This is a genomic window from Bacteroidales bacterium (assembly GCA_035342335.1).
Classification (GTDB): Bacteria; Bacteroidota; Bacteroidia; order Bacteroidales; family JAGONC01; genus JAGONC01.
This window is the reverse complement of sequence record DAOQWY010000019.1, coordinates 1-57,671: the sequence shown is the minus strand read 5'-3', so window position 1 is coordinate 57,671 and position 57,671 is coordinate 1. Positions and strand designations below refer to the sequence as shown.

Here is a 57,671-nt window from a genome sequence, read left to right as displayed (position 1 = left end):
TGTCTCAAAATAGTTATCCATTGACAGCCGGTTCGAATAAAACAAACAGGACGGAGAAGAGGGATTCGCTTCAAAAAAAGACTTTAAGTAGGCTTTGCCTGCACTGTCGGCCTGATTGTACTGTTGTTTGATTTGTACTTGCCGTTCCGTATCGGGGGGATCCATGGCCTTGGCACGATCGGCCTGTTTGTGCAGGGAATCCATCCTGGTTTCAAACTGCCGTACCCCCTGGCTGAGGGATTTCAATAGGGAACTGTGTGGCGATCCCTCTATGACCGGATTCCTGGCAATGGCACTGGCCTCACTGGTCACGCGGATGTTCTCCCCCGGCAGGATGACCAGGGTCAGGTAATTTCCCGGATCGAGTTTTAATTTGACAAATGCCAGTGACTTAACGTAAAATTTCAGAAAAAACTGACCCTTTTCATCAACCGATGTGCTGTCGATGATCTTGGGCTTCCGGTCAAAAGTTTCGACATAAATGGTTCGGTAAAGTGTGTCTATTTTCAGGCTGCCTGTGATCGTGATGTTCGGATCCTGGGCCAAAACAACATTGATTGTAAGGAAAAAACTAATCCAGGGAACTATTAATCTCCTCATTTATAATGCTTTGTAAATTAATAAACTTCTGCAGGCGAGCGGCAAATTTACAGTTTATTCTCATCCGGCTGCGTTTAATGAACAACTTAATAACAGGCCTGTTCACTTTCGGTTATTAAAATTTGTTTCGGTCTGCATCAACCCTGCGGGTTAAAATGTTAATTTTGGGAAATGGCAGAACAGATAAAAAATACGGACAGAGCACGGCTTAAAAATACCACCAGATCATCGGTAGCGCAGGCCGTTATTGACCAGGGCAAATTACCGCCCCAGGCGGTCGATCTCGAAGAAGCAGTCCTTGGAGCGCTGATGCTCGAGAAGGATGCCCTGGCAGCAGTGATCGACATCCTTAAACCGGAGATCTTCTACAAGGATGCGCACCATATGATCTTCAGCGCGATCCAGCGGCTTTTTTCACGGTCGGAACCCATTGATATCCTGACGGTTACCAATGAACTCAAGCAAAGCGGGCAACTGGAGATCATCGGAGGGCCGTATTACATTACACAACTTACCAACAGGGTGGCATCAGCTGCGAATATTGAGTACCATACACGCATCCTTCTTCAGAAATACATCCAGCGGTCCCTGATCGGCATTTCGACTGAAATCATTCACGATGCCTACGAAGACACGACCGATGTCTTTGATTTGCTCGATAAAGCTGAATCACATCTTTTCGACCTGAGCGAGCAAAATCTTCGCCGGAACTTTGCAGAAATGCATTCGCTGGTACATCAGGCTATCAATGAAATCCAGGCTGCGCGGCAGCATGCGGAAGGCATCAGTGGAGTCCCCTCGGGTTTCTCCGAACTGGACAGGGTGACATCAGGCTGGCAAAAATCAGATCTGATCATCCTTGCATCACGTCCAGGGATGGGCAAAACTGCATTCGCCCTTTCGATGGCGTGTAACGTGGCGGTTGGATTTAAGCGCCCGGTGGCCATATTCTCGATGGAAATGTCCTCGATCCAGCTGGTGACACGGTTGATATCCAGCGAGACTCAGTTACCGGTGGAGAAACTGCGGAAAGGGAGCCTTGAAAATTATGAATGGGAACAACTCAACGCCAAGATCGGAAACCTGATCGATGCCCCCCTGTACATTGACGACACGCCTGCCCTGTCCATCTTTGAACTTCGGGCGAAATGCCGGCGGTTGAAAGCCCAGCACGACATTCAGCTCATCATCCTGGATTACCTGCAGCTCATGTCAAGTCCTTCGGAAGGGCGGGGTAACCGCGAACAGGAGATCAGCAACATTTCCCGCTCGATGAAAAGTCTGGCCAAGGAGCTGAGCATACCCATCATTGCCCTGTCGCAGCTCAGCCGTGCCGTGGAAACAAGAGGCGGAACCAAACGGCCCATCCTGTCCGACCTGAGAGAATCAGGAGCCATTGAACAGGACGCTGACCTGGTGCTGTTCCTCTATCGGCCCGAATATTATAAGATCACCGAAGATGAACAGGGCAACTCCACCATTGGCCATGCAGAATTAAGCATTGCCAAACACCGTAACGGTGCACTAAAAGACATCAATCTCCGTTTTATTTCCAGATTCGCCAAGTTTACGGATGTAACCTCCGCTGAAACGGAAGTTGTACCATCAATGCCTGAACTGGGTTTCCGCCAGGCAGGAAGTGCGTACACGGTTCCCAGTAAAATGAACGATATGGAAGAAGATGAAGTAACCCCTTTCTAAAAGCTGATGAAACGACTGATCCTGTTGCTGATCCTCACCGTCCAGATGATCTCCTGCCAGGGTGCTTACCTGCTGATCCCCATGGACGAAACACAGAAAAATCATCTGAAAGCCTATGGCATTGCCTTCTGGGCCCTGGAACAGGACGTGGAGGTTGACTGGCTGTTGAATTTCAAAGGGGGTAGCTTCATGTGCAAATTTCACGAGTTAATTGAAAGCGAATGCATTATCAGGGGTGTAAGCTACCAGGTGATTGCCGATGCACAATCCACGGCCATCCTGATGGAAATTGCAGATCCCCAGGTAAATATGGATGTCGTTAAGCTTCAGAAAGCTCCGAAAGTCGCTGTCTATTCCCCAAAAAACAAACAGCCCTGGGACGATGCAGTAACCCTTGCCCTGACCTACGCTGAAATTCCCTATGACGTCGTCTATGATGAAGAAGTACTTAGCGGTGTTCTGCCCCTGTACGACTGGCTGCACCTGCACCACGAGGATTTCACAGGACAGTACGGCAAATTCTGGCGGACGTTCAAGGGAGTGGCCTGGTATGAGGAGGATGTGAGAATTACGGAAGAGATAGCCCGTGGACAGGGATTTGATAAAGTTTCACAATGCAAACTGGCCGTCGCTAAAAAAATCCGTGATTTTGTGGTGGGTGGAGGTTATCTGTTTGCCATGTGCTCGGCACCGGATAGTTTCGATGTGGCACTGGCTGCCGATGGCGTGGACATTTGCGATGTAATGTTCGACGGCGACCCGATGGACCCGGATGCACAGCAAAAGCTGAATTACGACAACTGTTTCGCATTCACCGGATTCATAATCAGCACCAACCCTTTTGAGTACGAAATTTCATCGATCGATGTAACCGATTCCAGGCGTGTACCGAAAAACAGCGACCTCTTCCTTTTATTCGAATTCTCCGCTAAATGGGATCCCGTGCCCACCATGCTCTGCCAGGATCACACCAAGATCATCCCGGCATTCATGGGCCAGTCAACTGCTTTTGACAAGCGCTTCCTGAAACCGCACGTACTGATCCTGGGAGAAAATAAATCACTAAATGAAGCACGCTACATTCACGGCGAATATGGAAAAGGAACCTGGACATTCCTGGGTGGGCACGATCCGGAAGATTACCAGCACCTGGTGGGTGACCCGCCCACCGACCTCAACCTTTACCCCAACTCACCGGGTTATCGCCTGATTCTCAACAATATTCTGTTTCCTGCAGCCAAAAAGAAAAAACTGAAAACATAACCTGACAGGAGTCCCTCTGTCAGAACTCCAGCCAGTCCATGCGATAAATGAACTCCGTGCGGTTAGACTCCCCGTCAACGACCGCAATGACGTAGTCATCACATTCCATCGGATTCACGTATCCAAAGTCGACCACTCCGTCTCCAACCTGTTCATTGATATTGTTCAACCTGACCCTGAAATCAAAGATGCCATCCCGGATGTAGCTACAGTCAGCGTCTTTGATCAGCTTATAACCCGCATCGACGACAGCGGTAAATTGCAGGCTGTCGTATTTCACAGTCAGACCCTCAAAAGAGCCGGCAGGCATGGTGATCTGATCACTGGATTCGGACCATAAGATCTGCTGATACCCGTCGAGGGTGACAGGATAGGCCGAGTCGGACTCATAGTCCCTGATGAGCGTGTTGTGGGGAACCTTGAAATCAAATAAGATCTTCCCGGAGGAGATGCCCATGTTCGTTATGGAACAGGTTCCTGCAGGGCTGTCGCGATGGATGATCAGATTTTCGTATCCATAGGTGGTGACGGAACCTTCCGACAGGTAAAGTGCACTGATGGTGCCAGTTATTTTTCCCGAAACGATGTCATCGGTACCGGTGCCGCCAAAGTCAATCACAAAGGTCTTTGGGTATGAATCCGGCGTGGCAGGATCAGCCGTGACGATTCCTCCCCGCAGCTGATATGAACCATCCGGATTGGACGAAAGGGAATCATTCAGTGATTTTGCCATCTGATCAACATAGAAAAACAAAGCGCTGCAGGTGACATAAGTCTGCATGAAATCTTCTGAAATGGGCCGGAAATCATAGATCACCGGATCTTCATCTTCGCAGCCGGAGAAGGAGATCGGTACCGTAAGCAGGAGGAACATCCATAACAAGAGGGAAGTGCGTATGTGCTCATTCTTCTTCATAGAGGCAGGGATCTTTGCGTTGGAACGTTAAAAAATTAAACGGATACGGATTTTTCTCATCAGGTTCATTTTCAAGTTTTTCCACCAGGATCCATTCCGAAAGATCAATTTCAGGGAAAAACGTATCGGCATCGAATGAATGTCTTATCAGGGTAATGTAGAGCCGGGTGGCAAACGGAAGAAACTGTCTGTAAACCGATCCTCCCCCGATGATGAAGTTTTCATTGTCATCATCCATTTTCTCAATGGCTTCCTGGATCGAATAAGCCATCTCGCAACCGGGAATTTGTTCGCTGCGGTCATCAGAGATGACGATATTGCGGCGGTTCTTCAGCGGGCGGAAAGGCAGCGATTCGAAGGTCTTTTTACCCATCACCACGGTGCGGCCAGTGGTGAGCTGCTTGAAACGTTTCAGATCCGCCGGCAGATGGCACAGGAGCTGATTATCCCTTCCAATGGCAAAATTCTGAGCGATCGCAACTATAATGGCAATTTCTTTCATAAGGTGCAGGTCAGCAGTCATTGGTCATGGCATTAAACGGAAATTTCGCCCCTGATGGCTGGATGGAAGAGGTAATTTTCCAGTTTGAAATCATCGTAGGTAAAGTCGAAAATATCATTGATTGCAGTATTGATCACCATTTGCGGAAGAGGAAACGGCGTTCTGGTTAGCTGAAGTTTAACCTGGTCCAGGTGATTGAGGTATATATGGGCATCCCCGAGGGTGTGGACGAATTCGCCGGCACGGAGCCCTGCCACCTGGGCGATCATCATGGTCAGCAATGAATAGGAGGCAATATTGAAAGGAACACCCAGAAAGATGTCACAGCTTCGCTGATACAGCTGACAGGATAACCTACCGTTGGCGACGTAGAACTGGAACAGAAGATGGCAGGGCGGCAGGGCCATCTGGTCAAGTGCGCCCACGTTCCAGGCACTAACGATGATCCTTCTGGAATCAGGGTTCATCCGGATGGCTTCAACTACCTGAGCGATCTGGTCGATGTACGTTCCATCCCCGGAAGGCCACGAACGCCACTGGTAACCGTAGACCGGCCCAAGCTCTCCGTTTTCATCTGCCCACTCATCCCAGATGGTCACCTTGTTGTCGTGCAGGTACTGAATGTTGGTGTCTCCTCTGAGAAACCATAATAATTCGTGGATGATGGAACGCAGGTGAAGTTTTTTGGTTGTCAGAACCGGGAAACCTTCTTCCAGATCAAAGCGCATCTGGTATCCAAAAACACTGATGGTGCCGGTGCCTGTCCGGTCCTTTTTCGGCACACCGTGTTTCATTACGTGGTCAAGAAGATCCAGGTATTGTTTCATCCATTTAACGCTTCTGCTGTTTATCCAATAATGCTCCCGATGATGGTTGCCGAGAACAGGGCTGCCAAGGTCCCTCCGACCAGTGCACGCATACCGAGCCGCGAAAGGTTCACCCGCTGGTTGGGAGCCAGAGCGCCGATGCCCCCGATCTGGATCCCGATTGAACTGAAATTGGCAAAACCACATAAGACATAGGTTGCAATGATGATTGATTTTTCCTCAAAAAAAGCCTGGGCGGCAACATATTCTTTCAGGGAAATGTATCCGATCATTTCATTGAGAATGGTCTTTTCTCCCAGCAACTGCGCCACCAGGGCGGTGTCTTCCTTGCAGACACCAATGGCCCAGGCGATGGGTGAAAGGGCATATCCAAGGATGAACTGCAGGCTGAAATGAGTGTAGCGACCATCGGTCATACTGGTGATGGCTGTATTCAGGGTTGTCCAGTCCCCGATTTTCATCAGGATGAAATTCACCATGGTGATCAGGGCAATGAAAACAATCAGCATTGCTGCAACATTCACGGCAAGTTTCAGTCCCTGGGTGGTTCCGTTGGCGATGGCTTCAAGGATGTTGGAGCCAATCTTTTCCCTGGTCACCTCTACGTGTTCCTGGATCGGCTCGGTTTGCGGAACAAGCAATTTTGCAGCGACCACTCCGGCGGGTGCGGCCATGACGGAAGCGCTGATCAGGTGTTTGGCAAACAGCATCTGGCTATGGGGATCGGAGCCGCCCAGCAGGCCAATGTAGATGGCCAGCACCCCGCCGGCAATGGTGGCCATCCCGCCAGTCATCACCAGCATGATCTCTGAGCGGTTCATCCTGCTCAGATACTCTTTGATCAGCAGTGGAGCTTCGGTCTGACCCAGGAATATGTTGCTGACACTTGAAAGACTTTCCGCCCCTGATATTTTCAACAATTTGGTGAGCGCCCACGCCAGCGCATATACTACCTTTTGTATGATCCCGTAATAGAATAAAATGCTGGTAATGGCACTGAAAAAGATGATCGTCGGTAAGATCTGGAACGCAAAGGTGATCAGTGAATCCTCCACCTTTCCGGTGACCATGGATTCAAAAAGAAAAGCGCTGCCGTCCTTTGAAAAATCAAGTATCTTGATGAAGATCCTGCCGATGAGTTCAAAAAAATACTGAACTGCCGGCACTTTCAGCACAAGGAAGGCAATGATGATCTGCGTGAGCAGACCCAATCCGACCACGCGCCAGGAAATGGCTCTCCGGTTAGTGCTGAGCAAATATCCGAGCCCGACCAGAATGACAAGTCCCAGCAAACCACGCAGTAGGGAAACCGCCTTCAGTCCCTTTGAATCCGATGGTTTTGCCTGATGGTGCACCGGCCCCGGAGCCGGCTGGACAACCGTGTCCTGCACCAGCATGGCGGTCGGCTCGCCAGGAGCTGCCGATGCAGACCATTGGCCGGTAAGAACTGATTTAATGGCATGAACTCTGCTCTCCGAAGCCAGCACTGAACTGCCTGACAACACTGCCAGAAAAACCAGCCACCATACGATCTTCCTCATCATGCGCAATGAATTAAGAAATTGTCGGATTACTCTTCAGGTGCAGCGCCTTTCTTTTTTTTCTTTCTGCGGTTAATTTCATCCCTGATAAGGGAGGCTTTTTCATATTCCTCGCCCTCAACAGCTTTTTCAAGCAGTTTCTGAAGTTCATTCAGCGAAAGGTCTTTGTGTTCGGAAAATGCAATGTCGTCGTTGTATTCCTGTTTTTCCCTTGACTTTTCCCCTTCCATTTCAATCCCGGCAGCCTGAAGGATCGTATCATAGGTATAGACCGGGCACCGGAAACGCAGTGAAAGTGCCACTGCATCCGAGGTTCGTGAATCGATCTCGAATCGCTCCCCCTCGTGCTCACAGATCAACAATGCATAAAAGACACCCTCATGAAATTTATTGATAATGACTTCTTTAATTTCTATGCTGAACTGTTTGGCGAAATTTCTGAAAAGATCGTGGGTCAGCGGACGGGATGGTTTCATTTTTTCAAGCTCCATGGCGATGGCCTGGGCTTCAAATCCACCAATGATAATGGGAAGCCTTCTTTTGCCACTCGCCTCTGCCAGAATCAGGACATAGGCCCCACTCTGTGACTGGCTGTAGGACATGCCAACGATCTTGAGCCGGATCTTCTCCATTTTATGACAGGCTTAATGCTGAATCCATGATTGGTCAGGTAAAAGTATTACTTTTTTCCAAAACTTCTCATATTGGACGGAATTTGAATTGATAATATACATAAAATATTGCATATCAATATATTAAAATAAATGTTCATCAAATTTTTTAAATAAAAAAAACTTTTTATTTTTGCTTTTCCTTCATCAAGAATACAAATTTAATCCTACACGCATGAAAAAATTAACGCTTCTGATGGCATTATCCATAATGCCGGTTTTTTTGTTTGCAAGTGAAGCCGATCTGCCTTTGCCTGATCTTAAGGAACTTTACCGTGAAGGATGGTCATTACTGAATTATGGATTCATTATCATCATCATTGGGATGCTTTTTGGTTTGTGGCAATATGTCACCATCCGGAGAATACGCGTCCATAAGTCCATGTCAGATGTATCCAACACCATTTGGGAAACCTGTAAGACTTACCTTTTTCAACAGGGTAAGTTCCTGGCGATTCTCTTCGGCATCATAGCGGTAATCATTCTTTATTATTTCATCGGGCTGTCGCATCTCTCCATACCCAAGACGATGCTGATCCTGTTCTGGACATTGATCGGGATCCTGGGATCGTACAGTGTGGCTTGGTTCGGCATCCGGATCAACACCCTGGCCAACAGCCGCACGTCGTTTGCTGCGCTGAAGAACAAGCCTTTCAATGTGATGTCCATACCGATGCAGTCAGGCATGAGCGTGGGTTTATTGCTGGTATGTGTCGAGCTGATCATGATGCTGATCATTCTGCTTTTTGTGCCTTTCTCGAGTGCGGGAGCCTGCTTTGTCGGATTTGCCATTGGCGAGTCGCTCGGAGCCAGCGCCCTGAGGGTAGCCGGCGGGATCTTTACAAAGATTGCCGACATCGGCGCCGATCTGATGAAGATCGTATTCAAGCTTCCGGAGGATGACCCACGCAATCCCGGTGTGATTGCCGACTGCACGGGTGACAATGCCGGCGACAGTGTCGGTCCCACGGCTGATGGTTTTGAAACTTACGGTGTTACGGGTGTCGCCCTGATCTCCTTCATCGTGCTGGCCATCAATTTCGGCACGCTTAGCATCTTCCCTGACCAGCAAGCAGCATTACGGTTCCAGAGCAACCTTATTGTTTGGATTTTCATGATGCGTATCTTGATGATCGTGACTTCTCTGGCAGCTTATTATCTCAACCTGGGTCTTGCGAAAGTCAGGTTTGGGAAGGCCGATAAATTCAACTTCGAAACCCCGCTCTCCAACCTGGTCTGGATCACTTCGATCCTTTCGATCATTGTGACCTATATCGTCAGCTATCTGCTGATCGGCGACATCACCATCGGAACCGCGGTGGTCACGTCGCTCTGGTGGAAGCTGGCCACCATCATCAGTTGCGGAACGCTGGCAGCAGCTCTGATCCCTGAGTTCACCAAGGCCTTTACCAGCACCAAATCAAGGCATGTGAAAGAAATTGTCACGGCATCAAGGGAAGGAGGAGCCTCCCTTACCATCCTGTCAGGTATGGTCGCGGGCAATTTCAGCGCCTTCTGGGAAGGCATGGTCATCGTCGGCCTGATGGTGGTCGCTTATCTTACGAGCACGCTTGGGCTGGATCAGTTCATGACGTATCCGACCATCTTTGCCTTCGGTCTTGTGGCCTTCGGCTTCCTTGGAATGGGGCCTGTCACCATAGCGGTGGACAGCTACGGACCTGTGACGGACAATGCACAATCGGTCTACGAGCTCTCGCAGATCGAAAACCGACCGGGCATCAAGGAAGAGATCAAAAAGGACTTCGGATTCGAGCCCAATTTTGAATCCGCCAAATATCACCTTGAGGTGAACGATTCGGCAGGGAACACCTTCAAGGCAACGGCAAAGCCGGTTCTTATCGGCACCGCTGTGATCGGCGCCACCACGATGGTCTTTTCCATCATCCTCCTGCTGGCCAAAAACGGCTTGCTGAACATTGAGCTGACCTCCGCCCAGGTCATCCTGGGATTCGTCACGGGAGGTGCTGTCATTTACTGGTTCTCCGGCGCATCCATGCAGGCTGTCACAACCGGTGCCTACCGCGCAGTGGAATTCATCAAGAAGAACATCAACCTGAACAAGAAGGAAGCCGACATCAACGACTCGAAGAACGTGGTCAAGATCTGTACGAAATATGCCCAGGCCGGCATGTGGAACATCTTCGCCGTCATTTTCTGCCTTACCCTGGCATTTGCCTTCATTGATCCCAACTTCTTCGTCGCCTACCTGATCTCCCTTGCCACCTTCGGCCTGTTCCAGGCGCTTTACATGGCCAATGCCGGAGGGGCATGGGATAATGCAAAAAAAATCGTCGAAGTCGACCTGAAAATGAAGAACACACCCCTGCACGAAGCCACTGTCATCGGCGATACCGTTGGAGATCCCTATAAGGATACTTCCTCTGTCGCCATGAACCCGATCATTAAATTCTCTACCCTGTTCGGGCTGCTGGCTGCTGAGATCTCCATCCAGATGATCCTTGGAGGATTCAAAACAGCATCCATCTGGATCGGCCTGATCTTCTTTATCATCGGTTTATTTTTTGTTTACCGGTCATTCTTCGGAATGAGGATCAAAAAACAGTAAAGTTATCCTGCTTATGAAAGAGGGTGTCTCAATGCAAGGCACCCTCTTTTTTATGCTTGTAGGTTCACAGCATAATCGTATTTTTGCATTGTTATTTCGCAAACAAAAGAGGGGGTATCCATTTTTTTAACCACCAAGGTGCACAAAGTACTTCACAAAGTTGCACTAAGTCGTTGATCTTCAAATAAAATGTCTTTGTGTACCATAGTGAAATCCTTTGTGTTCCTTTGTGGTTAAGCATCCATGATACACCCTCCTATAAATTTACAATATACATGATCACCAATAACTTTATTCTCCGTCACAATGGTCCGCGGCCGGAAGAGGTCCGGAAGATGCTGGATAAGATAGGCGTTTCATCCCTGGACGAACTAATTGATATCACCATCCCCAGGACGATTCGCCTGGAAAAACCGCTCAATCTGCCCAAAGGGATGAATGAGTACCAGTACCTCCGGCACCTGAAGGAGATCGCTTCCAGAAACAAGATTTACAAATCCTTCATCGGACTGGGGTATTACAATACCATCACCCCTGGTGTCATCCAGCGCAACATCCTGGAGAATCCGGGCTGGTACACATCCTATACCCCCTATCAGGCAGAGATATCGCAGGGCAGGCTCGAGGCGCTGCTGGTGTTCCAAACCATGGTTTCCGATATGACCGGTATGCCCATGTCGAACTGCTCACTCCTCGACGAAGGGACGGCCGCTGCCGAGGCGATGATCATGGCGTATAACGCGCGCTCAAGAGAGTCGGTAAAACGGGGAGCCAACCGGTTCTTCGTGTCGGAAGAAGTCTTCCAGCAGACCCTGGATGTGGTCACCGGCAGGGCGAAACCGCTGGGAATCGAGATTGTGAAAGGGGAGCACCAGGAGTTTGTGCCGGATGAAAGCTTTTTCGGAGCACTGGTCCAGTTCCCGGCTGAGAGAGGGAATGTGTATGACTATCGGTCCTTTGCTGAAAAAATTCACCAGGCGGGGGTCCTCCTCTGCGTGGCTGCCGACCTGATGAGTCTGGCGCTGCTCAAGCCGCCGGCCGAATGGGGAGCCGATATTGTGGTCGGATCTTCCCAGCGCTTCGGGATCCCGATGGGATACGGCGGTCCGCACGCTGCCTTCCTGGCCACCTCCGACGAGTATAAGCGCCACATGCCGGGCCGGATCATCGGAGTTTCGGTGGATGCCCAAGGGAACAGGGCGCTCCGGATGGCCCTGCAAACCCGCGAGCAACATATCAAACGCGAAAGGGCTACCTCCAACATCTGCACGGCCCAGGCCCTGCTGGCCACCATGGCTGGGATGTACGCCGTGTATCACGGTAAAGAGGGTATACATGAAATAGCACGACATATAAATATCCTGACAGGCGTCCTGGCACAGGAGGTTGTTAAATATGGTTACAGGCAATGCAACGAATCTTTCTTTGACACCCTGGAGGTCGAGATCCCGGCCGGCGTGAGCATGAATGCCATCTGCAGCCTTGCCCTTGAACAAAAAATGAACTTCAGGTATATCGATGAGCACAGACTGGGCATCAGTGTGGACGAAACCACCGAGCTGGCAGATATCAACCTGATACTGAATATCCTGGCGAAAGCAAACCACATTCCGTTCACCACTTTTATCTGCCATCCGAAGGAATGTGAAAAAATCCGTACCTATCCGGGGGACCTGGAAAGAAAAAGCGAATATCTGACCCATCCGGTTTTCAATTCCTATCATTCCGAAACAGAGTTGATGCGCTACCTGAAGATCCTTGAAAACAAGGATCTGGCCCTTAACCGGACCATGATTCCGCTGGGTTCCTGCACAATGAAGCTGAATGCGGCCGCCGAAATGTTCTTTATGAGCTGGCCCGAATTTGCCGAGATACACCCCTTCGTTCCGCTGGACCAGGCGCAAGGCTATACGCTGCTGATCAGCGAGATGAACAGGATCTTCTGTGAGATCACCGGTCTTGCGGCTATGTCGTTCCAGCCCAACTCCGGAGCTGCGGGCGAATACACGGGCATGATGGTGATCCAGGCGTATCACAGGGCGAATGGTCAGGGACACCGTAACGTGTGCCTTATCCCCTCCTCCGCTCACGGCACCAATCCAGCCAGTGCCCACATGGCCGGCATGGAGATCGTTGTTGTCAAATGCGACGAAATGGGAAACATCGACCTCACCGACCTGCGTGAAAAGGCAGTCGCCCATCGGGACAATCTGTCAGCGATCATGGTGACCTATCCCTCCACACACGGGGTTTTTGAAGAAGGAATCCTGGAGTTGGTGAAGATCGTTCACGAAAACGGAGGTCAGGTGTACATGGATGGCGCCAACATGAACGCCCAGGTCGGGCTCACCAGTCCGGGGCAGATCGGCGCCGACGTTTGCCATCTCAACCTGCACAAGACCTTTGCCATCCCGCACGGCGGCGGCGGTCCGGGAGCAGGTCCCATTGGGGTGGCCCGGCACCTGGCCGAATTTCTGCCATCCCATCCCCTTACGCCCACCGGAGGGAAAAATCCAATCCCTGCAGTCGCTTCTGCTCCCTATGGCAGTGCTTTCATCCTGCCGATCTCTTACGGATATGTGAAGCTGCTCGGAGCAGTAGGACTGGCAGAGGCCACAAAATATGCCATTCTGAATGCAAATTACCTGCTGGCCTGTTTGAAAGACCACTATAAGATCCTTTATACCGGTAAAAATGGCACCTGCGCGCATGAGATGATCCTCGACTGCAACGAGTTCCACCGGACGGCCGGAGTGGAGGTCATTTCCCTTGCCAAGCGGTTGATGGATTACGGATTCCACGCGCCAACCGTGGCATTCCCGGTTCACGGCACCCTGATGGTGGAGCCTACGGAAAGTGAGCCGCTTCGCGAGCTGGATCGTTTTGTGGCAGCGATGGTCGAAATCCGGAGAGAGATCCAGGAAATTGTCGACGGGAAAGCAGATCCGGCCAGCAACGTGCTCAAGAATGCACCGCATACAGCGGCGATGGTGATGAGCAGTCGCTGGGAGTATCCGTATTCCCGTGAGAAAGCCGTTACACCGGCACTGCTGGAAACGAAGTACTGGCCTCCCGTGACGCGGATAGATGATGCGTACGGCGACCGGAACCTGATGTGCACGTGCGAACTTTGATCTTACGTCCGCAGATACGATGCTCCATTAATATCAACGATACAACCCGTCATATAGTCATTCCCTTCAGAGGCAAGAAACGTGACCAGGCGGGCGATTTCTTCGGGTCGTGCCACGCGGTTCAGCGGGCTCTGTGCACGGATCTCATCTCCACGTGGAGGCATCAACCCGTCGGCAGCCATGTCGGTGTCGACCCAACCGGGTGCCACGGTAAAGACCAGCACATTGTGGGGCGCCAAAGCCTTCGCCATGGATTGTCCCAGCGCGTTGAGTCCCGCCTTGCTTGCTCCATATGCGAATGCCGTGGGCTCCCCGCGAAAGGCGCCCCGCGAGGAAATGTTAATGATCCGGCCACTCCCCTTCTCCAGCATGTGGTTGGCAACCAGAAAGGAAAGGTTGGCCACGCCGGTCAGGTTGGTGTCCATCGTCCGTTTCCAGGCCTGCTGCCAGGCATCATAAGTCATCCGCAGGAAGTCCACCTCCTCGTAAATGCCGGCATTGTTCACCAGGATATCTATTTTCCCAAGCTTTTCGATGGTCTGATCCACCATGCGCACCAGGTCCATGGGCCGGACCATATTACCCTGTACCAGGATATGGCTGGTACCCTTTAAAAGAGAAAGGGTCTCTTCTGCTTTGGAAAGGTTATGATTATAATGAAGGGCCACTTGTGCACCGGCGCCAGCCAGCGCCACGGTAATGGCCCTGCCGATGCCGCGGGAGGAGCCGGTGACTAAAGCTGCTTTCTGGGATAAATCAAGCTTCATGGGGTGGTTATTCGGGTTATTCGTGGTCATTCTTGGTCATGCGTGGTCATTCGTGGTCATTCGTTGTCATTCATCGTCATTCATTGTCATTTATTGCACATCCAGGGTTCTTAATTTACAGCATATGCCAATTGCAGTTTAATATTGGTCACACCTCCATTTAAGCCGGTTGTCACAATAAAAGCTGTGAAATCATCAAAAAACTTTCCTCTGAGAAATATCCATTGTGAATCCTTGTGCAGGTGTTTCACATGCTGGATATCGTCTTCATCAACAGGGTAAAGGACATTGAGAGCGGCCTCAAAAAGCAGTGCAGAGCTTTCGTCATGGAGTAAAAAGTCCTTTTTGATTACCGACATGAGGACCGGGCAATCAAGATCGATATGGATTGGTTCGATCATATTAACTGCTGAGCCGTTGACATTGATGTAATTATCGCTTCCACACGAAGAGGCTCCTGATCCGGTTTCAATAAAACTTACATCGATTTTATAAAACGTACCTGAAAATACCTTACTAACTGTACTCTGATCAACCTCTTCCCATTGGATATCAATATTGCTTTTTACGAATGATTCAATGAGTTTTTGACTGTCCGGATCAATTGTCTGGGCGAAAAGGTTAACGATAAACATGAAAGCGGTGAAGGAGCTAATGAGTTCTCTCATTTCGTTTTTAATTTTAGTGACAAGATGAAGATAATGGAATTTTGAGATCCAGGAGGCAAATGTAGTGGAAAAATGCATATCTCCACAGTCCGCTCCCTTCTATAACATACACACTGATAATTATTTATAATATGATCCGGAGAGATTAGACCATCGTAATTGTCAATTGTCGTCGCTCTTCGGTAAACCAGATATTTTCTGTAACTGCGCTATATCCTCCCTGTTTGAGAAATTATTGCCACTCACTTAATCCACGTTCAAATTTAATGTTATAAATCGCACCTTCCGACCAAATCACCTCCAATTCTTCTTTTTGAAACGGAAGATTTTCCATAGTGCCGACAACACCTTTTACCCGATCTTGAAGATTTTTGATTTGGGCATTTTGGTTGAATTGATTTATAAAACCGGGCCAGGTATCAATACCTATAATTTCACACGGTGTGTTTTCTCCTAACATTATTGATTGGCCGCCTGTTCCGCAACCAAATTGATTGGCCGCCTGTTCCGCAACCAATATCTGCAATTTTGGATTTTTCGTTAAGACCGTCTATAAAACTCAATGCTTTGAGCGTCATTTCAGGACTTCCTGGTCCTTGCCGTTCTGTGTTTGAAAAATAATCATGGATAATGTTCAACTCAAATTCGTAAATCGTATGTTTTTCGCTGCTCATAAAATGTCGTGGTTAAATTTCATTATTTGTCAATCCGCCGTGCTGTTATCCTGCTTGCCTCGAACGTTAGTGTAAATTCATCGATTGTACATCCAATTTGTCAGAAGATCCGAGAAATATACACCACAACCGACAAATAACGCGAAGCGTCCCGCAATCCGGCGGTATAAACTCCGCGCCGAGCAAATAACCATGAATAACGCGAGGCGCTTCAGCGCCGAGCAAATGACTATGAATGACCACTAATCACCTTCAATGACCCTCACTCCGGTGTTACTTGCCATCGTCTTGATCACCCCGAAGAACAGGGGATTATCCTTAAAGCCCTCTTCCAGGATATCAGCGATTGTGTCCATTTTTGAGCTTGGGCAAACGGCAAGGACAGAAGAGCCGCCGCCACTGACATTGAAACCAAACGCCCCCGCATCCAGTACTCTTTTTTTAATCTCCTGGTACCCTGGAATAGCGGCACTGCGGACAGGTTCGGCGATGTAATCGACACTGATGGCGCGGCCGAACTCTTCAATGTCGCGGGTGTGGATGGCGTGAATGACACGCGCGCAGCGCGCCATCTGCTCTTTCAGCTTCTCCTGCCCGATCTCGTAGGTGATGAATCCCCTGGTGGTACGCTGACTTTTACGTATGACAGCCAGCACGATCGGCATCTCACAGACGTCCAGTCTCAACACGTCGATCGGATTGTAGCTTTTTACCAGCACAAAGCCGCCCAGGATTCCGCCAGCAACATTATCCGCATGCGGCGATCCGCCGGAAGCGATCTCTCCCATACGGGCGATATCGATCATCTCGTTGGTGGTTAGCTTCAGGTCCAGTAACTCATTCAACCCATAAACGCAGGATGATGCTGAAGCGCCTGTCGTTCCAAGTCCGCCGCCGGAGATCATGTTCTTGTGCAGGACGATGTGCATCCCCTGCTGAATGTTTTTCCGTTTCAGCAATTCCAGTACGGCCAGGGTGGCCACGTTGTCCTGAATATTCAGGGGAATTTGCTGGTGATTGCCGGTAATGTCAAACGTCAGCTTTCCGGAATCATTCAAGGTGATCATTATCTCATCGTGTGGTTCCTTCAGTGTAAGGGCAAAGATATCATACCCCGGGCCCACGTTGGCACTGGTGGCAGGGGCAAACAATTTCACAGATCTCATATCAACCCCCTTTCTTTCAGTAGAGCTGCCAGAATAGTGGTTTTAGGTTCGCTCAGGGGTGTCAGCGGCGGGCGCAGGGTGCCGTCGATGACTCCCATTAACTCCAGGGCTTTTTTTGCACCCATGGGATTGGTCTCAAACCGGCAGGCTTCAAACAGGGGGTAATAGGAATTATGGAGCTCCCTTGCCTTTTGATGGTTCCCTTCCAGGGCGAAATGGATCATCTTTGCCATCACATCCGGAATCACATTACCTGAAACGGTAAAGCTTCCTGCACCGCCAAAAGCCACAAGCGGATAGGCAGTGGTATCCTTGCCGGTAAAGACCAGAAAATCATCGTTCCTGGTCAGATAAATGATCTTGGCCAGATGGTCGAGCTGTTTGTTGCCATCCTTGGTGGCGACAATATTGGGATGCTTGGCCAGCTGTGCGGTCATTTCAGGAGTCAGTTCCACTCCTGTGCGATTTTTTGAATTATGTAAAATAATAGGAATGGGAGAGGCATCTGCCAATTGCTCAAAGTATTTCATCAGCGCCGTAGCAGAGGGTAGTATGAGGAAAGGAGTGAAAGCAACCGCGTAATTTGCCCCGGTGTCGGCATACATCTTGGCCCGGTCAATGGATTCACGGGTACCTGCCAGGCAGATGTCCGGAAGGATCAGCTTTTTCCCATTAGCCTCCCCGACAATAATTTGCACCAGTCGCTTCACCTCGTCGTTCGTCATCAGTGAATTTTCCCCTGTGACTCCCAGGGGAGCGATCCCGTCAATTTCAGATTCCACCTGTCTGCGAACCAGGCGACGAAGAGCCGGCTCATCCAGAGAATAGTCCTTTTTAAATGGAGTGATCAGTAACGTATAGGCACCTTTTTTCATAAAATAGAATTATGTATGGTAAATAGATAAGAAAATATGTTCAGGAATCCCAATCAGGCCAGGTTGTATTTTTCCAAAACCGCAGGTGTTGGTTCTCCCTGTTCTGACCAGTTTCTCACCTTATAATATTTTCGGATCAGGTTAGTAAAGAACTCTTTCTCCACCTTCTTGCCCCGCATGAATCCGGCCAGCATTTCTTCCTGGAAGAAGCGTTCAGGCATCCGGTCATCGGTATATTTACGGCCATTCCGGATATTGTACCGCCGGGCCAGATGAGTAAGTTTTGCACCCAGTTCCCGGAGCGATTCCTCGGTATGGTCAAGGCCGGTGGCTGCATTCAGCAGCGGAGCGAGCCGGTTGAGTCCCAGAGGAAGAAAATCGCACACTACCAAACAGTTGCGTGCATTGATCTCATCCAGTCCTGAAGCAACCGATTCGGGAATATCGTCGATGGTGAAGTCAGGTCCCATTTCCTGCTCGGTCATCCAGAGACGTGTGTGGCTGGCGAAGTCGGCTACGGAAAGTACCACGCCCATCGTGAGGCAACCTTTAGGATTGACTCCCGACATTTCCATGCCATAAATATTGATGGCAAAATCGGAGCTGTTCTTCCCAATACGCCGGGCAGCAATGCGTGAACCATCGGAGAACAACTTACCAATACCACTTTTCATGGCCATCCGCAGGATCATTTCCCGCTGCGCTTCTGCATTACCCCATTCCAGTTTCAATCCATCCCAATCATCGATCAGTCCCTTTTCGTAGCATTCCATCGCGAACGACATCGTCACACCGGTACTGATCGTATCCAGACCCAGATCGTTGCAGAGTTCATTGGCCCAGGCGACATCCTTAATATTAAAAACAAGGCAGCCGGAACCCAGGAAAGCCGTTGTTTCATATTCAGGGCCCTCGATTTCGTGACCGTCCCACCGGGCAAACTTGGAGCACCGGATCGAGCAGCCGAAGCAGGCCGTATCTTTCCAGTTCAGGACCTCTCTGGCCGTTTCGGAACTGATTTCCTCAAACCGGTCGGAAACCACTTGCTGGAAATTTTTCACCGGGAGGAACTCGTATCCCTGTCCGCTGCGGATGCACTTCATGGTTCCCTTGACCCTCCTGAACTTCACACCGGCGTTATTCAGCACATCCTTTGTAGCGGCTTTGTTCAGTTCTTCAAACGCAGCAGGATCAGCATAGGTGATTGGTGTGTTACCGTCAGCCACGATTGCTTTCAGGTTCTTGGATCCCATTACAGCTCCTGCTCCTCCCCTACCATACTGCCTGTGTTTATCAACACTGATACAGGCCATCTTTGAGAGGTTCTCACCAGCCTGACCTATTGCTGCAACCCTTGGCTCAATCCCAGGATGACGCTTCTGCAACTCATCATTGGTGAAAAAAGCACCTTTCCCCCAGAGGTCGGAGGCATCAAGGATCTCTGCTTTTTCGTCTTTAATATACAGATAAACAGGTACTTGGGATATTCCCGTGATGACGACATAATCGAATCCCGCAGCTTTCAGGCGGGGTCCGAAGTAGCCACCGCAATGCGTATCCAGTATCGAACCTGTAAGAGGAGACCTGGTCACCAAGGCTGTCCTGGCGCTGGTCTGAACCTTGGTACCCGTGAAGGGACCATTGGAAAAGATCAGCGGATTCTCCGGCCCAAGCGGGTCCGGATTCGGGGCCAGTTTTTCCAGCAGGGCAAAGCCGACTCCCTTTCCCCCGACATAATCCCTGAACAGCTGACGATCCGAATCCCTGACTTCATACGTTTGACGGGTAAGATCGACGTAAAGACATTTATACGTATACGACATACGGATAGACTGAGTAAAAGGTTAATAGGCGGAATTGATTGTCAGCACATCGTTCAGGATGGCAAATCCCGTTTGCCATCTGCCGGCGCCGGGCCCCACCATGGTCACATCGCCCAGCAAATCGGTAGTGAACGTAAGGGCGTTGGTTGCACCCATCACACCTGCAAGCGGATGGGTCAGGTCGATCATTTCCGGAGCTACCGAGCCGGTCACCTTTCCATCCTTCTTTTCGACCGTACCGATGAGTTTCCAGCGCTTTGCGTGTTCTTTGGCTGTGCGGATATCCTGTGGTGTGATTCCTGTGATCCCCCTGCAGGGCACATCATCGATGGTAAGCTGGCCATCCAGGACTACGTTGGCCAAAATCGTCACCTTGCCCCGGGCATCATACCCTTCCACGTCACCGGTCGGATCGGCTTCGGCATAGCCCAGTTCCTGGGCTACTTTCAATACCTCTGCATAAGACATTCCCTTCTCCATCTCCGTCAGCATATAGTTGGTGGTTCCGTTCAGGATGCCCCTGATTTTGGTAATTTCACAACCTGCCAGCGGCCCGCCTGCCAGGTTCAGGATGGGAGTGCCTGCAACCACCGTCCCCTCGATCCTGAAATGCAATCCGTTTTTATAGGCCAGTTTCATCAGCTTGGCGTAATGCAGCGCCGCGGGTCCCTTGTTGCTGGTCACCACGTGCTTGCCCGCTTTCAGAGCCTCCTTGCAGTGCGTAAAGGCAGGTTCACCCGTCTTCAGATCGGTATAGGTGAGCTCACAGACAATGTCTGCTTTGCTCTTTTTAATGAGCGTAAGGGTGTCCCATTTGGTTGCATCCTTTGAGAATTGTTTCTTTGCTTTGGCTTCCTCAAGCAGGAGCGGGACATCAAGCCCTTTGGGATTGTAAACGTTGCCATAGGCCTTGTCGGCAATCCCGACGACATCCCATTTAAAACCATACTGCTTTTTCAGATATTCTTTTTTATTGAGGAGTATTTCACAGAACCCCTGGCCGACGGTCCCGAAACCGATGATGACGATGCGTTGTTTCATACTGTTTAAATTGTCAAGTTGTAAATTGTTAAATTGTTGGCCCCTCCCCATCTGGGGAGGGGCTGGGAAGAGGTAGGTTACCCCAGTTTTGCCGACGAAGCACCTCCTGCGGAGTATTCCGGGGAGGTAAAATGTACCTTTGTTCCGTCAAGAACGGAGAGGGCCTGGTCCAGGTCATCAATCACGTCGTCAGCGTGTTCTGCTCCGACACATAACCGGATGAGGTTTGCCGGGATATCGGCCAGCTTTCTTCCCTCTTCTCCCTGCTGGGAGTGGGTGGATATGGCAGGTATGGTGGCAACGGATTTGATCCTCCCCAAATCGGTAGCTCTCCAGATCCTTTCAAAGGCATCAAAAACGTCACGTGTGGCCTGAGCCCCTTCTTTCACACGGAAGGACATCAGGTGCCCGTAACGGTTTACTTTCTTGCCGTATAGCTCATCGTATTCCGAATCCACCAATACAAGGTATTTTTTGGCAATCTCATGCAGGGGATGGGACTCCAGCCCCAGGTAATCAACCTGTTCAATATGCTTATGTCCCTGCAGGAAACGGGAAACCTTCATGGTGTTTCGGCTCATCAGATCCATTTTTGAACGCAAGGTCCGGATGTCATTCAACGTCAGGATGCAGTTCATCGGCGACAAGTTCGGACCATTGTCGCGGTTGGGAAGCTGTTTGAGGTATCCGCAGAAATCTGCTTTCATTTCAGGATTATCGATCGTGGAAGTCAGGTTCTTTCGGGCGATGACCGCGCCGGAGACTCCGAATCCACTGGTTGTTAATGACTTGGTCGCCGACTGGATGACAATGTCGGCACCCCAGGTGAGGGGTCTTAACAGCGCGGGACTGGCAACCGTGGCATCCACGATCATCGGGATGCCGTGACTGTGAGCAAGCTCGGTCACTTTTTCCAGATCGAAGAATGCCTGTCCCGGATTGCTGGGCATTTCACCATACAGGAAGCGTGTATTTTTGTCGATCAGGGAAGCCCATTCGTTAATATCATTCGAATTGACCACCTTGCGCCATTCAATGTGCCTCTCCTTATCTTTACGGATCGAGAACTGTTGGAATGTACCGCCATAAACCTGACAGGTAGCCACAAAGTTGATCGGGGCATTGGGATGATGTGGATCCACCGATAAGAATTGCTCAACCGCGCACTGGATGGCTGCCATTCCTGAAGATGTGGCCACGCAGGTCGTTTCAATTTCCGCGCCATATCCTTCCAGTAAAGCCAGAACACCCTCCAGGTAAAACATACTTGGGTTGGCAATGCGGGAATAGCACCAGGTGGGAACCTCATATCCCAGCGCAAGTTCCATTTCATCCGCATCACGGTAAGCCTGTGAGGAGGACATGTAAATTGGTTCGATGATCGAACCCTGATTAAAATCCAATGCCTCCTGCATTGAATAAACACCGTGCACAGCAATCGTATCAAACCGGAGCTGCTTCATTCGCTTCTGATAGGCAGCATGCCACTGGCCTGACCGCCTGGCTGCATCCCTGTAATAATCTAATCCTTTGGAATTCATATGATAATGTTTAAATGGTAAGTGGATAACAAAGGTATAAAATTATTCCAATCAGCAAGTCAGTTTTCGTTTCATCTCCTGGGTGTATTTTCTTTCTTCACAGGGTAACCAATGACGGTGATTCCGTTTTAAGATCATGGATCAATTCTCACAGGTAACATTCAGTTTCATCCGAAAGAAGGAAAAAAATAGCTACTTTTGCATCTTCAAAAAAATCATGACTGTATGAACTATGATCTCATTGTCATTGGCAGCGGTCCGGGCGGATACGTTGCAGCCATCAGGGCATCCCAGCTGGGTCTGAAAACAGCTGTGGTTGAAAAAGCTGAACTGGGTGGCATATGCCTGAACTGGGGATGTATCCCAACGAAAGCCTTGCTAAAAAGCGCCCAGGTCTTCCAATATACGATGCATGCGGCCGACTATGGGATCCAACTCAAAGAAAAGCCTGAGGCCGATTTCCAGGCCATCATCAAACGCAGCCGGTCCGTGGCCGAGGGAATGAGCAAAGGCATTCAGTTTTTATTCAAAAAAAACAAGATTGACGTAATCGAAGGATTTGGTGTCATTCGCCCGGGGAAGAAGGTGGATGTCACCGATGAGTCGGGAAAAGTGACGACATACAAAGCACCGCACATCATCCTTGCCACGGGGGCCAGGTCAAGAGAGCTTCCAAACCTCATCATTGACGGTAAAAAGATCATCGGTTACCGCGAAGCCATGAATCTTCCGGAACAACCCAGATCAATGATCGTGGTTGGATCCGGTGCCATCGGCTCTGAATTTGCCTATTTCTACAATACCCTCGGAACAAAAGTGACGCTGGTTGAGTTATTGCCGGAGATTGTTCCACTGGAGGACTCGGAAGTGTCGAAACAGCTCGCACGCTCCTTTAATAAAGCAGGGATCAGCGTCTTGACCTCTTCATCCGTTGAATCCGTCGAGACCGATGGCAAGCAATGCAGGGCAACGGTGAAGACGCCCAAAGGGGAAGAGATCATCGGGGCCGACATTGTCCTGTTGGCCGCGGGAATCAAATCAAACCTGGAAGACATTGGCATTGAGGAGGTTGGGATTCAGGTGGAGAAAGACAAGATCAGGGTGGATGAGTTCTACCGCACGAATGTGGAAGGATACTATGCCATCGGCGACCTGGTTCCCGGACCGGCCCTGGCCCACGTTGCCTCTCACGAAGGGATCACCTGTGTGGAGAAGATCGCCGGGCGTCATCCGGAGCCAGTCGATTACAGGAACATTCCGGGATGCACCTATACCCATCCTGAGATCGCCTCGGTGGGGTATACCGAAAAAGCTGCAAAGGAAGCGGGGTATGAGATCAAGGTGGGCAAATTCCCTTTCACCGCCTCCGGGAAAGCCAGCGCATCAGGTGCCAAGGATGGATTTGTCAAGGTCATCTTTGATGCAAAATACGGAGAATGGCTGGGCGCTCACCTGATCGGTGAGAATGTGACGGAAATGATTGCTGAAGTGGTCGTGGCCCGCAAGCTGGAAACAACCGGGTACGAGATCCTGAAATCCGTTCACCCGCATCCCACCATGTCCGAAGCAATCATGGAGGCGGTGGCGGCAGCGTATGGGGAGGTTATACATATATGATATTCATTGTCAAACTGTTCAATTGTTAAATTGTCGACTGCCTGCTGGCAACGATCAACCGTCAACTGATCATTCATGCAAATAATTAAAGCTGACATACCCGATGTACTGATCATAAAGCCTGATTTCTACCGCGACAGCAGGGGCTACTTCTTTGAATCCTTCAACAAGGAAACCTTTGCCAGGAATGGATTGTTGATGGAGTTTGTTCAGGATAATGAAAGCAAGTCAAAAAAAGATGTGATCAGGGCACTGCATTTCCAGGTCCCTCCCTTTGAACAGGGAAAACTGGTACGGGTGGTCAGGGGTGCAGTACTTGACGTTGCAGTTGATCTCCGGAAAAATTCACCCTGGTACGGGAAATGTACCACAGTGGTGCTCACCTCACGGAACAAATGGATGTACTGGATCCCTCCCGGATTTGCACACGGATTCCTTGCCCTTAAGGATGGAACCGTGTTTTCCTACAAATGCACACAGGTATACAGCAAAGAACACGAAGGGTGCATCCGCTGGAACGATCCTGATCTGAACATACAATGGGGAACGTCCAATCCTTTGGTCTCCGGCCGGGACAATCAGGCTCCCTTCTTCAAGGATTTTGAAAGTCCTTTTTCATTTTGATGCATTCGGTAGCATCAGTACGCATAATTGAGAGGAAATGAGCAAGGAACCGACCAAGATACAGAAAAACACCCGCAAGGACTATCTGGAAATATTCGGTGCACGGGTTCATAACCTTCAAAACATTGATCTGCGCATTCCCCGCAACCAGCTGACGGTCGTCACCGGCTTGAGCGGCAGTGGAAAATCCTCACTGGCGTTTGATACCATCTACGCGGAAGGTCAGCGCAGGTATATGGAAACATTTTCGGCGTATGCCCGGCAATTCATCGGCAACTTTGAACGTCCGGATGTCGATGAGATCACCGGTCTCAGTCCGGTCATTGCCATCGAACAGAAGTCCACCAACAGGAATCCGAGGTCAACCGTTGGGACGATCACCGAGATCTATGATTTCCTCCGTTTACTCTATGCCCGTATCGGGGAAGCATATTCCCACGTTACGGGTGAAAAGATGGTCAGGTACACCCCCGACAAGATACTGGAGCTGATCCTTAAAAAATTCACCGGCAAGCATATCGCCGTATTGAGCCCGGTGGTCAAGGGACGTAAGGGGCACTACCGTGAACTCTTTGAACAGATCCGCAGGCAGGGATTCCTGAAAGTCCGCATCGATGGCACGCTGCAGGAAATTACGTTCGGAATGCAACTCGACCGTTACAGGATCCACGACATTGAAATCCTGATCGACCAGATCCAGGTGCAAGAGAACTCGGCCAGGCGCATACAGGATGCCTTGCAGCTTGCTGTGAAGCACAGCAAAGGCCTGATCCAGATCCTGGACCTGGAAACGAACGATCTTCAGTACTACAGTAAGCTTTTGATGTGCCCAACCTCCGGCATCTCCTATCCCGAACCCGAGCCCAATACGTTTTCTTTCAATTCGCCCTATGGTGCCTGTCCTCATTGCAGCGGACTGGGAACCATCTCGGAGATCGACATCCGGAAGATCATCCCGGATGATACAAAAAGCATCAAGAAGGGCGGGCTTGCACCGCTCGGGGAGTACAAGCAAAACTGGATCTTCCGCCAACTGGAAGCCATCGGCGAAAAATACGGCTTTGCGCTCGATACCCCGATCCGTGACATTTCCGAAAAAGCGGTCAATACCATCCTGTATGGTTCCGATGAAATGTTCAGGGTAAAAAATGAGTACCTGGGCATATCGTCAACTTATTCCCTGACATTCGACGGGATCGTCAATTTCATCCAGAACCAGGATACGGAAAACAGCTCACAAAGCCTGAAGAACTGGCTTAACGGATTTATGAACAAAGTGGATTGCCCGGAATGCAACGGAACCCGTTTGAAAAAGGAGTCGCTTTTCTTTCGCATCCACGGTAAAAACATCGCTGAGCTGGCCAATATGGACATCATTCAGCTTGATCAATGGTTCCAGCAGGTTCCGGAACACCTGGATCCAAGGCAGCAGACCATCGGTCATGAGCTGATCCGTGAGATCCGCTCCCGAATCCGCTTTTTGCTGGATGTCGGGCTCGACTACCTGACGCTGAACCGGGCGGCGAGAAGCCTTTCAGGTGGCGAGTCGCAACGTATCCGGCTTGCGACGCAAATAGGATCTCAACTGGTCGGCGTGCTCTATATCCTGGATGAACCAAGCATCGGGTTGCATCAACGGGATAACCAGCGTTTGATCCACTCGCTGAAAAAACTTCGGGATATCGGAAATTCCGTCATTGTGGTTGAACACGACAAGGATACGATCCTTTCCGCCGATTTTGTGGTGGATATCGGACCGGGAGCAGGCCGGCACGGGGGAAAAATCGTAGCAACGGGGACCCCTGAGGAAATGATGGGCTGTGATACGATCACCTGCCAGTATCTGAGCGGGAAAAAAGAGATCCGGATACCGGAGAAAAGAAGGGTGAAGAATGGTAAATACCTGGTTTTAAGCGGTGCAAGCGGACACAACCTGAAAAATATCACGCTGACGCTACCCCTGGGGAACCTGATCTGCATAACGGGAGTGTCGGGAAGCGGAAAATCCTCCCTGATCAACGAAACGCTCTACCCCATCCTGAGCAGGCATTTCTACCGTTCGAACATCAAACCCCTCCCCTATCAATCCATACAGGGACTGGAGCTGATCGACAAGGTCATCGAAATCAACCAGGCACCCATCGGAAGAACCCCCCGTTCCAATCCTGCAACCTATACCGGTGTTTTTGATGAGATACGCCACCTTTTCCATCAGCTGCCTGAATCCAGGGTCAGGGGTTATAAACCCGGAAGGTTTTCATTCAACGTGAAAGGGGGGCGCTGTGAGACCTGCAAGGGAGCCGGCGTGCGGATCATCGAAATGAACTTCCTGCCGGATGTCCAGGTCGTTTGTGAAACCTGCAATGGAAAACGGTACAACAGGGAAACCCTCGAGGTCAGGTACAAGGGTAAATCCATCTGCGATGTGCTCGACATGACCATCAGCCAGGCCGTGGAATTTTTTGAAAATATTCCATCCATCATTCAAAAGATAAAAACCCTGAACGATGTCGGCCTGGGTTACATAACGCTGGGACAGCAGTCTACAACCCTGTCGGGAGGAGAGGCACAAAGGGTCAAACTTGCTGCCGAACTTTCAAAAAAAGATTCGGGAAGCACACTGTATATTTTAGACGAGCCCACCACGGGACTTCATTTTGAAGATGTGAATGTGCTGATGAACGTCCTGAACAAGCTGACCGATAAGGGAAATACGGTCCTGATCATTGAGCACAACATGGAGGTGATCAAAATGGCGGATTACATCATTGATCTTGGGCCGGAAGGCGGTGAGCGGGGTGGCTATGTCATCGCCAAGGGAACGCCGGAGGAGCTGGTCCACCAGCCGGAAAGCTATACAGCGCAGTTTTTGAGGGAGTATCTGTGGGGAAGGCACAAAGGCATAGAGGCATAGAGGCATAGAGGCACAAAGGCACAGAGGCACAAAGGCACAGGGGCACAAAGTATTGATGAATAATAAATTACGAATAAAATTATTGGATTATGATAGTAGAGAATAATGGGATGGAGCTGGAGGAGCTGGGTGAGGAACAAAAGATCCGCATGGCTTTTGAGCCAAAAAGCTGGAATGAGGTCAAAACCCAGGACTCCTGGGCAGTTTTTAAGATCATGGCCGAGATGGTCGACGGATTTGAATCCCTGGCCAGAATCGGGCCGTGCGTCAGCATTTTCGGATCTGCCCGCGCCAAGCCTTCTGACAAGTACTACCGGCAGGCAGAAGAAATCGCCTATTTGCTTACAAAACAGGGTTACGGCATCATCACGGGAGGTGGTCCGGGCATTATGGAAGCTGCCAACAAGGGAGCACATTTCGCCGGAGGAAAATCAGTCGGTCTGAATATCGAACTACCCTTTGAACAGGTCCCCAACCAGTTCATTGACCCTGACAAGTTTCTGTCATTCAATCACTTCTTTGTCAGAAAAGTAATGTTTGTCAAATATGCCCAGGGCTATATCGTGATGCCCGGAGGCTTCGGCACCCTGGATGAGCTATTTGAAGCCGTCACCCTGATCCAGACCCACAAAATGGTTAAATTCCCCGTTGTGATGGTGGGAATCGAATACTGGAAAGGATTGATCGATTGGATCGAAAATAAGTTGCTCCTTGAAGGAAAGATCAATCCGGATGATATGAACCTGTTCAGGCTGGTGGATACAACCGAAGATGCCGTCAGGGAAATCGTGGATTTCTACCAGAAATACGCACTGAAACCCAACTTTTAAGGGTTGTCAGTGTTTGACGAACTTTCCAACCCCGAAAGCGCCCCTTTCATTCCTGGCAACCAGGACATAGACTCCCACGGGCAGGCTGTCAATTTTCACGGTTTGAATCCCCTTCGCATCTGCTTTGAAAATCCTGACCTCCCTTCCCAGAAGGTCTAAAACCTGAATCTGATAACGCTCGCCTGTGGCGGACCCGCCAAATTCGATGTTCAGGATATTTATGGCAGGATTGGGATAAAGCCTGATAGCGGTGGAATTTTTCTGAATCGCACCGGTACTGAGCGGAGGCGGAGTGACTCCTCTGTAAAGCGTAAGTCCCCCTGAATAATTACCTGCCATAAGGTCCGGAAATTCATCGTCATTGAAGTTCCAGACAGCCAACCCGGTGCGCGATCCTTCATCAATGAACAGATAGTGATCGGAAACCTGTGTGAAGTTACCGGAAATGCTCTCTTCAATGTCCTTGAAATAAAAGATGTGACCGAATTCGGAGCCAACAAACAATCTGTAGGCATCACCTGCTTCAAAAAAGCAGGGTGTGCTGAAACCATCCAATGACAGATTTGCATCGGTCACATCCACTCCCCCGAGTTGACTGGTTATCAGGGTAAAAACGGGAGATGCCTTTGTCCCTGAATTCCGGTAATAGCTGATCGTACCGTCACGTTTACCAATCACCAGGTCGGTCAAACCGTCCCTGTCGAGGTCGATCAACTGGGGGGTACTGAATGCTCCAACATCAATTCCCTGGTAATTCAGGACAGGTTCAGCAAAAGACGGCACCTGTCCCGGCCCGGCAAGGTTCTCCAGAAAAATGAGCGTTCCTTCACCGTTTCCGGCAATCAGGTCGATATCGTCATCATCATCCAGATCGGCCAGCGCCGGATAAGCACCCTGGATCATCAGGGATGATAAATCACCGAAATCCCTGTCTGTCAGGCTGAACGAGGGAAGACCGTTTGTTCCCGAATTCAGGAACAATGCCAGTTGTGAACGATAGACAAGGTAAAGGTAGCCAAGGCTGTAGTAGGTTGTATCGAGGTAACCAAAATTTCCAACGACCATATCCTGCAGGCCGTCCTGGTTCACATCACAGATGACCGGGTAGGCACCCGCACCCAGATCGATCATCTCTTCCTGAAGAAAATCATCCTGTGTAAAATGGAAAACAGGGGCATCATTCGATCCCAGGTTCCTGTAAAGCCAGACACTGTTGAGATTTTCAGTCCGGTCGAGGCCCGGATCAAAAGGAGACACCAGCAGATCCCGGACACCATCGTTATTGATATCAATATAAGCACAGACCGGCATTGACATCAGCTCTATTCTTTTTGTATTGAAAGGAAACAAGGTATCCTGACAGGTCATGTGGGCTGAATCGGGTGTACCTCCGTTGGTCAGCCCGATGACGGTTGCATAATCAATATCGCCCACCAGCAGGTCCTTATCCTGATCAGCATCCATGTCCAGTGCAAGCAGGGTGGATCCGGCATGACGGTCGGAGGTGTTATCCGGCAAACGGCCCTGACAGTCAATATTCAGTGTCAGGATGTTGGATAATTCATTCTCTTCAAAATGACCCCAGCATAATTCAGTCAGTCTGAAATCCAGGCTATCCGGGATCCCGTGCTTTTCGACCGAGAGGTTCCTGTGATAATTAAGGTATTTGCCCAGGGTAAAAAAATTCAGGATGTCCAGGTCGCCATCCGTGTCAATGTCTGAAAAGACAGGATAATCATCCGGCAAGGCAAACAGATTCACGTAGCCTGAGTAGTAATAGGAATAGAGCAGGGATTCCTCCAGGGCAAACGTAAGGGCTGTATCCGATACATTCTTATAGATCCTGATCCCGCCGGTGGTATAGGTGAACAGGTCATTTTTGCCATCCCTGTTGTAATCCACAAGGTTCATCCATTCCCTGATGCCGGGAAATCGTTCCTGATATTCAGGTGCATAAATATAACTGGTCTGATTCATTCTCCCCTGGTTAATAAACGGGAGGATCCTGTTTCCATGCCGGTCAAATACAACCAGATCAATGATCTCATCCAGATTGAGATCGATTTCGGTGAACTGACACGCATTGAGCCCTCCCAGCCAGGGTTGCCTGAACAACAGTTCATTGCTGTTTTTTACCGGAATTGAAAAATCCTTCCGAAAGCCAAAATCCTCCTTTTCCCTAACTATTTCCTGCCCCGTAGTCATCACGTCCTGGGCATGGGCCTTCCACGCCAGAAACAAAGTCAGGCAAAGCATCCCTGTCAAACTGACCAAAAAATATCTTTTCATAGGTCCGGTTTAAAACTCCTCCGCAACAAATATAATCAATATACCCCACAACTATGCGTAACAACAGATAACCATAAATAACAACAGATAACCACGAATAACCATAAATGACCATGAATGACTATAATTGATCCTCATTTCCAGCTGCAATCGCTCTTTTTTCACCGAATTTTCTTCTCATTATTTTATTGTTTAATTGCAAATGGTTTACTAATTTTGCAGGCTCAAAAAAATAACCTGTTTTTAATTAACCATTAATCAACGTCACATGCAGAACAGAGGTGCGATTGCGACTTTTGCTATCATTCTCGCCCTGGCAAGTTTGTTTCAGCTTTCTTTTACTTTCTTCACCAAATCAGTGGAAAAGAAAGCAAAAGCGTACGCAAAGAATGAGCAGGCAGCTACGATAGCCCAAAAACTGGCTAAAGGGGATATATTACGGGAAAGTTATTTCATGGATTCATTGTCAAAAGTCAGGGAAAGGCACTACCTGGATTCAATGGCCAACGAAACAGTTTATAACATACTTTTAAAAAAATACACCTATCAGGATTGCAAGGAGAGAGAGGTTAACCTGGGTCTGGACCTCAAGGGAGGGATGAACGTGATGATGGAAGTATCGGTCGTTGATATCATCAGGGGCTTATCCGGCAACAGCCAGGATCCAACGTTCCTTCAGGCCATGAGCCTGGCTCAACAGAAGCAGCGGAACAGTCAGCGGGATTTTGTGGACCTTTTTCAGGAATCGTTCGAAGAGGTTGATCCAAATGCAAGGCTGGCAGCCATTTTTGCTTATGAGTTCAAGAATCAGGGAATCACCACCACTTCCACCAACGATGAGGTCATCAAGGTGATCCGGGATGAAGCCGAACGGTATATTGACCAGTCCTACCAGATCCTTCGCACCCGTATCGACCGGTTTGGCGTCGCCCAGCCCAACATTCAGCGAATGGCGCAGCAGAGCCGTATCCTGATCGAACTTCCCGGCATCAAGGAACCTGAACGTATCCGTAAACTGCTTCAGGGAACGGCCAGTCTGGAATTCTGGGAAACTTACAGTTTTACCGAACTGGCACCTTATTTCACGGAAGCCAATCAGCGTTTAAGTGATATTACGCTGGCTGAATCAGGTGAAAAACCAGCAAGTGACACAACAGCTGCAGTGGATTCAACATCAGTTATCGCTGAAGGTCAACCTGATGCAACCATCCCGACCGACACCAGCCTGTTGGCACAGGACACCTCCTCACTGGAAGACCTGATCGCCTCGGATACCTCCAAAAAAATAACACCTGGCGAGGATCAATCACGTGATGAGTGGGCAGAAGAAAATCCGTTGTTCAATTACCTGTCTCCGGCTTTTTACCAGCAGGATGGAAAGATGTATGCCTCCGACGGGGCTGCCGTAGGTTACGCCGCCATCAAGGATACCGCTGTCGTCAACCAGATGCTCAAAAAGACGGAAGATCTTTTTCCAAGGGACCTGAAACTTGCCTGGTCAGCCAAGCCGGAAAGATGGCAGACGGGGGATATTTTGACGCTTTATTCCTTAAAGATCACCACCAGGGATGGTTCTGCCCCGCTTGGGGGTGATGCCATCACCAACGCGTACCAGGATTATGACCAGAATGGCCAGGTGGAAGTTTCCATGTCGATGGATGCCGAAGGCGGCCGTATATGGAAACGCCTCACGGGCGAAAACATCGGCAAACAGGTCGCCATCGTGCTGGATGATTACGTACGCTCAGCCCCCAATGTGAAATCAGAAATTCCGAACGGACAGTCTTCCATCTCCGGTGGTGGAATGGAAGTGGAAGAGGCCCAGGATATTGCCAATATCCTGAAAGCCGGTAAAATGCCGGCTCCCGCCCACATCGTCCAGGAAGAAGTGGTTGGACCCTCCCTGGGCCGCGAAGCGGTCCAATCGGGTGTCTACTCTTTTTTCATTGCCTTTTTGCTGGTACTGATCTATATGATCCTGTACTATAACAGAGCGGGACTTGTGGCTGACCTTGCGCTGATCACCAATATTTTCTTCATGTTCGGCATCCTTGCCTCCCTGGGTGCCACCCTGACCTTGCCCGGAATCGCCGGGATCGTATTGACCCTCGGGATGGCCGTTGATGCCAACGTTATCATTTACGAACGTATCCGTGAAGAAATCAGGGCCGGAAAGGGAATCCGGCTGGCTATCACCGACGGATACAAAAATGCCTACTCAGCGATCATCGACGGGAACGTAACCACGCTGATCACCGCGGTAATCCTGTACATTTTCGGTTCAGGTCCTGTCCAGGGTTTTGCTACCACGCTGATCATTGGTATCCTGTCATCCCTGTTCTCAGCCATCTTCATTTCGAGGATCATTTTCACCTGGATGCTCAACAAAAACAAAAAGATCACCTTTGCCAACCAATACACCCTGAATACCTTCACCAACCTTCATTTTGACTTTGTGGGTGCCCGCAAAATATTCTATGCCGTTTCAGGTATTGTTATCGCACTGGGAATCGTCTCACTGGTAACCAGAGGAATGGATTTTGGGGTTGATTTCTCCGGAGGAAGAACCTACGTGGTCAGGTTTGACCAGAATGTCAGAACTGACCAGGTGAGAGGTTCGCTGGAAAAAGTCCTTGGTTCGGCACCGGAAGTCAAAACTTTCGGACCGTCCAGCCAGGTAAAGATCACAACCGATTACCTGATTGATAATATCTCCACAACGGGTGACTCCCTAGTGGAAGCAAAGATCTTTGAGGGGGTGGCCGGTTTCTTCCAAAAGCCGATTGATTTTCAAGCATTTTCAGAAGATACGGATGATAAGATCGTCGGGAAGCTCAGTTCACAGATGGTCGGACCAACCATTGCAGATGACCTGAAGGTCAAGGCGGTCATGGCCGTGTTTTTTGCACTGATCGGCATCTTCATCTACATCGCCATCCGGTTCAAAAGATGGCAGTTCGGGCTGGGAGGCGTTGCCGCTCTTGCCCACGACGCATTCATCCTGATCGCACTTTATTCCATGTTCCATAATATTCTGCCCTTTGCAATGGAAGTTGACCAGGCATTCATCGCCGCCATTTTGACGATCATCGGGTACTCCATCAACGACACGGTCATCATTTATGACCGGGTACGCGAATACATCACGCTGTATCCAAAAAGGAACCTGAAAGACAACATGAACGGAGCCATCAACAGCACCATCGGCCGTACGATCAATACGGCAGGAACAACCCTTGTGGTGTTGCTTGCCATGTTCATCTTTGGCGGAGAATCGATCCGGGGATTCGTTTTTGCCCTTGGCGTCGGGATCATCGTTGGAACGTATTCATCTGTCTTTATCTCGGTCCCGGTCGCTCATGAACTGGCCAGCCTGAAACTTAAAAGGAAAAAAGTTCCCGAACTGAAAACAGCAAAAGCATAAATACAAAGCTTCCCATTGAAGCCCCGGAATTTGAACTTAAGATTATTCCGGGGCTTTTTTTATTACTTTTGTGCATTCAAGCCTGAAAATCGAAATGTTGCTTTTTTTGGATATCGGTGGAGGAGAGATCCTGCTGATCCTGGTGATCGTCTTCCTGTTGTTTGGGCCAAGCAAACTACCTGAAATGAGCCGCAAACTGGGAAAGACGATGAATGAACTGAAGAAGGCCTCCAATGATATCAGGAGAGAAATCCAGCAGGGAGCCGACGAGGTCACCAGGGATTTCAAGGAAGCAAAACAAAATATCGATCAGTCATCCCCGTTGGATGGATTGGAGAAGAAGAGCCAGGATTCGAAAAAATCCAACCCGGCAAAGGACGATAAACAGGTTCCTGATACGGATGCCTGAAGGATTGAACCGGAACATATTTTACATTGTTTATATGATTTTGAGGTGGTTTATCGTTAAACCAAATAATGATCAGCCTGAGGACAACGGGCTACAAGAAATCCCTGCGATGCGATTTTTTTTAAAGAAGATGAAAATCAGAGAACTCATATACCTGACCTTTCTTATTGGTATTTTCATATCTCCTGAGGCGTACGGTCAGAAAAAAAGGACGGAACTGGCTGATAAGGCCTATGCGGATCAGCAGTACTATGTGGCCATTGACCGGTATAAAAAGGCATATTCCAAGATCAAGAACAACAAAGCAGAAAAAGGCCGTGTGGCTTTTCAGATCGCCGAGTGCTACCGGCTGGTGAATGACAGGAAAAAGGCAGCTCCCGCCTATAAACGGGTCGTCAGGATGGACTATCAGCGTAAAGAGCCCCTGGTGCTGTTATATTATGCAGATGCATTAAAGGCTCTTGGTGAATACGAAGATGCCATCACCTATTATGATCAGTATGCGGAGCGTATTCCTGATGACCCCAGGGGAAGGGATGGGGCAGAGTCGTGCCGCCTGGCTGTGGAGTGGCTGGAACAGAGTTCAAAATATTCGGTGGAAAATCTGAAAAAGATCAATTCCAAAACTGATGATTTCTCGCCGACTTTTTCTGATAAATTCAACAGCTCCCTCATTTTTACCTCCACCCGGGACGGCGTGACGGGAAAGGGAATGGATGAATGGACCGGCCAGAATTTCAGTGATCTTTTTGCAGCGAAACTCGACCGGAAGGGAGCCTGGAGCACGCCGGTTTTGATCGAAAAAGAAAAAATCATCAACAGCGAAGCCAACGAAGGAGTCGCCACCTTTGACACGGATTTCAAGAATATGTATTTTACCCGCTGCGGCAACATGAAAGGTGAAAAAAAAGGCTGCCAGATCTTTAAGTCGAGCGCTTCGGGCAAATCCTTCGGCAATCCCCAGTTGATCGAGTTGTTCAGCGATACCTCCGTTACCGTTGGCCATCCGGCCCTGAGCGAAGACGAACTTCTGCTGATCTTTTCATCGGATAAGGAAGGCGGCTTTGGCGGTAAGGATCTCTGGATGGCCAAACGAAAGGATAAGGATGGAGAATTCAGTGTGCCCGTCAACCTGGGATCGGTTGTCAATACGGTCGGAGATGAGATGTTTCCGTTTCTGAGGCACGATACTATCCTTTATTTTGCTTCCGACCGCCACCTGGGCATGGGAGGGCTGGATCTTTTCAAATCCAGGCTGGTCAACGATGAGTGGTCGGCCCCCGTAAACCTGAGGCCTCCCATCAACTCCAACGGCGACGATTTCGGGATCATTTTCAGACCTGAGGAAGAAAGCGGATACTTCACTTCCAACCGCCCCGACGGCAGAGGAGGCGATGACCTGTACTCATTCATTGAACCACCCCTGGAATATACCCTCAAGGGCGTGGTGAAAGACGACCTGACACTGCTGTACATAGAAGGCGCCAAAGTGAAACTCATCGGTTCGAACGGCACCTCCATCGAAGCCAAAACGGACCCCAAGGGATATTATAATTTCGGCAAAACACAGATTGCTCCCAATACATCCTATGAAATCATCGTGGATAAGGATAACTATTTCACGGTCAGCGGAAAGATCACTACGGTCGGGGAAGAAGGCAGCAAGGACTTTGTCAGGGATTTCATGCTGGAGCCCATCCCTGCCGAACCCATTGTTCTTCCCGACATCCTGTATGAACTCGACAGGTGGGAACTGCTGCCCCAGTACCAGGATTCGCTGCAGGGGCTGATACAGACCCTTGATGAGAATCCGACGATCATCATCGAACTGGCATCCCATACGGATGCCCGCGCCTCGGAGGAATACAACGATATTCTTTCACAACGCCGGGCCGAGTCAGTCGTCAATTATCTGATCGAACGCGGGATAGATCCTGAACGGCTGGTTGCCAAAGGGTATGGTGAACGTGTACCCCGTACCTTGAAAAAGGATTTCAAAAAGGATAATTTCTTTTTCCCTGAAGGCACCACACTCACCGAAGCGTATATCGACTCTCTTAAGACGATGGAATATAAGGAAGCAGCACACCAGCTGAACAGGCGTACCGAATTCAGGGTCCTGAGCAAGGACTTCATCCCAAAAACAAAAATTGAGGATATCGCAACTTCTGCCCAGATCAATATCGTTACTGACCTGCAAAAGGAAGAGCGGATTGCCTTTACGCCGGGAAAGGGTGAAACGATCATGGCCCCGTGCATTGTCAATGACCATACGGTCACCTTCACGTATCTGAAAAGTGCGAGGGGATTCAGCATTTCAGCTAACCAAGCGCTGAGCCTGCTCAAATCAGGTGCGATCAGTAAAAATGACTTTGAAGGGGATCCGAATACCATTCTTGCCGAAGGAAACATTCTCGACAGGGCCGTTTTCAATATCAGGGAGATGCGCATTGGCAACAAAACGGTCAATGATTTGAAAATTACGGTCATCCAGGACCTGGAAATGCCTTTGTTGTTTGGTGAATTCATCCTTCAGCAGTTTGGAAAGTTCAGCATCAACAATGAAACCTCGGAGATTATCTTCGAATAATGTGCGGTCAGCGGTCAGCAGCCTGTCCTGAGGAGCGCAGTGACGAAGGATCAGCAGCCTGTCCTGAGGAGCGCAGTGACGAAGGATCAGCAGTCAGCAGTCAACAGTCTAACAATTTGACAATTTGACAATTTAATCAAACATGTCTGAATCTTCCCGCTATGACCGCCGTGGAGTTTCTTCATCCAAAGAAGATGTCCACGAAGCCATCCGCGAACTGGATAAGGGTCTTTTTGACAAGGCTTTCTGCAAGATCATTCCGGATATACTGGGCGGCGACGAGGCATTCTGCAACGTCCAGCATGCCGACGGGGCAGGAACGAAGTCCTCGCTGGCGTACCTGTACTGGAAAGAAACAGGTGACCTTTCCGTCTGGAAAGGAATTGCCCAGGACGCGATTGTGATGAACCTCGACGACCTGCTCTGCGTGGGTTGCACCGACCGGATCATCCTCTCTTCCACCATTGGCCGGAATAAGATGCTGGTACCGGGAGAAGTCATCAGTACCATCATCCAGGGAACGGATGAATTCCTGGAAAAGCTCAGACATTACGGAATCGGTATTTATCCGACAGGGGGTGAGACAGCCGATCTGGGTGACCTGGTCCGCACGGTCATTGTGGATGCCACGGCTACAGCCCGGATGCCTCGCAAGGACGTGATCACCAACCAGCACATCCAGGAAGGGGACGTCATCGTCGGACTGTCCTCTTCGGGCAAAGCGTCGTATGAAGATCGGTACAACAGTGGAATTGGAAGCAACGGGCTCACCTCCGCACGTCACGATCTGTTCCGGCGGGACTATGCAGAAAATTACCCGGAAAGTTATGATCACAACATTCCCCGAGACCTGGTTTATTCAGGGGCTTTGAGCCTGACCACCCCTTCACCAGTTGCCGGTATGGACATGGGCCAACTGCTCCTGTCCCCCACCCGCACTTACGCACCGGTCGTCAAAGAGATCCTGACCCGTTTCCGGAAAAACATTCACGGAATGATCCACTGCAGCGGTGGCGGACAGACCAAAATACTTCATTTCATTGACAACCTGCATATCGTCAAGGACAATCCTTTTCCGCCTCCTCCTTTGTTCCGCATCATCCAGGAGCAATCCGGAGTTTTGTGGCGTGAAATGTACCAGGTGTTCAATATGGGTCACCGGATGGAATTCTATGTTCCCGCCTGGCTTGCCGATGACATCATCCGTATCTCACTGTCATTCGGAGTGGATGCCCGGGTCATTGGCTGGTGCAGACCATCGGATTCCAACAAGCTAACGATTGTGACCCCTGATGGGGAATTTAGCTACTAGATAATCGGCAATCGCCAATCGGCAATCGGTAATCCAAATTGACAATCGACAATTGACAATTGACAATTGTGTACTGCCTACTGCCTGCTGCCTACCATTGAGTACAGCCTTCGGATCTCCTCCTCCCAGCGCTCCTCTTCAGGGGTTTCAAGTATAAGCGGCATATTATCGAAACGGGGATCATTCATGATCCGGCGGAAAACTTCCTCACCCAGGGTGCCCCCGTCGATCACCTCGTGGCGGTCAACCCGGCTGCCGTGCCCTTTTTTGGCATCGTTCAGGTGCATCCCTTTCAAATAATCAAATCCGACGATCTCATCGAATTTGCGAAAGGTAGCCTCATAACCTTCCGGGGTCTTGATGTCGTACCCCGCCGCATAGGCGTGGCATGTATCCAGGCATACACCCACGCGGCTTTTATCGTTCACCTGGTCAATAATCAACCTGAGATGCTCGAACTGATAGCCCACATTGGAGCCCTGCCCGGCCGTATTTTCAATGACGGCGATCACTCCCTTCGTTTTTTCCAGAGCCAGGTTCACCGATTCAGCGATGATCAGCAGACATTCCTCCTCACTGATCCGGCCCAGATGGCTGCCCGGGTGAAAATTCAGCCGGTCGAGGCCAAGCTGTTCACAACGTTGCATCTCGTCCAGAAAGGCATCCCTGGATTGCTTCAGTCCGGCCGCATCGGGATGCCCCAGATTGATCAGGTATCCGTCGTGGGGTAAGATCTGGAATGGCAGATAACCGAGTTGTTCACAGTTCTTTTTGAAATTTTCAATGTTCCCGGGAGTATAAGGCCTGGCAAACCATTGCCGCTGGTTTTTGGTGAACATCGCGAATGCCCTGGCCCCGATCAAATGGGCATTGACCGGTGCATTTTCCACTCCTCCCGACGTACTGATGTGTGCTCCTACGTATTTCATAATTGTAAATTGTCAATTGTCAATATTAAATTTAAATATCGTTACATCGTTATATCGTTATATCGTTACATCTTTATATGTCATCGGATGCGCTTCGGTGGTGAAGATGACCTGGTCGAAGTCGATCGTTTCTTCGGGTGCAAAGATCAGGTAGAGGTACTTGAGCGTTTCTCCGAAAAGAAAGCTTTCCATCCGGTCTCTTTTTTCTTTGGTGATCAGATTCCTGACGACGGTATACCCAATGCCGGTTCTGGCATGGGCCTGCAGATCGGAAAAGATCCTGCCGGCCATTTCAAGGTACTTCTCTTCTCCTGTACAATGATGCAGGTAATAGCACGATTCAATGATCTCAGGCCTCAGGTAATACATCTCTCCCCCGGGGATGATCTGCATATCCACCCTGCCGTACCAGAACCCTTTCTGATTCTCCGCGGCGCAGTGCCGGTTCACTGCCTGGATGTGGGTATCCCACATGATTTTACGATTTGGATCGCCAAACAGCAGCCAGCCTTTGTAAAGGTGTTCGTAGTAGGAGTCTATGCATGCTCCCACGTGGCTGCTGGTGTTTGTCCATTCGCCTGTTTCAACGTTGATGGTCTCCCCTACCGGCCCGATGGAGGATCTGTTGTTATTAAGCTCCGTGATGGCCCGCTTGGCCAGGTCATAGTAAAGGGGATTCTCCGTGCAGCGGCTCAGCACGCCAACTTCAAGGATCAATGTTCCGATCTCCGCCGGATTGGACACCTTTCCACTGATCCGGTCTGAATGAAGGTTGACGAACCGGTAGGGCATTCCGGTGGAAGATGAGAATACAGGGAGAAGCCTCTTGCCCAGATCTTCAGCCAGGTACAGCAGGCGCTCATCGCCCGTCATTTCGTAGGAGGCCAGCAATTCCCCCAGGCAACGGATATTGATCTCAAAAACGGAAACGTCAACATCCTTATCCCAGGATGCCTGTCGTACGATATATCCGACGAGCGAATCTGCTTCCTGTTTGAGCCCAGGCAGGATCATACCGTCCAGCGCATCGATGGGCGTGATCAGTAAACTTTCCCCATACCAGTTATGAGGCTGCCCTGAAACTGAAAGCACATCATCAAATCCCATGGCATGCGACTTATAGTCCTGCCATGAACGCAGGTATTCTTCCCTGACGCATTGCGCAAGGCTGTCCCTGCTGACCGACAGCGTACCGGATAGCTCCTGATGAGGCACGTTCCTGTTCATACATCCGGAGATAAGCACCAGAACAAAAAAGAAAACTGACTTTGACATTAAGGATCTATTGTCAAATTGTCAAATTATTAAATTGTCAGACTGCTGATCCTTCGTCACTACGCTCCTCAGGACAGGCTGCTGACTGGCAAATTCTCTCCCCCGCAAATATAACCCATCCAAATGAAATTTAATGTAATTTTGCAGCCACTTTGAAATGAGCTATGCTGGAAAAACTTGAAGCCCTACATACACGCTGGTTGCAGATTGCCGAGGAGATGAACCATCCGGATGTTCTATCCGACATGAAGCGTTATATCAAGCTGAACAAAGATTACAAAGACCTTCAGCCTGTCATTGACGCTTACAAGCGGTACAAAACCATCCTGAACAATATCATCAGCGTTAAAGATGTCCTGTATACTGAAAAGGATGAAGAGTTCAGGATCATGGCAAAAGAGGAGATGGAGGTTTTGAATGAACGGAAAGAAAAAATGGAGGAGGATATCCGGGTGCTGCTGATCCCGAAAGATCCGGAAGACAGCCGCAATGCCATCGTGGAAATCAGGGCGGGTACGGGTGGCGACGAAGCCAGCCTGTTCGCCGGAGATCTTTACCGGTTGTACACGAAGTATTGCGAAGACAAGGGGTGGAAAGTGGAAATGATTGATTACACCGAGGGAACGGTTGGTGGATTCAAGGAAGTTATTTTCAAGGTCCAGGGAGAAAATGTCTTTGGTCAACTGAAGTATGAGTCGGGTGTGCACCGGGTACAGCGGGTACCCGTCACCGAAGCCCAGGGCCGTATTCATACATCGGCTGCTACCGTGGCGATTTTACCGGAGGCGGAGGAATTTGACGTGGAAATCAATCCGGAAGATGTCCGTAAAGACACGTACTGTTCATCCGGACCGGGCGGACAATCCGTTAACACGACCTACTCAGCGGTACGGCTCACCCACATTCCAACGGGCATTGTAGTGACCTGCCAGGATCAGAAGTCCCAGATCAAGAACATGGAAAGGGCCATGGTAGTGCTCAGAAGCCGAATCTATGAACTGGAGTACGAGAAACGAATGGATGAGATCTCCACACGCCGTAAGACCATGGTCAGCACAGGGGACCGCTCCGCCAAGATCCGGACCTATAACTACCCGCAGGGACGGGTGACCGATCATCGGATCAATCTTACCCTTTATAACCTCCCTTCCATCCTGAACGGAAACATCCAGGAACTTCTTGACGCCCTGCAAGTTGCAGAAAACGCAGAGCGGATGAAAGAAGCTGTCAGCAGTGAATAACCAGATAATCCATGACCTATAAAGAACTCACCGGCCAGATCCTGAAAAGAAGATCCTTCTTATGCATTGGTCTTGATACGGATCCGGGAAGCATGCCGGTCCACCTGCTAAAAGCGGATGATCCTGTATTTGCCTTTAACAAGGCCATCATTGATGCCACGCACGACCTGGTTATCGCCTACAAGCCAAACCTGGCTTTTTATGAAAGCCAGGGTGCCCGGGGCTGGATCAGCTTTGAAAAAACCGTCCGTTACATTCGTGCAGCCGATCCCGGTGTTCTGGTCATTGCAGATGCCAAACGCGGGGACATTGGCAACACCTCAAAGCATTACGCCAAAGCTTTTTTCGAAACACTCGACTGCGATGCGGTGACCGTTGCCCCTTACATGGGGGAAGACAGCATCACTCCCTTTCTCTCCTACCCGGGTAAATGGATCATTATACTGGCCATCACTTCCAACAAAGGGGCCACTGATTTTCAGTTCTTTGCCAATTCAGAGCATAAAAAGCTTTTTGAGCAGGTGCTGGAACGGTCATCGTCCTGGGCGACGAAAGAAAATATGATGTTCGTTGCCGGTGCAACACGGGCAGAGATGCTGGCTGACATCCGCAGGATCGTTCCTGATCATTTTTTGCTGGTGCCCGGTGTTGGCGCCCAGGGGGGCAGCCTGGAAGAAGTGGTCCGGCATGGAATGAATGATAACTGCGGATTGATCGTTAATTCTTCACGGGGGATCATTTATGCATCCACCGGGGAAGACTTTGCCCTGAAAGCACGTGAAGCTGCCTCGGAAATTCAGCAGGAAATGGCACGGCTGCTTCCTTACGCTCCTTCCACCACTTCTGTCCAGCCATAGGGATCCGGTTCCTCGGCATACTGGATGGCCGTCAGCCTGCGGTATAATTTTTCCGACACACAACCAGACTTTCCGTCCTTGCAATACGTATAAACCTTTCCTGTTTCCCTGTCGTGGATCTTTCCAATGGGCGAAATGACAGCCGCTGTGCCACAGGCGCCCACCTCTTCGAATTCTTCCAGCTCTTCCACAGGAACGTGCCGCTGTTCAACCTTCATCCCCAGGTCCTTTGCCAGCTGGCGCAGGCACATGTTGGTGATGGAGGGAAGAATGGTGTGTGAATCAGGTGTCACATAGGTATTCCCTTTAATTCCAAAGAAATTGGCCGGACCGGCTTCGTCGATGTATTTATTTTCCTTGGAGTCCAGAAACAAAACGGAAGAGAATCCTTCTTTATGCGCCCGGTCAGCAGGCCGCAGACTGGCTGCATAGTTACCGCCGACTTTGATATGCCCTGTGCCCTGTGGAGCTGCCCGGTCATAATCCCTGACCAGCTGAATGGGTACGGGTTTAAATCCTTCCTTAAAATAGGGACCCACTGGTGTGGCAAAAATGATCAAGGTGTACTCCGTGGCAGGCTTCACCCCTACCTGAGGTCCGCTGCCAAAAAGAACCGGACGGAGGTACAGCGCAGCACCTGTGCCATAAGGTGGGATGTAATTTTTATTCATCCTGGTCACCGTAATGATGGCCTTGTGAAACAAATCCAGGGGCACCGGCGCCATCATGATCCCGTCGGCGGAACGCTGTAAACGTTTGCCATTTTCCTCCCATCGGAACAAACGGGCTTTCCCGTCAACACCCCGGAAGACTTTCATGCCCTCAAAGGCTCCCTGGCCATAGTGCAGGGTTGTTGCAGCCATGTGCAACATGACATATTCAGAGGAACTGATCTCAAGTTCCCCCCATTCACCATCACGGTAATAACACCGTACGTTGTAATCCGTCTTGAAATACCCAAACGGCAAACTACCCCAGTCAATGTTCATAAGTATTACGTTTTAATTCAACAGTATCGTGCCTCACAAAGTTAATAAAAAGGGAAATATCAACTGATGCAACTCGCTTTTTATGCCTATTTTTATCGGTTTTAAATAATTGTTTCCCCATGAATTGCTTGCTGGCCGTGGACCTTGGCGTGAGAACCGGATTTGCACTTTACAATTCGGAGGGACAGCTGTTGTGGTACCGGTCGCGAAATTACGGGAACAAACAACGGTTAAGAGGGGATATTCAGAATATGCTCAGCCAGATCCCTTCCCTTACACAGGTCATCCTGGAGGGAGGAGGCGACATCGCCCGGATCTGGATGAAAGAATGCCAGCGACGGGGGATCGGTTTCCGGCAGATCTATGCGGAAGAATGGCGGCAAGATCTTTTTAATCCGAAGGAGGTTCGGACTGGCGAACAGTCAAAACAGAGCGCCCTGAATTTAGCCAGAACGGTGATCAGCAAGTGTAACGGCCCAAAACCGACTTCGTTGGTCGACGATGCCGCCGAAGCAATACTCATCGGGTACTGGGGAACACATCTGAGGGGAAGTAATGATTTACGAACAAGGAATGTTGATTTTTGAATTTTGAAATGATTTCAGAAATCAGAGATCAGCATGCCTCTGTTCGTCATTCTTTTCTTCTTTTTGCCATTTTGTCAGCCCTCTCCCCATGGCATATCCTTTGTTCAGCAGTGGCTCCAATAATCTCTAAAATATAATGGCTATGGAAAAAGGCACCATACAGGTCAAAACCGAAAACATCTTTCCCATCATCAAAAAATTTCTTTACTCAGATCACGAAATTTTCCTCAGAGAGTTGATATCCAATGCAGTGGATGCCACATTGAAACTTAAAACCATTGCTTCCCTGGGTAAATACAAGGAGGAACTGGGTGATCTGACCATCGAGGTGGAAGTCGATGAAAAAGCAAGGACGATCACCGTAAAAGACCGGGGCATTGGCATGACCGCTGAAGAAGTGGACAAATACATCAATCAGATCGCTTTTTCGAGTGCCGAGGAATTTGTGAAGAAATTCAAGGGAAAGAGTGAGGATGAAGCCCGTTCCCTAATCGGACATTTCGGACTGGGGTTCTATTCGACATTCATGGTATCCGATAAGGTGGTCATAATGACCAAAACCTACAAAAAAGGAGGAGCCACCAAAGCTGTCAGATGGGAATGCGACGGATCCCCTGAATACACCTTGGAAGAAACTGAAAAGGATGACCGGGGTACCACCGTTACGCTCCACATTTCAAAGGATTCAGAAGAATTCCTGAACGAGTACCGCATCCTTGAACTTCTGAAAAAATACTGTAAGTTCCTGCCCATTCCCATCCGCTTCGGAACGGAAAAGACCTATGAGCCCGTGGAAGGAGAAAAAGATGAACACGGACACGCCAAGACCGTTGAGGTGGAGAAACCGCGGATCGTCAACAACATCAATCCGGCCTGGCGCCGCAAACCCGCTGATCTGAAGGACGAGGATTACCTGACTTTTTACAGGGAACTGTACCCTGCAACGTTTGAGGAGCCGCTGTTCAATATCCACCTGAATGTGGACTATCCCTTTAACCTGACAGGCATACTTTATTTTCCAAAAATATCCAATTACCTCGAAGTCAGAAAAGATAAGATCCAGCTTTACTGTAACCAGGTCTTTGTAACCGATTCGGTGGAAGGGATCGTTCCGGACTTCCTTGCCCTGCTGCACGGGGTCATTGATTCACCCGACATTCCGCTGAATGTCTCCAGAAGCTACCTGCAAAGCGATGCCAGTGTCAAAAAAATAAGCAACCATATCACCAAAAAAGTAGCTGACCGGCTGGAGGAGATCTTTAAAAACAACAGGGAAGAGTTCGAAAAAAAATGGGAAGACATCAAGCTCTTCATTGAATATGGAATGATCTCCGACGAAAAGTTCTACGAGCGGGCCAGCCATTTCACCCTGTTAAAAAATACGGAAGGTGCCTATTTCACCCTGGACGATTATGCCGCACATATCAAGGATACCCAGACCGATAAGGATAAAAAGCTCATTTACCTTTATGCATCCAACAGGAATGAACAGCATGGTTTTATCGAAAACGCAAGGGAGAGAGGCTATGATGTGCTGGTAATGGATGGCCCGCTGGATCCGCACTTCATCAATGCACTGGAAATGAAGCTTGAAAACAGTCATTTTGCCCGCGTTGACGCAGATGTGATCGACAAACTCATCAGGAAAGAGGAGGAAATGCCAGCCAAATTAAGCGATAAGGAAAAAGAAGAGGTTAAGGCGCTTTTTGAGAACATCCTGGATAAGGACAGGTTCATCATTCAAATGGAAAGCATGAGCGAAAAAGATTCTCCGGTAATCATCACCCAGCCCGAATTCATGCGCAGGATGAAAGACATGTCGAAACTTGGAGGCGGGATGCCCTTCATGAAAGACATGCCCGAAACCTTTAACTTTGTGATCAATGTCAACCATCCTGTCATAAGCAAATTGCTGGGCATAAAGGAACCCGGGGAACAAAATCAGCTGGCCAAACAATTAAAAGATCTTGCACTTCTATCACAACAAATGCTGACGGGTGAAGATTTAACTAATTTTGTAAAAAGAAGTGTGGAGATCATGCTGTAGATTGGCAGTTGATCCTATACACTTTAACAAATTGACAATTTAGCACTTTACAACGAATTAAAAACATCATCACCATGTCAAACAAGTACACCAAATGGGTGGTCATCGCGGTGATCCTGCTGCTGGTCCTTCTCTTTATCGGCTGGGCTACGGGGATTTACAATAATCTGGTGACCCTTGAAGAAAAAGTATCCGCACAGTGGGCCCAGGTCGAGAATGTTTACCAGCGAAGGGCTGACCTTATCCCCAACCTGGTCAATACCGTGAAAGGATATGCGGAACACGAGCAGGAAACCTTTACGAAAGTGATCGAGGCAAGGGCGAAAGCATCATCGATGACCATTGATCCAGAAAACCTTACACCGGAAGCGCTCCAGCAATTTGAACAGGCACAGGCTCAACTGAGCTCAGCACTGTCACGGTTGCTGGTAACGGTTGAACGATATCCCGATCTGAAAGCCAACCAGAATTTCCTTGAGCTCCAGGCACAGCTGGAAGGTACGGAGAACAGGATTACGGTAGAACGGCAGAAATTCAATGACACGGCCAGGGAGTACAACACCAGTATCCGAAGATTTCCGCGTAACATTGTGGCAGGCCTGTTCGGATTCGACAGGAAGCCCTATTTTGAAGCTAAACCAGGCGCCGATGAAGCACCCAAAGTGGAATTTTAATCATGAAGATTAAAGCATCTACTTTCTTCACACTCTTAGAAAAAGAAGACATCAAAATGGCCATCCGGCAGGCAGAGCTGGATACCTCCGGAGAGATCAGGGTTCACGTTGAAACCACTTGCACAGGTGATGTGATGGACCGTGCCGCCAAATTGTTCGAAAAACTGAACATGCACAAAACCCGGCTCCGCAACGGAGTTCTCATCTATCTGGCCATCCGCAACCGCAAGTTCGCCATCCTTGGCGATGTTGGCATCAACGGAGTCGTCCCGGAAAATTTCTGGGATGGCATTGAAGCGGATATGATCAGCCAGTTTCGTGAAAACAGGTTTGTTGAAGGGTTGATCCAGGCGATCGAAAAGGCAGGGTTTCAGATGAAGAAACATTTCCCTTACCTCAGCAGTGACATCAATGAGCTTCCGGATGAAATATCGTTCAATGATGAATAAGCCAGGAAGCCTGATGAGAACGTACGGGAATTCCAACAGGTTCGTGATCCTTGTCCTGTTTTGCCTGATGTTCGGACAGGTCACCGGGTTCGGACAGAGCATACCCGAGAGGCCTTACCCTCCTCGGCTGGTCAACGATTTAGCCGGTCTCCTCCCGGCGAATCAGATCGCTTATCTGGAGAATAAACTGGTCCGTTTCAACGACACTACCTCCACCCAGATTGCCATCGTCATCGTGAAGTCACTGGGAGGGTACGACAAGGCTGGTTATGCTTACGAGATAGGCGAAAAATGGGGAGTCGGACAAAAGGGATTCAACAACGGGATCGTTGTCTTACTGAAGCCCAAAACAGCTTCGGAGTCCGGGGAGGTCTTCATAGCTACAGGTTATGGACTGGAAGGTGCCATACCCGATGCGATAGCCGAACGTATCGTCAATAACGAAATGATCCCCGCTTTCGGGCAAAATGATTACTTCACCGGTCTTGAAAATGGAGTGAACATCCTGATGTCACTGGCATCCAAAGAGTTCACAGCCGATCAGTACCTAAAACAGACCGATACCTCTCCCTGGGCATTTGTGATCCCCTTGATCATCTTCATCATCGGGTTTGCCATCTTCAGCGGGAAAAGAGGCAACTATTACACTGAAGGCAAGAAATCCATCCCCTGGTGGACAGCCATCTGGATCCTGAACAGTATGGGTAAGGGTGGCAATAGCGGAAGCTGGGGCGACTTCAAAGGTGGCCGCGGAGGTTTCGGAGGCGGTGGCGGCTTTGGTGGTGGCGGAGGCTTTGGAGGCTTCGGCGGCGGAAGCTTCGGCGGCGGCGGCGCCGGCGGTTCGTGGTAGCAGTAGGCAGTAAGTAGTAGACGGTAGGCTTATGAAAAAATTTACCGGGAATATCTTTTCGATGCAGTTTGCAATGACCCTGATGCTGATCTTTGCACTGGCTATTGCCAGTGCGACATTCATCGAAAATGATTTTGGAACAGAAACAGCCAAAAAACTTGTATACAGTGCAACCTGGTTCGAGATCCTGCTGGCAGTTGCCGGAGCCGTCATGCTGGGCAACATCCTCACCAATAAGCTGATCCGGAAGAAAAAATACACCACCCTGATCTTCCACCTCGGCTTCACCGTTATTCTGCTGGGTGCAGCCGTCACACGGTTTACCGGCTATGAAGGGACCATGCACATCCGGGAAAACGAGAAGTCCAACGTGATCATCCTGGACCAAACCGGCAAGCAGATCACAATCCCCTTCTCGCTGGAGCTTCGCGATTTCCAGCTGGAACGGTACCCGGGTTCCCTGAGCCCCTCCTCCTTTGCCAGCGAAGTCACCCTGGTGGATGAACGGTACGGCATTAATGAGTCCAGGAGGATCTATATGAACAATGTGCTTAGTTACGGAGGATTTCGGTTTTATCAGTCGTCGTACGATAAGGACGAACTGGGCACCATCCTTTCGGTCAACCACGATTTTTGGGGAACGTTCCTGACCTATGTCGGTTATGCGCTGCTGATGGCCGGCCTGTTGATGAATCTGTTCAGCAAAAGAAGCCGTTTCAGGTTCCTGACAGGGGAATTAAGCCGGATCAGTATGGACCGCAAAAATGCAATACCCCTGGTCATCGCTTGTCTGTTCATCTTTTCTCAGGCTGCAGGACAAACAATCCCGGCGGGCCACCAACTGCCCCACGCTATTAAAATAATTGACAAGGACCACGCCAGGCTGTTTGGGGAACTGATGGTGCAGGATCACGGGGGCCGGATCAAGCCTGTCAATACCCTCTCATCGGAACTTCTCCGAAAAGTCAATAGAAAAGACAGGTTTCTGGGCCTGAACTCCGACCAGGTGTTGCTGGGAATGATCTCCGATCCGGAAACATGGCAGACAGTGCCGCTGATCAAGCTATCGGATGAATCCTTGAAAGTGATGCTGGGAACAAAGGGTAATTTCGCTTCCTACAATGACTTCATTGACCTGAACAGTGGCACCTATAAAATCGGCAGGTACGTGGATGCCGCCTACAGTAAAAAACCGGCAGCAAGAAATGCTTTCGATAAGGATATCATCAAGGTGGACGAAAGGATGAACATCTGTTACATGATCTATTCAGGTTCCGTCCTGAGAATTTTCCCCATGCCTGGTGACCCGGCCCATACCTGGCATCCGCCTGGCCCGGAGATTGAACAGATGCCCGACAGCTCCAATGCTGGCTTCGTAAATAACATCCTGATGCTTTACCTTATGGAGGTAAATGAGGCGATCGAAAATGGATCCTGGAAGATGGCAGACACGTCAGTCAACATGATCAGGATCTATCAGGAACGATACGGGAAAGACCTTTATCCATCCGAAATGAAAAAAAAGACGGAGATCTCCTATAACCGTCTGAATGTTTTCAAAAGACTCTTTCCTGCATACGCATTGCTGGGATTTGTATTCCTGGCGCTGCTTTTCGCAGAAATCCTTTCCGGAAAAAACATCGCTTTCTGGATAAAACGAACCATCCATATACTCGCCTGGATCTTGTTCATCATCCACACCCTCGGTCTGGCAGCCCGCTGGTACATTTCAGGGCACGCACCCTGGAGTAATGGTTACGAAACGATGATCTACATTGCCTGGGCGACAGTATTGTCGGGATTGCTTTTTAGCCGCAGATCGCATATTACACTGGCCATCACCACCATACTTGCTTCCCTGACGCTGATGGTCGGCAACATGGCATGGCTGGATCCTCAGATCACCAACCTGGTGCCCGTTCTGAAATCCTTCTGGCTCATCATCCACGTGGCGGTGATCACGGCCAGTTACAGTTTCCTGGGCATCGGGGCCCTGCTGGGATTCCTCTCGCTGGTGATGATCAGCTTCCGGACGGATAAAAACAAGAAGAAAATGAGCCTGACACTGACTGAGCTCACCACGATCAATGAGATCAACCTGACGATCGGGCTGGTTTTGCTCACCATTGGAACCTTTCTGGGCGCCGTATGGGCCAATGAATCCTGGGGCCGCTACTGGGGCTGGGATCCGAAAGAGACCTGGGCCCTGGTCACCGTGCTGGTTTATGCCTTCATAACGCATATGAGGATGATCCCTGGATTGAGGGGCACATTTGCGTTCAATTTTGCCGCTTTGATCGGGTTCAGCTCGGTGCTGATGACCTATTTCGGTGTCAACTATTACCTTTCGGGACTGCACTCCTACGCCAGCGGAGATCCGGTACCCATTCCCGCATTTGTTTACTACACGCTGGCCCTCATTGCCGTCGTATCATTCGTTGCATGGTGGCACGAACGGAAACTTGCTGCATCAGGGGATTAGCGGTCGGCGATCAGAGGTGAGCGATTTAAGGGACTTCAGGTTCCCGGGTCTGCAGGTCTGCAGGACTCAGTCATCCATTTGCTTTTCAACCCGGGTCACATTTTCGTCTTTCCCGGATTAACCAATAAAAACATCATGAAAACGATCAAAGTTGAAAAGGGGATCATTGAGGGGAAGGAGCGGCTGAAATTGTTCTTCCCGTATGACAAGGAGATAATAGAGCTGGGCAGGACCATTCCCGGGGCAAGGTGGGCACCGGGGGAGCGGTGCTGGCAGGATTTCTTGAATTTTATTCCGGCAAGGATCCGGTGGATATCACCGAAGCTGATATTCGTGAATACCTGTTATATCTAATAGAGGAGAAAGAGGTTTCGATGTCGTATCAGAATCAGGCGATCAATGCGATCAAGTTTTATTACGAGCAGGTATTGGGCAGGCCGGTAAAGACATATTATATTCAAAGGCCAAAAACGGGAAGAAAGCTGCCCAATGTACTGAGTGAACAGGAGGTACAAATGATCCTGAAACATACGGCGAACATAAAGCACAAAGCAATCCTATCGCTGATATATTCTGCCGGGTTACGGCGCGGTGAGTTGATCAATTTAAAACCGGCGGACATCGATTCGAAGCGGATGTACGTGAAGATCAGGGGAGGGAAAGGGGACAAGGACAGGTATAGTATTTTATCGGAGAAGGTTCTTGAACTGTTAAGGAAGTATTTCAGGGAATACAAGCCAAAGGAATGGTTATTTGAGGGTCAGTTCGGGGGGCAATACAGTGCCACTAGCATTCAGCACATACTCAAAGATGCTGTACATAGAGCAGGGATCAGGAAAAGGGTCACGGTTCATACGTTGCGGCATTGTTTTGCGACACATTTGCTGGAGCACGGGGTGGATTTGCGGTATATACAGGAGCTACTTGGTCATCAGAGTCCAAAGACGACGGAGATTTACACGCACATCACGCAGCGGGGGTTAGGAAAAATAAAAAGTCCGCTGGATAATCTGGACATTTAATTTCATATATTTGAGGGAATTAAGCGGTCAGGTAGCGGATAAACAGCATTTACTTAAACCAGGAAGCATTGATTCGTCAATACACAAAAAGTTATGATTTGGTATTATAACATCAATACCCAATACTTCCGAATAAAAGTCAATAAATGCAGTATTTCACCCGCCAGAGTATAAATAAAGGCCATACCTTTAGCGAAACGTTGTGGTGCATTTTAAAAGACCCAGAGTGAGCTTTTAAGAAGTTTTTAATTTCCCTGTTGAATTCTGAATAAAATTTTTCACGAATAGAAAAGATTACGTAAATTTGTATCCAAATGAATACAATATTATGAATGTATATAATTGAGAAAACTGACCAATTTGACAGATGGCTGAGAAAACTTAAGGATTTAAGAGCTAAAGCCAAAATATTGTTTCGCATTCAAAAGATTGAGAATGATGAACACTTTGGAGACTGCGAACCTGTTGGCAATGGAATTCGGGAATTAAAAATTGACTACGCTAATGGATATAGGGTATATTTTAAAGAATCAGACGGAAAAATCATTATCCTGCTTATTGGTGGAGATAAATCAACTCAGCAGAGAGACATTGAAAAGGCAAAAGAGATTTTAAAACGAATTAAAAAGTAGAGAAATGGAAACTTCAAAATTTGATATAGCTGACTATTTAGATAGTAACGAGATGATTGCAGAATATCTTAATGCTGTTCTAGCAGAAGGAAATGATTCCGATGTAATTATAGCAATCGGACATATTGCAAAATCAATGGGCATGACAAAAATTGCTCAAGAAACTGGATTAAGTAGACCTAGTTTATACAAAGCTTTATCGGATGGATCTAAACCTCAGTTTGAGACTATCATGAAAGTATTAAGAGCAATTGGCGGAAAGATACAAATAAACCCTATGACAACATAAAGAAAAACGCACCACAACATGCGGTAACCGTAATTGCATGGATTAGTGTAAATTTGGAGGCATGAGCATTTAATTGGCCGCGTTTTCGGTTGACAGTTTTCGTCTCCGAATTCCGGCAACTACGGTTACCGCTGCACGTTACCGGGCATTATCTTGAAATAAAATATTTGTAGTTTCCTATTAGGGATACTTTTATTACTTTTGTAAATATTTCTGTTTATGCAAAAGCGATTTTCCGTGGTCCTTTTAATACCGGCCAAGGATTTTATTTTCGGCCTAGATCTTAAAACACAGTCAAAAATTTATTTCGTACTTGATAAAGCATCATACGTTAATGACCCGAGTCTATTTAAAAAACTTCAGAATGAAATATGGGAATTCAGAATCCAAGTAAAGTCATTAAAAATCCGGTTACTTGCCTTTTGGGATAAAAGAAACGAAGAACAAACATTAGTGATATCCACTCACGGATTTATTAAAAAGTCCGAAAGAGTAAATAAAAATGAAATTGATAAAGCTGTAAATAACAAAAAACAATATTTTGAAAATCAATAACATGGAAAAGAATAAATTAGAAATATTCACCCTTGAACAGCTGAAAGATGAAACTTTAGGTAAAATTGGTACTCCACAAAGGGACAAATATGAAAATGAACTCAAACTGGAACTTCTTGGAGAAATGATTAAACAAATTAGAAAAGACAGAAATCTCACCCAGGAAGAACTTGGAAAATTAGTTGGAGTTCAAAAAGCACAAATCTCTAAACTTGAACGAAGCACAAAAAACGCAAGAATAGATACCATCATTAAGGTATTTAATGCGCTAAAGGCTAAGGTGAACTTTTCCGTGGAACTTTATGATGGAAAACTTGAAATGGTTTAATTAATAACGCCCGGTAACGAAGGCGCAGCGCCCAGCCCGGGAGAGATCCCTCGCTGCGCTCGGGATGACGGTTCCAGGCTGGAAAAAGGGTGAAGGCGGCGCGGCACAACATTGTTTTTTCAGATGAGTGCCGCGCCGCCTTTTTTCTTCAGTACCCTCCACGTCATCCCGAGCGAAGCGAGGGATCCGATTGCTATTTGATACAATAATCCTTAACTTTACACCTCAATCCCGGACCAGGGCGCTGCGCACAGCGTTACCGGGCACATTCAAAAATTTACAATATACCGGAAAATGGAATTTTGTACCTTTGTATAAACTGATTGGTTATGACTACACAGGATTTAAGAAAAGAAATCAGTCGAGTAATTCAAAAGGTACCTGATGACTTCCTTAATGAGATTCTATCTTATTTAAAGGAATTTGAAAAGAAGTCCAAAAAGGATTTTGAATCTGTTAGTCACCTTAGGAAGATTTTAAAAGAGGATCAGGACCTTTTAGAAAGACTTGCAAAATGATTCGAATAGAATTTGTCATCAATATTCATAAGATTCTGATTGAAAAATTTGGTGGAATCCATGGTATTAGAGACAAAAAGGCATTAGAATCTGCAATTTCAAGGCCGTTCATGACATTTGATCGGCAAGATCTTTATCCCTCCCCAATCGAAAAAGCGGCAGCCCTATTAGAGAGTGTAATTTCAAATCATCCATTTCTTGATGGAAATAAACGGATTGGGTACGTCCTTATGCGTTATTTTCTTATGGAGAATAATTTGGATGTGAAAGCAACTCAGACCGAGAAATATGAATTTGTCATAAGAATTGCTAAAGGTCAATTATCGCACGAGCAAATTCATCCGTGGTTATCAGAAAGGGTGATTAAAAAATAATTTGAACGGGCACTAACATGCCGCTAAAAACCAATGCTATTACACCAGGATCGCCGACTCGATCCCCACAAGCCACGCACTGGTTTTAGCGGCCAAACGTTGTATGATATTAAAAACTATGACTCTACTAATAAATAGAAAAATGAAAACAACAACATTCAAAGCACTATTAATAGTTGCAATTTCAGCAGCTTTATCAAGCTGTAACCAACAAGCACAAAAAGAAGTGGCCACCAATCCTGACAAAAGCAGTAATGCTATTGCAATTGCTGATGCTACTTTGCATGGCGATGAATTGATAAAAACCAATTTTGGTGATATTCAATTGAATCAAAGTTATATTGCTAAAGAATCTATCGCTAAACTGAATGATCAATTGAGTTTACAAAGAGCTATTGAAGTGTATCAATGGTCGCTTCCGGTAACGACTTTTCAAATGTGGTACAATGCGCATTCTGAAATATATGGCGGAGCAGATTTGGATTTTGTGGAATACAAATCATTTAATGAAAAAGTAGGTATACTTACTGCTAACGCTACCACTCCTTATGTGATCAGTTGGGCAGATCTTTCTAAAACGGGGCCTTTGGTTATTGATTATCCTGCTGGTGCTTCTGCCGGAGGAGTAGTGGATTTTTATCAACTTTCCTTGGGCGATTTAGGCTTAATGGGCGCTGATAAGGGAAAAGGCGGTAAATACCTTGTCCTTCCAAATGGATATGATACTTCAAAACTAAATACCAAAGGGTACACAGTTATCAATAGTACAACCAATAAAATAATGATTGGCACACGGTTTCTGTCCACTGATGAAGCGGAAATCAAAAAGATGAAAGAGAATTTTCTTGTTGGCAAATATGGAGAGATTTCAAAGCCAGCAAAATTCATTTCCAATACCGACAAACGTTTTGAGGGGATGCCATCCAGGGGTTTAAAATATTTTGAATTGGTGCATCAGTTTATTCAAAATGAGCCACAGAAGGAAGAAGATAAAATTTTCTATACCTACTTAAAATATCTGGGTATTGAAAATGGCCACCCCTTTAATCCTTCAGAAAAACTAAAAACGATTCTAACGGAAGGAGCCAATTTGGGCGAACTGATGTGTAAAGCTAACCAAATAGAACCGCGACATGATGAGCCATATTATGAAAATAGCAGTTGGTACAGAGAGTTAACTAATTTCCCGTTAACCAAAACCAGTAAGTCGAATTATTTTTTAGATGAGAGTAATCAGTACTATTATGAAGCTGTAACCGTAACTGCAGGCATGCAATCTAATACGCCAGGACCAGGTACGACAAGCTATTTAAGCACTAAGAAAGATAAAGACGGCAACTTCTTGCTTGGGTCAAATACATACAAAATCCATTTACCTGCAGGCATTCCTGCTTCTAATTTCTGGTCATTGACTTTATACAGCGAAAACACCCGCTGTTTTATCGACAATAAAAATGCAAAGGATAAACTAAGGGCTACTAGTGTCGATTCGAGAGATAAGAATCTGATTATAAACGCAGATGGCAGTGTGGATTTGTATATCGGTCCAAAAGCGCCCCAAGGCAAAGAAAGTAATTGGCTACAAACCAATGTAGGTGAAGGATGGTTTCCCTTATTCAGAACTTACGGCACCGAGCAAGCCTACTTTGATAAAATATGGAAGCCTGGGGAATTTGAATTGATGGAATAACATCATACAACATTTTGTATAAGTAATGGCAGGGAAAGTACTCAATCTCAAGGTTTGTAACCCGCTCAAACTGCGCAGCGGTTTGACAGGAAACTGCCACGCAATCTGCCACTACTCATACAATTTACCGTTGTGTTCAATTGTAAAAGAAACCAGATACACCTAAACATGAATATAAAAAGACTTGAAAGTGAACCTCCATTGGCGACATCAGAATGGGGCTGGAGATATCATCATATAGGAATACCCACTGATAAGGCTATTGAAGAAGAGAGCTATATTCCTCAATTTAAATTATATGTTTCCGGTTTTAATACAAGTCCATACGGGATTGAATGGATGCGGTTTGACAATGATAGTCCCATTCTTGATCTTATTAAAAGGGTTCCTCATATAGCCTTTGAAGTTGATGATCTGGATTTGGAGCTTTCCAGATTCAACTTCAATATTTTAACTCCACCTAATTCACCTGGTGAGGGGATAAGGGTTGCAATGATTGAACATAATGGAGCCCCGATTGAATTAATTGAATTTGAAAAGAAAATGAATAACAACTGAACACACCGCGTGTATAAGCCATTGCTGGTAGAGGGTTTGCGAGTGTTCGCTCACTTGGTTTCCTAGTGGTAACTAGACCACAAAGCGCTTTGGCGACGCAACGGCTCATATACGCTACCGTTGTGGCTTATGGGCGGGGATTTTAATTTTTTGCCTATCTTTGTAGAAATCCTCCTGCAAAATGACCACAATTGAACTTAAAAATAATTTCCATCATTTGATTGACAGCATTGACAATGAACACCTTCTTTTAAGGTTTTATGATCTTATGAAAAGTAGAACTATTTCAAAAGATGGCAAATTATGGTCCCGTCTTACAAATGAAGAACAAGAAGAATTGTTAATTGCATTCGAGGAGAGCGAAAAGGAAGAAAATCTGCTCAGTCTTGATGAAATGATGAAAAAGCATAAAAAATGGCTTTAGAAATCCTTTGGTCTAAGAGAGCGGACAGGAAATTTGATAAAATCCTGATATATCTTTCTGATGAATAGGGTAACAAAGTCACAATGTCCTTTGTTAAAAAAGTGTATGATTTCCTCGATATTCTGAGTGAATTTCCTGAAATTGGCACTTTAGAAAACAAAGAAAAAGGAATCAGAGGATTTGTAATCATCAAGCAAGTATGCATCTTTTACACTATTCGGGATAACCGGATTATTATTCTGAATTTCTTCGATAACAGGCAAAGTTCTTCGAAGAAACGGTTTTAATCCGCCCACAAGCCATAACCTAGCGCAACTGCCTGATTATTTCGGACAAAGTCGGCCACTTATTTCGGAGTAAACCAGGCCAGTGATTTCGGAGGAAAGTAGGCCACTATTTCAAAGGTCAAATGGGGTTATAAAAGTACTATTTTTTCTCAAGTGTTTTCTTTCTTAGCGATTCTCCTTTCAGTTCAAATCGGTGTGCAGAACCTGACAATCTGTCCATAATGGCATCGGCCTTATGCTAACATTCGCATAAGGCCGATTATCCTCACTTTTTTATTATGCGAAGTAATCAGATTGTATATGTTTTA

Annotated in this window: 48 protein-coding genes and 1 pseudogene (1 of these 49 running past the window's edge); 31 read left to right on the top strand and 18 right to left on the bottom strand. The window is 48.3% G+C overall.

Features of this window, described 5'->3' with window-relative positions; translation table 11 throughout:
* On the bottom strand, positions 1-600 hold the 5' portion of the coding sequence (locus PKI34_10095) for a TlpA disulfide reductase family protein (protein ID HNS18158.1). It extends 513 nt beyond the left edge of the window; only the first 600 of its 1,113 coding nucleotides appear in the window; its start codon is at positions 598-600; its stop codon lies off the left edge, out of view.
* A gap of 171 nt (positions 601-771) precedes the next feature.
* Here PKI34_10095 and dnaB point away from each other — a divergent pair, with 171 nt between their 5' ends.
* Both dnaB and PKI34_10085 read left to right on the top strand, forming a co-directional pair.
* Positions 772-2,301: a replicative DNA helicase gene (gene dnaB / locus PKI34_10090; GenBank protein HNS18157.1), complete on the top strand. Its 1,530-nt coding sequence runs from the start codon at positions 772-774 to the stop codon at positions 2,299-2,301.
* Between the two features lie 6 nt (positions 2,302-2,307).
* Positions 2,308-3,564 carry an asparagine synthetase B gene (locus PKI34_10085; GenBank protein HNS18156.1) on the top strand — a complete coding sequence of 419 codons (1,257 nt, stop codon included), beginning with the start codon at positions 2,308-2,310 and terminating at the stop codon, positions 3,562-3,564.
* A gap of 19 nt (positions 3,565-3,583) precedes the next feature.
* On the opposite strand, the gene PKI34_10080 is transcribed toward PKI34_10085, so the two are convergent.
* The 5 genes from PKI34_10080 to PKI34_10060 are packed head-to-tail and all read right to left on the bottom strand — an operon-like array spanning position 3,584 to position 7,982.
* Positions 3,584-4,480: a hypothetical protein gene (locus tag PKI34_10080; GenBank protein HNS18155.1), complete on the bottom strand. Its 897-nt coding sequence runs from the start codon at positions 4,478-4,480 to the stop codon at positions 3,584-3,586.
* The gene (locus PKI34_10075) at positions 4,467-5,003 is read right to left on the bottom strand and encodes a dihydrofolate reductase (protein ID HNS18154.1); all 537 of its coding nucleotides are present in this window, start codon (positions 5,001-5,003) and stop codon (positions 4,467-4,469) included. The genes PKI34_10080 and PKI34_10075 overlap by 14 nt, the downstream gene beginning before the upstream one ends.
* A gap of 11 nt (positions 5,004-5,014) precedes the next feature.
* Positions 5,015-5,809 carry a thymidylate synthase gene (locus tag PKI34_10070; protein HNS18153.1) on the bottom strand — a complete coding sequence of 265 codons (795 nt, stop codon included), beginning with the start codon at positions 5,807-5,809 and terminating at the stop codon, positions 5,015-5,017.
* A gap of 20 nt (positions 5,810-5,829) precedes the next feature.
* Positions 5,830-7,353, bottom strand: a complete 1,524-nt coding sequence (locus tag PKI34_10065; GenBank protein ID HNS18152.1) for a nucleoside transporter C-terminal domain-containing protein — start codon at positions 7,351-7,353, stop codon at positions 5,830-5,832.
* 26 nt (positions 7,354-7,379) lie between these two features.
* Positions 7,380-7,982: a DUF151 domain-containing protein gene (locus PKI34_10060; protein HNS18151.1), complete on the bottom strand. Its 603-nt coding sequence runs from the start codon at positions 7,980-7,982 to the stop codon at positions 7,380-7,382.
* 214 nt (positions 7,983-8,196) lie between these two features.
* Between PKI34_10060 and PKI34_10055 the strand changes: the two genes are divergently transcribed.
* Both PKI34_10055 and gcvP read left to right on the top strand, forming a co-directional pair.
* A complete protein-coding gene (locus PKI34_10055) occupies positions 8,197-10,608 on the top strand; it encodes a sodium-translocating pyrophosphatase (GenBank protein ID HNS18150.1) in 2,412 nt (803 codons plus the stop codon).
* A 275-nt stretch (positions 10,609-10,883) separates the two neighbouring features.
* Positions 10,884-13,742 (top strand): aminomethyl-transferring glycine dehydrogenase, encoded by a 2,859-nt coding sequence (gene gcvP / locus PKI34_10050; protein HNS18149.1) that lies wholly within the window; start codon positions 10,884-10,886, stop codon positions 13,740-13,742.
* Positions 13,743-13,744: 2 nt separating this feature from the next.
* Here the strand turns inward: gcvP and PKI34_10045 are convergent, their stop codons facing one another.
* The 8 genes and pseudogenes from PKI34_10045 to PKI34_10010 form a co-directional block, all read right to left on the bottom strand.
* Positions 13,745-14,509, bottom strand: coding sequence for an SDR family oxidoreductase (locus tag PKI34_10045; protein ID HNS18148.1), 765 nt, complete (start codon positions 14,507-14,509; stop codon positions 13,745-13,747).
* Positions 14,510-14,619: 110 nt separating this feature from the next.
* Positions 14,620-15,177 carry a hypothetical protein gene (locus PKI34_10040; protein HNS18147.1) on the bottom strand — a complete coding sequence of 186 codons (558 nt, stop codon included), beginning with the start codon at positions 15,175-15,177 and terminating at the stop codon, positions 14,620-14,622.
* Positions 15,178-15,349: 172 nt separating this feature from the next.
* Positions 15,350-15,851 (bottom strand): annotated as a pseudogene (locus PKI34_10035) (class I SAM-dependent methyltransferase).
* Between the two features lie 242 nt (positions 15,852-16,093).
* Positions 16,094-17,017 carry a homoserine kinase gene (locus PKI34_10030; GenBank protein ID HNS18146.1) on the bottom strand — a complete coding sequence of 308 codons (924 nt, stop codon included), beginning with the start codon at positions 17,015-17,017 and terminating at the stop codon, positions 16,094-16,096.
* Positions 17,014-17,892, bottom strand: a complete 879-nt coding sequence (dapA, locus tag PKI34_10025) for a 4-hydroxy-tetrahydrodipicolinate synthase (GenBank protein HNS18145.1) — start codon at positions 17,890-17,892, stop codon at positions 17,014-17,016. The genes PKI34_10030 and dapA overlap by 4 nt, the downstream gene beginning before the upstream one ends.
* Positions 17,893-17,945: 53 nt before the next feature.
* Entirely contained in the window at positions 17,946-19,715 is a 1,770-nt protein-coding gene (locus PKI34_10020) for an aldehyde ferredoxin oxidoreductase family protein (GenBank protein ID HNS18144.1), read from the bottom strand.
* 21 nt (positions 19,716-19,736) lie between these two features.
* On the bottom strand, positions 19,737-20,756 hold the full coding sequence (locus PKI34_10015) for a homoserine dehydrogenase (protein HNS18143.1): 1,020 nt from the start codon (positions 20,754-20,756) through the stop codon (positions 19,737-19,739).
* A gap of 77 nt (positions 20,757-20,833) precedes the next feature.
* Positions 20,834-22,297 carry an aminotransferase class I/II-fold pyridoxal phosphate-dependent enzyme gene (locus PKI34_10010; GenBank protein ID HNS18142.1) on the bottom strand — a complete coding sequence of 488 codons (1,464 nt, stop codon included), beginning with the start codon at positions 22,295-22,297 and terminating at the stop codon, positions 20,834-20,836.
* Positions 22,298-22,522: 225 nt separating this feature from the next.
* Between PKI34_10010 and lpdA the strand changes: the two genes are divergently transcribed.
* The 4 genes from lpdA (at position 22,523) to PKI34_09990 (ending at position 28,282) form a co-directional block, all read left to right on the top strand.
* On the top strand, positions 22,523-23,914 hold the full coding sequence (lpdA, locus tag PKI34_10005; protein HNS18141.1) for a dihydrolipoyl dehydrogenase: 1,392 nt from the start codon (positions 22,523-22,525) through the stop codon (positions 23,912-23,914).
* A gap of 75 nt (positions 23,915-23,989) precedes the next feature.
* Positions 23,990-24,538 (top strand): dTDP-4-dehydrorhamnose 3,5-epimerase, encoded by a 549-nt coding sequence (rfbC, locus tag PKI34_10000; protein HNS18140.1) that lies wholly within the window; start codon positions 23,990-23,992, stop codon positions 24,536-24,538.
* A 37-nt stretch (positions 24,539-24,575) separates the two neighbouring features.
* Complete coding sequence (uvrA, locus tag PKI34_09995; GenBank protein ID HNS18139.1) at positions 24,576-27,452, top strand: excinuclease ABC subunit UvrA; 2,877 nt, start codon at positions 24,576-24,578, stop codon at positions 27,450-27,452.
* An 89-nt stretch (positions 27,453-27,541) separates the two neighbouring features.
* The gene (locus tag PKI34_09990) at positions 27,542-28,282 is read left to right on the top strand and encodes a TIGR00730 family Rossman fold protein (protein HNS18138.1); all 741 of its coding nucleotides are present in this window, start codon (positions 27,542-27,544) and stop codon (positions 28,280-28,282) included.
* Between the two features lie 6 nt (positions 28,283-28,288).
* Here the strand turns inward: PKI34_09990 and PKI34_09985 are convergent, their stop codons facing one another.
* The gene (locus PKI34_09985; protein ID HNS18137.1) at positions 28,289-30,571 is read right to left on the bottom strand and encodes an FG-GAP-like repeat-containing protein; all 2,283 of its coding nucleotides are present in this window, start codon (positions 30,569-30,571) and stop codon (positions 28,289-28,291) included.
* A gap of 268 nt (positions 30,572-30,839) precedes the next feature.
* Between PKI34_09985 and secDF the strand changes: the two genes are divergently transcribed.
* From secDF to PKI34_09965, 4 genes are all read left to right on the top strand, one after another.
* A complete protein-coding gene (secDF, locus tag PKI34_09980; GenBank protein ID HNS18136.1) occupies positions 30,840-33,995 on the top strand; it encodes a protein translocase subunit SecDF in 3,156 nt (1,051 codons plus the stop codon).
* Between the two features lie 94 nt (positions 33,996-34,089).
* Positions 34,090-34,404, top strand: a complete 315-nt coding sequence (gene tatA, locus PKI34_09975) for a twin-arginine translocase TatA/TatE family subunit (protein ID HNS18135.1) — start codon at positions 34,090-34,092, stop codon at positions 34,402-34,404.
* 130 nt (positions 34,405-34,534) lie between these two features.
* Entirely contained in the window at positions 34,535-36,994 is a 2,460-nt protein-coding gene (locus PKI34_09970; GenBank protein HNS18134.1) for an OmpA family protein, read from the top strand.
* Between the two features lie 142 nt (positions 36,995-37,136).
* The gene (locus tag PKI34_09965; GenBank protein ID HNS18133.1) at positions 37,137-38,306 is read left to right on the top strand and encodes an AIR synthase-related protein; all 1,170 of its coding nucleotides are present in this window, start codon (positions 37,137-37,139) and stop codon (positions 38,304-38,306) included.
* A 77-nt stretch (positions 38,307-38,383) separates the two neighbouring features.
* Here the strand turns inward: PKI34_09965 and nfo are convergent, their stop codons facing one another.
* Entirely contained in the window at positions 38,384-39,235 is an 852-nt protein-coding gene (gene nfo / locus PKI34_09960; GenBank protein HNS18132.1) for a deoxyribonuclease IV, read from the bottom strand.
* Positions 39,236-39,292: 57 nt separating this feature from the next.
* Positions 39,293-40,510, bottom strand: coding sequence for a glycoside hydrolase family 47 protein (locus tag PKI34_09955; GenBank protein ID HNS18131.1), 1,218 nt, complete (start codon positions 40,508-40,510; stop codon positions 39,293-39,295).
* A gap of 164 nt (positions 40,511-40,674) precedes the next feature.
* On the opposite strand from PKI34_09955, the gene prfA reads away from it, so the two are divergent.
* Both prfA and pyrF read left to right on the top strand, forming a co-directional pair.
* Complete coding sequence (gene prfA, locus PKI34_09950; GenBank protein ID HNS18130.1) at positions 40,675-41,751, top strand: peptide chain release factor 1; 1,077 nt, start codon at positions 40,675-40,677, stop codon at positions 41,749-41,751.
* Positions 41,752-41,762: 11 nt separating this feature from the next.
* Positions 41,763-42,608 carry an orotidine-5'-phosphate decarboxylase gene (pyrF, locus tag PKI34_09945; GenBank protein ID HNS18129.1) on the top strand — a complete coding sequence of 282 codons (846 nt, stop codon included), beginning with the start codon at positions 41,763-41,765 and terminating at the stop codon, positions 42,606-42,608.
* Here the strand turns inward: pyrF and PKI34_09940 are convergent.
* Positions 42,575-43,597, bottom strand: a complete 1,023-nt coding sequence (locus PKI34_09940) for a branched-chain amino acid aminotransferase (protein ID HNS18128.1) — start codon at positions 43,595-43,597, stop codon at positions 42,575-42,577. The genes pyrF and PKI34_09940 overlap by 34 nt on opposite strands.
* Positions 43,598-43,716: 119 nt before the next feature.
* Between PKI34_09940 and PKI34_09935 the strand changes: the two genes are divergently transcribed.
* The 17 genes from PKI34_09935 to PKI34_09855 all read left to right on the top strand — a co-directional run bounded on the left by PKI34_09935 (position 43,717) and on the right by PKI34_09855 (position 57,076).
* On the top strand, positions 43,717-44,184 hold the full coding sequence (locus PKI34_09935) for a hypothetical protein (GenBank protein HNS18127.1): 468 nt from the start codon (positions 43,717-43,719) through the stop codon (positions 44,182-44,184).
* Between the two features lie 136 nt (positions 44,185-44,320).
* A complete protein-coding gene (gene htpG, locus PKI34_09930) occupies positions 44,321-46,231 on the top strand; it encodes a molecular chaperone HtpG (GenBank protein ID HNS18126.1) in 1,911 nt (636 codons plus the stop codon).
* A gap of 74 nt (positions 46,232-46,305) precedes the next feature.
* Positions 46,306-46,905, top strand: coding sequence for a LemA family protein (locus PKI34_09925; protein ID HNS18125.1), 600 nt, complete (start codon positions 46,306-46,308; stop codon positions 46,903-46,905).
* Positions 46,906-46,907: 2 nt separating this feature from the next.
* Positions 46,908-47,354: a TPM domain-containing protein gene (locus tag PKI34_09920; protein ID HNS18124.1), complete on the top strand. Its 447-nt coding sequence runs from the start codon at positions 46,908-46,910 to the stop codon at positions 47,352-47,354.
* A complete protein-coding gene (locus PKI34_09915) occupies positions 47,344-48,204 on the top strand; it encodes a TPM domain-containing protein (protein ID HNS18123.1) in 861 nt (286 codons plus the stop codon). The genes PKI34_09920 and PKI34_09915 overlap by 11 nt, the downstream gene beginning before the upstream one ends.
* A 31-nt stretch (positions 48,205-48,235) precedes the next feature.
* The gene (ccsB, locus tag PKI34_09910; protein ID HNS18122.1) at positions 48,236-50,686 is read left to right on the top strand and encodes a c-type cytochrome biogenesis protein CcsB; all 2,451 of its coding nucleotides are present in this window, start codon (positions 48,236-48,238) and stop codon (positions 50,684-50,686) included.
* 135 nt (positions 50,687-50,821) lie between these two features.
* Entirely contained in the window at positions 50,822-51,040 is a 219-nt protein-coding gene (locus PKI34_09905; protein ID HNS18121.1) for a hypothetical protein, read from the top strand.
* Positions 50,995-51,708 (top strand): tyrosine-type recombinase/integrase, encoded by a 714-nt coding sequence (locus PKI34_09900; GenBank protein HNS18120.1) that lies wholly within the window; start codon positions 50,995-50,997, stop codon positions 51,706-51,708. Before PKI34_09905 ends, PKI34_09900 begins: the two co-directional genes overlap by 46 nt.
* A gap of 332 nt (positions 51,709-52,040) precedes the next feature.
* Positions 52,041-52,340, top strand: coding sequence for a type II toxin-antitoxin system RelE/ParE family toxin (locus tag PKI34_09895; GenBank protein HNS18119.1), 300 nt, complete (start codon positions 52,041-52,043; stop codon positions 52,338-52,340).
* A gap of 4 nt (positions 52,341-52,344) precedes the next feature.
* Positions 52,345-52,629 (top strand): putative addiction module antidote protein, encoded by a 285-nt coding sequence (locus PKI34_09890; protein ID HNS18118.1) that lies wholly within the window; start codon positions 52,345-52,347, stop codon positions 52,627-52,629.
* A gap of 219 nt (positions 52,630-52,848) precedes the next feature.
* Positions 52,849-53,184 carry a type II toxin-antitoxin system RelE/ParE family toxin gene (locus PKI34_09885; GenBank protein ID HNS18117.1) on the top strand — a complete coding sequence of 112 codons (336 nt, stop codon included), beginning with the start codon at positions 52,849-52,851 and terminating at the stop codon, positions 53,182-53,184.
* Between the two features lies 1 nt (position 53,185).
* Positions 53,186-53,512 (top strand): helix-turn-helix transcriptional regulator, encoded by a 327-nt coding sequence (locus PKI34_09880; protein HNS18116.1) that lies wholly within the window; start codon positions 53,186-53,188, stop codon positions 53,510-53,512.
* Between the two features lie 329 nt (positions 53,513-53,841).
* The gene (locus PKI34_09875; GenBank protein ID HNS18115.1) at positions 53,842-54,030 is read left to right on the top strand and encodes a hypothetical protein; all 189 of its coding nucleotides are present in this window, start codon (positions 53,842-53,844) and stop codon (positions 54,028-54,030) included.
* Complete coding sequence (locus PKI34_09870; protein HNS18114.1) at positions 54,027-54,404, top strand: Fic family protein; 378 nt, start codon at positions 54,027-54,029, stop codon at positions 54,402-54,404. The genes PKI34_09875 and PKI34_09870 overlap by 4 nt, the downstream gene beginning before the upstream one ends.
* Before the next feature lie 142 nt (positions 54,405-54,546).
* Positions 54,547-56,094: a DUF1214 domain-containing protein gene (locus PKI34_09865; protein ID HNS18113.1), complete on the top strand. Its 1,548-nt coding sequence runs from the start codon at positions 54,547-54,549 to the stop codon at positions 56,092-56,094.
* Between the two features lie 168 nt (positions 56,095-56,262).
* A complete protein-coding gene (locus tag PKI34_09860; protein HNS18112.1) occupies positions 56,263-56,652 on the top strand; it encodes a hypothetical protein in 390 nt (129 codons plus the stop codon).
* Positions 56,653-56,833: 181 nt separating this feature from the next.
* A complete protein-coding gene (locus PKI34_09855; GenBank protein HNS18111.1) occupies positions 56,834-57,076 on the top strand; it encodes a hypothetical protein in 243 nt (80 codons plus the stop codon).
* The last annotated feature ends 595 nt before the right edge of the window (positions 57,077-57,671 follow it).

What these genes read in the sequence shown, in the direction of transcription:
- dnaB (HNS18157.1), top strand. Translation starts at nt 772, where the DNA reads ATGGCAGAACAGATAAAAAATACGGACAGAGCACGGCTTAAAAATACC.
- PKI34_10085 (HNS18156.1), top strand. Translation starts at nt 2,308, where the DNA reads ATGAAACGACTGATCCTGTTGCTGATCCTCACCGTCCAGATGATCTCC.
- PKI34_10080 (HNS18155.1), bottom strand. Translation starts at nt 4,480, where the DNA reads ATGAAGAAGAATGAGCACATACGCACTTCCCTCTTGTTATGGATGTTC.
- PKI34_10075 (HNS18154.1), bottom strand. Translation starts at nt 5,003, where the DNA reads ATGACTGCTGACCTGCACCTTATGAAAGAAATTGCCATTATAGTTGCG.
- PKI34_10070 (HNS18153.1), bottom strand. Translation starts at nt 5,809, where the DNA reads ATGAAACAATACCTGGATCTTCTTGACCACGTAATGAAACACGGTGTG.
- PKI34_10065 (HNS18152.1), bottom strand. Translation starts at nt 7,353, where the DNA reads ATGATGAGGAAGATCGTATGGTGGCTGGTTTTTCTGGCAGTGTTGTCA.
- PKI34_10060 (HNS18151.1), bottom strand. Translation starts at nt 7,982, where the DNA reads ATGGAGAAGATCCGGCTCAAGATCGTTGGCATGTCCTACAGCCAGTCA.
- PKI34_10055 (HNS18150.1), top strand. Translation starts at nt 8,197, where the DNA reads ATGAAAAAATTAACGCTTCTGATGGCATTATCCATAATGCCGGTTTTT.
- gcvP (HNS18149.1), top strand. Translation starts at nt 10,884, where the DNA reads ATGATCACCAATAACTTTATTCTCCGTCACAATGGTCCGCGGCCGGAA.
- PKI34_10045 (HNS18148.1), bottom strand. Translation starts at nt 14,509, where the DNA reads ATGAAGCTTGATTTATCCCAGAAAGCAGCTTTAGTCACCGGCTCCTCC.
- PKI34_10040 (HNS18147.1), bottom strand. Translation starts at nt 15,177, where the DNA reads ATGAGAGAACTCATTAGCTCCTTCACCGCTTTCATGTTTATCGTTAAC.
- PKI34_10030 (HNS18146.1), bottom strand. Translation starts at nt 17,017, where the DNA reads ATGAGATCTGTGAAATTGTTTGCCCCTGCCACCAGTGCCAACGTGGGC.
- dapA (HNS18145.1), bottom strand. Translation starts at nt 17,892, where the DNA reads ATGAAAAAAGGTGCCTATACGTTACTGATCACTCCATTTAAAAAGGAC.
- PKI34_10020 (HNS18144.1), bottom strand. Translation starts at nt 19,715, where the DNA reads ATGTCGTATACGTATAAATGTCTTTACGTCGATCTTACCCGTCAAACG.
- PKI34_10015 (HNS18143.1), bottom strand. Translation starts at nt 20,756, where the DNA reads ATGAAACAACGCATCGTCATCATCGGTTTCGGGACCGTCGGCCAGGGG.
- PKI34_10010 (HNS18142.1), bottom strand. Translation starts at nt 22,297, where the DNA reads ATGAATTCCAAAGGATTAGATTATTACAGGGATGCAGCCAGGCGGTCA.
- lpdA (HNS18141.1), top strand. Translation starts at nt 22,523, where the DNA reads ATGAACTATGATCTCATTGTCATTGGCAGCGGTCCGGGCGGATACGTT.
- rfbC (HNS18140.1), top strand. Translation starts at nt 23,990, where the DNA reads ATGCAAATAATTAAAGCTGACATACCCGATGTACTGATCATAAAGCCT.
- uvrA (HNS18139.1), top strand. Translation starts at nt 24,576, where the DNA reads ATGAGCAAGGAACCGACCAAGATACAGAAAAACACCCGCAAGGACTAT.
- PKI34_09990 (HNS18138.1), top strand. Translation starts at nt 27,542, where the DNA reads ATGATAGTAGAGAATAATGGGATGGAGCTGGAGGAGCTGGGTGAGGAA.
- PKI34_09985 (HNS18137.1), bottom strand. Translation starts at nt 30,571, where the DNA reads ATGAAAAGATATTTTTTGGTCAGTTTGACAGGGATGCTTTGCCTGACT.
- secDF (HNS18136.1), top strand. Translation starts at nt 30,840, where the DNA reads ATGCAGAACAGAGGTGCGATTGCGACTTTTGCTATCATTCTCGCCCTG.
- tatA (HNS18135.1), top strand. Translation starts at nt 34,090, where the DNA reads ATGTTGCTTTTTTTGGATATCGGTGGAGGAGAGATCCTGCTGATCCTG.
- PKI34_09970 (HNS18134.1), top strand. Translation starts at nt 34,535, where the DNA reads ATGAAAATCAGAGAACTCATATACCTGACCTTTCTTATTGGTATTTTC.
- PKI34_09965 (HNS18133.1), top strand. Translation starts at nt 37,137, where the DNA reads ATGTCTGAATCTTCCCGCTATGACCGCCGTGGAGTTTCTTCATCCAAA.
- nfo (HNS18132.1), bottom strand. Translation starts at nt 39,235, where the DNA reads ATGAAATACGTAGGAGCACACATCAGTACGTCGGGAGGAGTGGAAAAT.
- PKI34_09955 (HNS18131.1), bottom strand. Translation starts at nt 40,510, where the DNA reads ATGTCAAAGTCAGTTTTCTTTTTTGTTCTGGTGCTTATCTCCGGATGT.
- prfA (HNS18130.1), top strand. Translation starts at nt 40,675, where the DNA reads ATGCTGGAAAAACTTGAAGCCCTACATACACGCTGGTTGCAGATTGCC.
- pyrF (HNS18129.1), top strand. Translation starts at nt 41,763, where the DNA reads ATGACCTATAAAGAACTCACCGGCCAGATCCTGAAAAGAAGATCCTTC.
- PKI34_09940 (HNS18128.1), bottom strand. Translation starts at nt 43,597, where the DNA reads ATGAACATTGACTGGGGTAGTTTGCCGTTTGGGTATTTCAAGACGGAT.
- PKI34_09935 (HNS18127.1), top strand. Translation starts at nt 43,717, where the DNA reads ATGAATTGCTTGCTGGCCGTGGACCTTGGCGTGAGAACCGGATTTGCA.
- htpG (HNS18126.1), top strand. Translation starts at nt 44,321, where the DNA reads ATGGCTATGGAAAAAGGCACCATACAGGTCAAAACCGAAAACATCTTT.
- PKI34_09925 (HNS18125.1), top strand. Translation starts at nt 46,306, where the DNA reads ATGTCAAACAAGTACACCAAATGGGTGGTCATCGCGGTGATCCTGCTG.
- PKI34_09920 (HNS18124.1), top strand. Translation starts at nt 46,908, where the DNA reads ATGAAGATTAAAGCATCTACTTTCTTCACACTCTTAGAAAAAGAAGAC.
- PKI34_09915 (HNS18123.1), top strand. Translation starts at nt 47,344, where the DNA reads ATGATGAATAAGCCAGGAAGCCTGATGAGAACGTACGGGAATTCCAAC.
- ccsB (HNS18122.1), top strand. Translation starts at nt 48,236, where the DNA reads ATGAAAAAATTTACCGGGAATATCTTTTCGATGCAGTTTGCAATGACC.
- PKI34_09905 (HNS18121.1), top strand. Translation starts at nt 50,822, where the DNA reads ATGAAAACGATCAAAGTTGAAAAGGGGATCATTGAGGGGAAGGAGCGG.
- PKI34_09895 (HNS18119.1), top strand. Translation starts at nt 52,041, where the DNA reads ATGTATATAATTGAGAAAACTGACCAATTTGACAGATGGCTGAGAAAA.
- PKI34_09890 (HNS18118.1), top strand. Translation starts at nt 52,345, where the DNA reads ATGGAAACTTCAAAATTTGATATAGCTGACTATTTAGATAGTAACGAG.
- PKI34_09885 (HNS18117.1), top strand. Translation starts at nt 52,849, where the DNA reads ATGCAAAAGCGATTTTCCGTGGTCCTTTTAATACCGGCCAAGGATTTT.
- PKI34_09880 (HNS18116.1), top strand. Translation starts at nt 53,186, where the DNA reads ATGGAAAAGAATAAATTAGAAATATTCACCCTTGAACAGCTGAAAGAT.
- PKI34_09875 (HNS18115.1), top strand. Translation starts at nt 53,842, where the DNA reads ATGACTACACAGGATTTAAGAAAAGAAATCAGTCGAGTAATTCAAAAG.
- PKI34_09870 (HNS18114.1), top strand. Translation starts at nt 54,027, where the DNA reads ATGATTCGAATAGAATTTGTCATCAATATTCATAAGATTCTGATTGAA.
- PKI34_09865 (HNS18113.1), top strand. Translation starts at nt 54,547, where the DNA reads ATGAAAACAACAACATTCAAAGCACTATTAATAGTTGCAATTTCAGCA.
- PKI34_09860 (HNS18112.1), top strand. Translation starts at nt 56,263, where the DNA reads ATGAATATAAAAAGACTTGAAAGTGAACCTCCATTGGCGACATCAGAA.
- PKI34_09855 (HNS18111.1), top strand. Translation starts at nt 56,834, where the DNA reads ATGACCACAATTGAACTTAAAAATAATTTCCATCATTTGATTGACAGC.